Genomic DNA, 57,671 nt, shown 5'->3' with positions numbered 1-57,671 from the left:
AAATATCAGTTTAAAAAACGGGAATACCATTTAAAATACTGACTTTTGTTTATAAACATATTACGTCTATGAAAACTTTTAAGCAATATCTTATCCTATTGGCTGTAATCCCTTTACTAGGTTACCTTCTGATTGCAGCAAAATCCAAAGAGCCTACTGTTTATGGTGTTGGCTTTTATAATGTTGAGAACCTTTTTGATACCATTCACGATGTTAATAAAAACGATCATGACTACCTCATTGGAGGTAAGTTGGATTGGAATCGTGAAAAATACTCGTCTAAACTAACCAATATTGCACGTGTACTTAGTGAAATGGGGAGTGATAAAACTCCCGCTGGGCCAGCAGTAATTGGTTTGGCAGAGATTGAAAACTTTCGAGTGCTCCTAGATCTTATCTTGCAACCCGCTTTAAAGGGTAAATACCAATACCTACACTACGAAGGAGAAGATAAACGTGGTATTGACTGTGCCTTGCTTTATAACCCCGATTTATTTTTACCCCAACATAGTTTGCTTGTTCCTTCTAAACCCTTAGATGGCGATACTATCCACAAGACTAGAGGATTTTTGGTTGTTAGTGGTTTGCTTGGGGGAGAAAAGATAACGCTGATTGTTAATCATTGGCCCTCCAGAGGAGCAGAATCTCCTGTACGTGTTCATGCTGGCGAGCAAGTGAAGCTTATTACCGATTCGATTTATAATTTAAACTCTCATGCCAAGATAGTGGTCATGGGCGATCTTAATGACGACCCTATGGATCCGAGTGTTGCCAAGGCCTTGGGTGCTAAGAAGCATGTTAAAGAGGTTAAGTCAAAAGAATTGTATAATCCTTGGTGGGAGATACTCGAAGATAAAGACGTGGGAACATTACTTTATAGAGGAAAATGGAACCTATTTGACCAAATAATAATTTCTGAGCCACTACTAAAAGCTAAAACAGGTCTTCGATTTGTCGAAGCGGAGGTTTTTATGCGCGATTACCTATTCGAGCAAGAAGGTAAATATAAGGGTTCGCCCTTCCGTACTTTCGGGGGAAGAAAATGGCTCAATGGCTATAGTGATCACCTACCGACTCTTATTTATTTAGCTCAGTAGAATCAATTGTTATATATGTTTAAGAATATAGGATATATAAACTATCCAACATTTCTATTGTTTTATATTTAGCTTCTAACTGAAGCTTTTAAATTAATGCAAAGTGAGTATTGCAATTTGTGAATACTGCAATAATTGCCTTTAATTTAAGGTCTATTCAGGTCTAATTTAGGGTATATTTACTCTTTATAGACTCCAGTTTCAAACAATTATGCTTACTTTTGTATGGAATTAAAAATTCACTAACAATAAACTTTATAAAGAAATGATTAATTACAAAGATCTAGGTCTTGTAAACACTAAAGAAATGTTTGCTAAGGCTATCAAAGGTGGATATGCTATACCTGCTTTCAATTTCAATAATATGGAGCAACTACAAGCTATTGTTCAGGCAGCTGTAGAGACAAAATCTCCTGTTATTATTCAAGTTTCTAAAGGTGCGCGTGCTTACGCTAACCAAACACTTCTTCGCTACATGGCTGAAGGTGCTGTTGCTTATGCTAAAGAACTTGGAGCTAAAAATCCGGAAATCGTATTGCATCTTGACCACGGTGATTCATTTGAAACATGTAAATCATGTATCGACATGGGTTTCTCATCTGTAATGATCGACGGTTCTCACCTACCATATGACGAAAACGTAGCACTTACTAAAAAAGTAGTAGAGTATGCTCATCAATTCGACGTAACAGTAGAAGGAGAACTTGGTATCTTAGCTGGTGTTGAAGATGATGTAGTTGCTGAAACACACACATACACAAGACCAGAAGAAGTTGTTGACTTCGTAACTAAAACAGGTTGCGACAGTTTAGCTATCTCTATTGGTACTTCTCATGGTGCTAACAAGTTTACTCCAGAGCAATGTACTAAAGATGCTCAAGGTCATCTTGTACCTCCACCATTGAAATTTGATGTACTTGCAGGTGTTGAAAAAGAACTTCCAGGTTTCCCTATCGTTCTTCACGGTGCTTCATCTGTTCCACAAGAAGAAGTTGCAAAAATCAACAAATACGGTGGTGCATTGAAAGATGCTATCGGTATTCCAGAAGAACAACTTCGTAAAGCTGCTGCTTCAGCTGTATGTAAAATCAATATCNACTCTGATAGCCGTCTAGCTATGACTGCTGCAGTTCGTGAGGTTTTTGCTACAAACCCAGGTGAGTTTGACCCACGTAAATACTTAGGTCCAGCTCGTGAAAACATGAAGAAAGTGTACAAGCACAAAATTGAAAACGTACTTGGTTCAGCTAATAAACTAGTTGACTAATCTAGAGTTTTCTTATAATATATAAAGGGCTGTCTAATTCGATTTAGACAGCCCTTTTAGTTCCTTATACTTTCTCCTTATCAATAATAAAAACGAGCTACTCGCTCAACTCAAACGACTTACTTGGGTGTAACCACCCTTTGGTTTTGGTAGAGTGAGTGAGGCTCTGTGGTTTTAGTATTACCCAATGCTGATAGGTATATATAATAAAAAAAGGATTACTTATATAAGTAATCCTTTTTAGGCGGCGGAAGCTGGGGGATTCGAACCCCCGGAACAGTTGCCCGTTCGACAGTTTAGCAAACTGTTGGTTTCAGCCACTCACCCAAGCTTCCTGTGCAGCATTTGCTCCCAAATGCGATGCAAATATAAGTTGAACTTTTTGACTTAGCAAATATTATTCGATAATATTTACATCAAAAATCACGACAGATCTTTATCTTATTTATAATCAGTAAATTAAAATAATAGTCGGAGACCCACTATTATTTTATTCCTTCTTACTCAGGGTCATCTTCCATCATTTCCATTTTGGCTTTTAGTGCTGCTTGTTCGGTCATGGTTTTATCTTGTTCTGAAATCAGAAGCAGAAGATCGTCTACATGAAGAGTCAGAGAGCCATTAGGAATTAAGAACTGATCGTCTCGCTTGATTAGCATAACCAGAGTACCTTGTGGCGTATTTACCTCTTTAAGTGTTTTACCATGTCGTAACATGTTGTCGTTGACTGTAACCTCAAACAAGTGTGTGTTTAGCTCCTCAGGTAGCTCAATTCCAAATTGGTTGGAATCATCATCAAGAGGAGTAGATAAGTGCAGCAGATTGGCTACAAAAGAGATTGAGGTACCTTGTATCACTAACGAAAGAATAGTGATGAAGAACACAATATTAAAAATAACATTTGCTCCAGGCACATTATGCATCACAGGGTATGTTGCAAAAATAATCGGAACAGCGCCTCTAAGACCTACCCATGAGACAAAATGCTTGGCTTTAAGCGATATTTTTCTAAAAGGTGTAAGACATAAGAATACACTTACGGGACGGCCTATTACAATCATAAATACACCAATAAGAATAGCCGCTGGTGCTATGCTAAGTAACTCGTGAGGGTTTACAAGTAGTCCGAGTGTTAAGAACATAATGATCTGGAATAACCAGCTAAATCCATCCATAAAAGAGGCAATCTCTTTACGGTATACTATTTTATTATTACCCACCAACATACCTGCAATATATACTGCTAAATAGCCGTTACCCTTGAGTGCATCAGTAATAGAAAAAGTAAAGAATATAAACGAAACCACTAAGATGGGGTAGAGTGATGAGTTGCCGATATCAATCTTATTGATAATATAGATTAAGAATTTGCCAAGTAAATAACCTACCACACCGCCGACAACAAACTGTGTCAGAAAGGACAGGGCTATTGTTCCAGGTCCCATTCCGGTCGATTCAATAAATTGAATCAGCACTATTGTTAGCATAAAGGCCATTGGGTCGTTACTACCACTCTCAAGCTCAAGCATAGGGCGCAGGTTCTCTTTTAGGTTCATCTTCTGCGAACGCAAAATAGCGAATACTGAGGCAGAGTCAGTTGACGACATAGTTGCAGCTAGTAGGAGTGAAGTTGTTAGTGGCAAATGTATGTTTGTCCACGACATATCCGATATAAAGAATATAAAGAGTCCCGTGAGAAGGGCCGTAAATAATACCCCCAGAGTGGATAAGACTATTCCAGGGAAGATTATGGGCTTAATCTCTTTATATTTGGTATCCATACCGCCCGAAAACAGGATTATGCTCAAGGCTACCATACCAATAAATTGAGCTTCACCAGTATCGTTGAATTGCAGGCCAATGCCATCGGTACCAAATACCATACCTACGACGAGGAATAATAATAGGGTAGGGACACCAAACTTGTAACCTGTTTTGCTAACTACGATGCTAACAAATAGGAGTACTGATCCTATTAATAAGATGTTCTCTGCTGTAAATGTCATAAGTGGTTTTAAAATTAAATTCTAGAAGATTTATTAAGGGAGTGATATCTTTATGCGAAAATAAGTAAAAACATTTTGAATAGAAAACCGATGGACTGTTATAAATTTGTAGTTGTCAGCATTTATGATAATCTTTAGTCTAGTCATTTATTATTAAATAATTAACTAGAAATGAATATGCCGAAGAATAGGGTTGTTATTTTTGATTTTGATGGTGTTATTATGGATACAGAAACCATTTACACCAAATTCTGGGATGAAAAAGGAGAGGAGTACTTGGGTTTATCCGATTTTGGAGATACCGTCAAGGGAATGACAGACCATGTTATATATGACAAATACTTCTCTAAAATTCCCGATTTAAAGCCAGTATTGGATAAAGCTATAAGTAAGCTCGAAGCTGATATGCCGATGAATTATATTAAGGGTTCTAAAGCATTTATAGAAGATCTAAGAGCTAACGGAATACGAATAGGTATGGCTACAAGTTCTGATAACAAAAAAATGAAGATGGTTTTTAGTAAGCGTCCAGAGCTTTCTGGATTGATTGATAAATGTGTTACTGTTAATGAGGTAGAGCATCCTAAACCTCACCCAGAAAGTTATATTAAGGCAATGAAGCATTTTGGTGTCGCCCCAAAAGATACTGTTATTTTTGAAGACTCTATTTCCGGATTGACTGCTGCTCGCGACTCGGGTGCCATTGTTGTCGGGGTTGCCTCGACTAATACACGTGAGCAGATTGCTCCTTATTGTGATTTTATCATTAATGATTTCAGTCATATGAATTATGCTAAGTTGCAGGAATTCTTTGTCTAAATATCGTCAATATAAAAAAGAGACGGAAGTAACTTAAAATAATTACTTTCGTCTCTTTTTTATACTTACTAATAGTACGTCAATGTTTGCTCTATGTAAGTTGTATTAGGTTATTTACTAGTTGTTATAGCTTTCAATCACTTCTAATATTTCCTTAGGGTGGTGAATAAGGTGGTCGGGCTTGTGCTTTGCTAGCTCCTCTTCGGCTCTAAAGCCCCAACTTACTCCACAGCCAATGATTCCTGCATTCTTAGCAGTTAACATATCCACATCAGAGTCTCCAAGATAAAGGACTTGATCTTTAGGGGTAGGAATTACCTCGAGTATCTCTTCGATTATCATAGGGTCTGGTTTTGTTGGTATGCCCTCACGTTGCCCAAGTACTTTTAAGAAAGGAATATCTGAGAAGAAATGGTTGACCAAAATCTCAGATCCTTCTTGGTATTTATTGGTTGCTATGGCAAGTTTTATATCTTTGTTTTTGAGTTCGTAAAGCACATCCATCATTCCTTGGTACGGTGTACTTTTATCGGTTAGGTGTTCTGCATAATAGTCGACAAAAATAGTTCTCATCTTTGCAATGTTTTCGGCAGTCTTCTCTCCTTGTGGGAGTGCTCTCTCAAATAGCTTATCTATTCCATTGCCCACCATCATATTGAATCGCTCGATAGGGTGTGTGGGGTATCCCAGTTTATCTAATGCAAAGTTTGTACTTTGGGCTAAATCAGCAATTGTGTTTAGCAAAGTTCCGTCTAAATCGAAAATAACTAGTTTAATCATGATTCTTGTAATGTTTTAGATAAATTGATACTTCCCCAAAAATAGTCAAACTATTTGAATGTTTGGGCGTAGAAATATTGAAACCTTGTTTTGAGTTTCTTTGTTTACATATAAACACCTTTGGTGGGCATTTGAGGGTTGAATATCCTTTTATTTGCACACTTTTATCTGTTTTATGCAATTATCTACTATATTTGCATAGTTATAAACGTAGAATAAATAGAAATAATATGAGTTATAATTTATTAAAAGGAAAAAGAGGGATTATCTTCGGTGCTCTTAATAGTCAGTCTATTGCTTGGAAAGTAGCTGAAAGAGCTGTTCAAGAAGGTGCGCAAATAACACTTTCAAATACAGCTATGGCTGTAAGAATGGGTGAAGTTAATGAGCTTGGAAAACAACTAAATTGCGAAGTTATTCCTGCTGATGCAACTAATTTGGCAGAGCTAGAAAACGTATTTGCTCGTTCAATGGAAGTTTTAGGAGGTAAGATTGACTTTGTTCTACACTCTATTGGAATGTCTCCAAACGTTCGTAAAGGTAAAGCTTACGATGATTTGAACTATGATTTCTTAAATAAAACATTAGATATCTCAGCAATCTCGTTCCATAAGATGCTTCAAGCAGCTAAAAAATTGGATGCTATTGCTCAGGGTGGCTCTGTTCTTGCATTAACTTATATTGCTGCACAACGTACATTCTGTGGCTACAACGATATGGCTGATGCTAAATCATTGTTGGAGTCTATTGCACGTAGCTTTGGATATGTATATGGTAGAGATAGTAAAGTTCGTATCAATACGATTTCACAATCTCCTACAATGACAACTGCTGGTCAAGGTGTTGGTGGTATGGATAAGCTTTTCAACTTTGCTGAGGCAATTTCTCCACTTGGTAATGCAGACGCAGATGAGTGTGCTGACTACTGTATGGTGATGTTCTCTGACCTAACTAAGAAAGTAACGATGCAAAACCTATTCCACGATGGAGGATTCTCTAGCGTAGGAATGAGTGATAAAGCAATTGAAGCTTTTGATAAAGGCATGTAATAAGCCCCTATCTCAAATAAAATAAAAATAAGCTGTTTACTTTGATTAAAGTAGGCAGCTTATTTTTGTATGCTTAACTTTGTGACTTAATTCAACTATTAATATGGAACCAGCACTATATTTAATCCCCGTTACCTTAGGGGACACTCCAATTGAGCAAGTTCTTCCTGCTTATAACAAAGAGATCATTCTAGGTATAAAACACTTTATAGTCGAAGATATTCGTTCGGCTCGTCGATTCTTAAAGAAGGTAGATCGAGAGATTGACATAGATACCCTTAAGTTCTATGAACTCAATAAGCGCACCACTAAAGAGCAATATTCGGGCTATTTAGCTCCTCTACACGATGGTGCATCTATGGGGGTGATATCGGAGGCAGGTTGCCCAGCTGTGGCTGATCCTGGTGCCGATGTGGTTGCTATAGCTCAGCGTAAGAACCTGAAAGTAGTACCCTTGGTTGGCCCTTCGTCTATTATCCTATCGGTTATGGCTTCGGGCTTTAACGGGCAAAGTTTTGCTTTTAACGGTTACTTGCCTATTGATAGCAACGAGAGAATGAACAGCCTAAAGCAATTGGAGAATCGAATTTATAACGAAGACCAAACTCAGTTGTTCATCGAGACTCCTTATCGGAATCATAAAATGCTTGCTGATATTTTGCAGCATTGTCGACCACAGACTAAGCTTTGTGTAGCAGCTAACATCACTTGTCCTGATGAGTTTATCGCAACTAAGAGTGTACAAGAGTGGAAAAAAAGCAACTTAGATTTATCTAAAGTGCCTTGTATTTTTCTCTTGTATAAATAACTTGTTTAAGATGATCATACTCGTGTTTGAAGCATTGGCTAAAAACATCTTGTGACAGTTGCTCATCTATTTCGTCTAAACTCCAGAGCTTTCCGTTTTTGAACCTCATGTTTGCGAGTAGCTCTGGGTTATCTGTATCAATTAAGAATAGATAAATTAAGCGATTCGTATATTCATTTTCGAAATGATACGTAATCATGAACATCGGATTAACGCCTTTCACCTTTGGAAAGGCGTTTTTTATTAGTCTATCTGCTCCATCTTGAAGTGTTTCTCCATATTTAAGATAGCATTCCATAGGAATATCGGTCTTGTCTTGATCGATGATACAGTTTTGAGACCTATTGCACAGGTAGAGTTTACCTCCCGATGCTGCGGCTATCCTAATTACAGGGTTAATGTATTCATTCTTATAGCTGATAGCTTCAAGTGCCATCTTCTTGCCTATAACAGCTCCACTCTTGTCGACTACGGGCACAAACTCGATATGTCGAGTAATGCGGTTAAAGTAGTAAATAGCAATTTGGTTGAAGAGTATTGTTGCTATAAATACTAATGGCGGCATGTATCTGTTGAGCAACTGATAGTTGTCAAGTAATACGGGACGTGCTACAATTAATAGTAAAAGAATTACACCAAAATGAATCCCTGATACCATTAAAAATAGACGAGCTGATACCACAGCCGACTCTGCACCTTGTACGTAGAAATGCTTGCTGCATGATCCTTGTTTGTCCATGAAAAACTGAATGAATCTGTTCTTATGTAGATAGAGTACAGCCATCATAATGAACGTACTTATTTCGATGGTCAGAGGTAAGTAACCATAGGGGCAATATTCACAATATACCATTGAGGCAATCGTAAATAAAAATAATATAGCGGTGCTTATATATAGAATGAATTTTGGAATCTTAGCCCCCTTGACGATTGCTGCGTGTAAAGAGAGCAATGCCCCAATACCCGTACCAATGTAAATGGCCAAATCTTGCGATATGAATAGGCATAACACCATCGTAATCAAGATGGGTAAAAAGCCTATCGACATATCGAAAGATGAAGATATGTTTCCTGTCTTACTCATTAAAATTGTCTTAACTAATTATCTTATAAAACAACCGCTTTCTAATATAGTTCTACTTTGAATTTCGTAGGATATGCTTTTCGGCGTGATATGAAGACCTTACTAAGGGGCCACTCTCCACCTGATCGAATCCTTTGTTTAGTCCAACTTGCTTATATTCAGTAAATTGATCGGGTGTAACGTATTCATAAACGGGGTGATGTTTATGCGAAGGTTGGAGATATTGACCAATGGTTAATATTTTACAATTAACAGCTCTTAGGTCATCCATAAGAGTTTCTACTTCCTGAGGAGTTTCACCCAGCCCGACCATTATCCCAGATTTAGCAGTCGAATTGCTTTTCGCAATATGTTCAATGACGCTAAGGCTTGTTGAATAATTGGCTGCGCTCCTGACTTCAGGGGAGATTCGTTTTACGGTCTCCATATTGTGAGAAATGATGTCGGGTTTTGCTTCAATTATTTGTTGAACCAATTCGAGTCGACCTTGAAAATCAGGAATTAGTACCTCTATAGTAGTGGAAGGATTTACTCGTTTAATTTCCAAAATAGTATCAACCCAATGCTGTGCACCTAAGTCAGGTAAATCATCTCTATCTACCGAGGTAACAACAGCATGCTGTAGCTCCATGAGTTGGATTGATTTGGCTACATTGCTTGGTTCCTGAGCATCAAGAGGAAGTGGTCTACCTGTTTGGGTATTGCAAAACTTACAGCTACGCGTGCAGATAGTACCAGCAATCATAAAGGTTGCCGTTCCTCTTCCCCAACACTCGCCCAAATTAGGACATCGCCCACTTGTGCAAATGGTGTGGAGGTGGTGAGTGTCTACTATCTTTTTGGTTTGCGTATAGCGCTCGTTTGTTCCAATATTAATTTTAAGCCAGTCGGGTTTTCGAATATGCTTTTTCATCTGTGTATTGATTTAAACAAAAAAGCACAACTAAAATAAGATTAAAGCTGTGCTCTCTTGGTAGGTTAATTTATAAAAAATCTTTTAGATACTGAGTAAGTTTAGCGTAAAGATGATAGCGAGTGTTACCTCCGTATATGCCATGGTTGCGGTTGGTGTAGACATGCATATCAAATGGTTTGTCTAGTTGAACGAGGCATTCGGCATATTCGGCAGTGTTCTGATAATGAACATTGTCGTCATTCATTCCGTGGACAATCAGTAACTTACCGTTTAGATTGTGTGCACGTGTGAAAGCTGAAGTTGCCTTATAACCTTCGAAGTTTTCTTTTGGAGTGCGCATAAAACGTTCGCCATAAATGGTGTCGTAATATTTCCAATCGGTTACAGGTGCAACAGCAATTCCTGTTTTAAATATGGGTGTACCTTGACTCATACTCATAATTGTGGTGTATCCACCAAAGCTCCATCCCCAAATCCCAATGCGATCGGGGTCAACATAACTTTGTTTGGCTAGGTATTGTGCAGCCTCTACTTGGTCATCAGCTTCTTTAACACCTAGGTAGAGGTAAGTGCTTTTCTTGAAAGCTTCGCCACGTCCACCAGTTCCACGGCCATCAACACAGGCTACAATATAGCCCTGAGTAGCCATATAGGTTTCCCAACTGATACCCCATTTATTGAGGACTTGTTGGCTACCAGGGCCGCTATATTGATACATCAATACGGGGTACTTGTGGTTGGGATCAAAGTTGGTTGGTTTCATCATCCATCCGTTGAGCTCATCCCCATTATCGGTTGTAAACTTGAACATCTCTTTGGTAGGGAGGTTGTAGTTAGCTAGCTCTTTTTTGAGTTTAGCATTATCAACTAGTGTATGTAATGTCGTTCCTCTGTTGTCTTTGAGTGTGATTTCTAATGGCTCTTTAAAGCTACTATACTTATTCATGAAATAGCTCATATCACCACTAAATACTGCTGTATTGATCCCTTTCTTTGAGGTCAATATATGTTTCTTGTTTTTTGCGTCAATCTTATAGATAGTTGTTTCGGTAGGGTTGCCTTCATTGCTTTCATAGTAGAAGGTGTTATCTTTTGCACTCCAACCTAAGAAGCTTGACACTTCATAATCTCCAGTAGTGACTTGCTTAACTAAGTTACCGTTCATGTTGTACCAATAGAGATGGCGAAAACCACTTTTCTCGCTTAAGAAACTGAAGTTGTTATCGTAAAAATGTACATTATCTAGCACACTCTCTTCGATGTAAAACTCACTTTCGTCACGTAGTGCTAGTTTAGCTACTGTTGAACGCGGATTAACAAAGTAGAGATCAAGGCGATTTTGGTGCCTGTTGAGTGTAAATACAGCCAATTTAGTGGGGTCTTTGGTAAAACGGATGCGCGGGATATAATCTTCGGCATTTAATGGTACTTCAAGTTTGCGAGTTACTGCTGATTTGATGTCAAAGGAGTAAACTGCTACATTAGAATTGACCTCACCAGCTTTGGGGTATTTATAGGTGTACTGACCTGGATATAGCTCGTAATCGTTAGTGCGTGGAGCTTCGCCGGCAAAAATAGGAAAAGAATAAGATTTAACTTTCGACTCGTCGAACTTGATATAAGCAAGCATTTTGCTGTCGGCACTAAACTCAAGAGCACGATTAAATCCAAACTCTTCTTCGTAAACCCAGTCAGGGATACCGTTGAGTATTTTATTGAATTTGCCGTCTGATGTTACTTGTGATTCGCTGTTGCCATAGAGTAGTTTAACAAGATAAATATTATAGTTGCGTACAAAAGCAATCATGTATCCGTCGGGTGAAAAAACTGGTGCTTGTTGTGGACCTCCCTCCGATAGTGGTTCCAAAACATTACGTTCTACATGAAAAATGTAGTGTACCGCTGTATATGAGTGTCTATAAATGGGTGTACGCTCGGTTGCGATTAATATTTTACTCTCTTCGGGTGAGTAAGTATAGCTACTGAAAGACTTTATCTTTGATTCTCTAGCGGTGCTAACATCAAAAACAGTAGATACTGCCTTACCAGTTTTAAATGAGTACTTGATAATTTTTGTTCCCTCGGGGTTCATCTGAGTATAATGTAGCCCGTCGTTCATAGGAACAACTCCATGGATGTTTTCGGGAGTGAAACTTCCGTCAACGACATCTTTTAATGCTAGGTTTTGATATCCTTGCGCCATACCTGTTGTAAGGGCAAGCAAGATAAAACAGAATGTGAATGTAATCTTTTTCATAATCACTTATTACAGATAGTTAGATTAAATAAGTAGAACTACAAATGTAGGAAAAATAGACAAGTAGATACGAAGACTTGTGTAAGATTATCTTAGGACTAGGCAGGAAGAAGCCAATGAGTAAGTCGTTTGGTCTAAACCAGTAGGTCGAAATAAAAAACAACTAGGTACTTTTATTGGCCTGTAAAAGAAAGTAATATTCTTCTTCTGTAGATTTAATCTAAATAATGTATCTTTGCAATTCTATAAAGTAAGATTATGAATAATAGATACCCTTATAAAACTTTCCCCGATTTTCTAAAGAGATTTTTCCCCGATACGAAAGTGCAAAAGATATCTCTAAACGCGGGCTTTACATGTCCTAATCGTGATGGTACGAAAGGACAGGGAGGGTGTACTTATTGCAATAATCAGACTTTCAATCCTTCGTATTGCAAGACCGATAAAAGTGTCTTTACGCAGCTCGAGGAGGGTAAGGTGTTTTTCGCTCGAAAATACCCCCAGATGAAATATTTAGCCTATTTCCAAGCTTATACCAACACTTATGATGAGCTCGATTCACTTAAGAAAAAGTACGAAGAAGCTTTGAATACTCCCAATGTGGTAGGGCTTGTAATAGGGACTCGTCCCGACTGTATGCCCGATAGCTTACTTGATTATTTGGAAGAGCTCAATAAACGTACCTTCTTATTGGTCGAGTACGGTATTGAGTCAACCAACAATGCGACGCTTGAACGGATCAATAGAGGGCATACCTATGAGCAAACTGTTGATGCGATTGAGCGCACCGTAGCTCGTGGCATTCATACGGGAGGACATGTTATACTTGGCTTGCCTGGAGAAAATCAGGAGATGATAATTCAACAAGCTATGCAAATTGCACAATTGCCTTTATCGACTATCAAATTGCACCAACTTCAAATTATAAAAGGTACGAAGATGGCAAAGGAATATGCTGAATGTCCTACAGATTTTCATTTATTCAATGTCGACAATTACATGGATTTAGTTATAGACTACATCCAACATCTTAATCCTGAAATTGTGGTAGAAAGATTTTTATCGCAGTCGCCAAAAGAGCTCATAATAACTCCTGATTGGGGCTTGAAGAACTTTGAGTTTACCAATAGGCTGGTCAATAAAATGGCCGAATTGGGTGCTTATCAGGGTAAGTTGTTCAGAAATCAATAATAATAAGTTACTTTTGTTATCAAAATGAAGTTAATATAAACATGGAACAGAAAACAAAGATTACTGGAGATATACACTATGTAGGTGTAAACGACCGTAAGTCACCTCTATTCGAAGGATTATGGCCACTGCCTTATGGAGTGTCTTATAACTCTTACTTGATTGTAGATGAGATGGTTGCTTTGATAGATACTGTTGAAATTTGCTATTTCGAAGAATACATACTAAAGATAAAAAAGATTCTTGGCAGTCGTCCTATCGATTATTTGATAATCAATCATATGGAGCCCGATCACTCAGGTTCTATCCGCTTGATTAAAGAGCAATATCCCAATATTATTATTGTGGGAAACAAACAAACCTTTGGTATGGTCGAAGGATTCTATGGTGTTACTGGAGAGCAGTACCTTGTAGGAGATGGCGATTTTTTAAAACTAGGTAAACACCATCTTCGATTCTATATGACCCCTATGGTACATTGGCCCGAAACCATGATGACTTACGAGGAGACTACAGAAACTATTTTCTCTGGAGATGCTTTTGGTACATTTGGTGCACTCAATGGTGGATTTATCGACTCAAAAATCAATGTGTCAATCTATTGGGATGAAATGGTACGTTACTACTCAAATATTGTAGGAAAGTATGGTTCTCCTGTACAAAGAGCTTTGACTAAACTCGCAGATGTTAAGCTGTCGAATATTTGTTCTACTCACGGTCCAGTTTGGACACAGAAAGAGAATATCGATAAAGTGGTTAGTATCTACAACGACTTGAGTCTTTATAATGCCAAAGAAGGTGTTGTGATTATTTACGGTACGATGTATGGTAATACCGAGGCTATGGCTGAGGAGATTGCATTAGAGCTTTCTGAGCAAGGCATAAAAGATATAGTTTTGCATAATGCTAACAAATCTGACGCATCTTATATTATCGCGGATGTATTTCGTTATAAAGGCCTAATCGTAGGAAGTCCGACTTATAATGGTCAGGTTTACCCTCGTGTTGAGGCTCTTTTATCTGATATTTTGCTTCGTGATATCAAAAATAGATACTTAGGCTACTTTGGCTCATTTAGTTGGGCAAGTGCTGCTGTTAAACGCATGGGTGACTTTGTGACTAAAAGTAAGTTTGAACTTGTCGCTGATCCCATCGAGATGAAACATGCCATGAAGCCAATCAACTATGACCAATGCTCGCATTTAGCCAAAAGCATGGCCGATCGACTTAAAAAAGATAGTAAGTAAACATTACAACCCTATTTACTTTATTAATATATAAACTATAGACATGAGATTAATTATTCAACCAGATTACAATTCGGTTTCTCTTTGGGCTGCTCATTATGTGGCTGCAAAAATCAATCAAGCAAAACCAACAGCTGATAAACCTTTCGTTTTAGGCTGCCCAACTGGTTCAACACCACTTGGTATGTATAAAAACCTGATTGAACTAAACAAAAAAGGTCTTGTATCCTTTGAAAATGTAGTTACATTTAATATGGATGAGTATGTAGGTATGTCTCAAGATCATCCAGAGAGCTATTACACATTTATGTGGAATAACTTCTTTAGTCACATCGACATCAAAGCAGAAAACACGAACTTCCTTAATGGTAATGTAGAAGACCTAGAGGGTGAGTGTACTCGCTATGAAGATAAAATCGCATCTTATGGTGGTGTTGACTTGTTTATGGGTGGTGTAGGTTCGGATGGTCACATTGCATTCAATGAGCCAGGATCTTCACTAACATCTCGTACTCGTCTTAAAACACTTACAGCAGATACAATCATTGCTAACTCTCGTTTCTTCGACAACGACGTAAATAAGGTTCCTAAAACATCACTAACAGTTGGTGTGGGTACTATTATGGACGCAAAAGAAGTTATGATTCTTGTTAACGGTGCTAGCAAAGCTCGTGCTTTATGGCATGCTGTTGAAGGCTGTGTAAACCATATGTGGACTATTACTGCGCTACAAATGCACCAAAAAGGTCTAGTAATCTGTGATGATGCTGCTACTGCAGAGATCAAAGTAGGTACTTACCGTTACTTCAAAGATATCGAAGGTGATAACCTTGATCCTCAATCTCTATTGAAGAAATAAGATATTATACTAGAAATAGTATTTAAGAATTCGGCTTGTGTCTATAATGATGCAAGCCGAATTTTTTGTTGGGGTAGTGGAGTTGCTACTCTTTTTATTAATATTCTTGAAATTGCACTGTGTCAGTGCATAATATTTAATTTATTCATCTAGAAATATCAACATCATATCAGCTAATATTTTAAAAATCTGTATAGATATCACAAACTTTAGAAAAAAAGTTGGTAGGAAATAAGGGTTAAAAGGCACAGTATTGGTATCTAGATCAACTAGTTTGTAAGCTTCCCCAAAAATAGAACTGTTTAAAAATGAAAAAACATTAAATTAGACAGCAGTCTGAATAGAAAAAATAAATCGGGCATCCCATATTTTATGGGATGCCCGATTCTTATTAAGTTTATTATTACTTTTAGTTAGATAACCAATTCACCTTTACCTTGACGTACAATGTCAACGTATTCGCCAGTGCAATCAACAATAGTTGAAGGGCTATAGTCACCAACTCCACCATCGATTACGATATCTACAAGATGTCCAAACTTTTCGTAGATTAGTTCGGGGTTTGTAGCATATTCAGTATCTTCTCCTTCACCTATAGGAACAGTTGTAGTCATAATAGGGAAGTCAAGTTGTTTCGCAATATCATTAATGATATTATTGTCAGGCATACGTACCCCCACCTCTTTACGATTTCTAAAAATCTTGGGTAGTTTGTTTGTACCACTAAGTATAAAAGTAAATGGTCCTGGTAAGTTAGCTTTCATTATCTTAAAAACCACGTTACTCATTTTGGCATATTCACTAATCGTACTCAAATCGTAGCAGATAAGAGAGAGGTTGTTCTTTCGAGGATCGATTCCTTTTATTGAACAAATTTTCTCAATAGCTCTTTCTTTGAGTCCATGACAACCAATTGCATACATCGTGTCTGTTGGATATATGATAATTCCTCCGTCGTTTAGAACGTTAATCACTTCTTGGATTTTTTGAGGATCATTATTCGAATCATACATTTTTAATAACATACTCTCAATATTTTTAGTGTAACATTGCTCTACTCATGATGAGTAGTAGCTTTCTTGAAAGATAACAATATAATAAAACTACTTGTTCTTTTTCTTCTTAAAAAGATCTTTAATTTTATTTCCAACCTCTTCTTTTACATCTTCTTTAAAATCCCTCTCGCTCTCCTTATCGCCAGTGGCTGTGGTATCTTTTTTATTCTTTAATAGCTCTTTGCTAATAAAATCTTTTGCAGCACTTTCAAGAGCTTTACCACCACTCTCTATCATGCTTTTGGTATCAAGCTTAAAGGTTGGGGCGTTAAATGTTCCACCAATCAAGATGCCAACTGTATTTAAGCCATCTATTTTAGCTACAGAATTAGGAAGCTTAAGTTTACCCGAGTAGTCAATTGTTTGATCAAGACCAGTTGTACCCGAAAGTGTCATCAGGTAATCCCCCAAGTTGAATTCGAAAGGTTTAGTTTCTAGACGTCCGTCTTTAATTGTAAAGTTAAGTTCTAAGTCCTTGAGTGGTTTGTTTACCAAATCCTCTTTTTTAACAGCTTTAGCTAGGCCTTGAAGAGCCTTAACATTTTCAAGACTAATGTTCTTAGTCTTAAGGTTACCAGCAGCTTGTAGACTTGGATATACAGGTTCAAGGCTTTCGTTGAGCTCTGTCTTGATCTGCATAGCTCCTGAGAACGTGCCTTCGAGTGAGTTGAAGATTGGGGCCAATGATTGTACCATGTCCAGATCACGATATACTTGCGCAAAGACTAAGTTGTTCATGATTAGGTTTGCGTTAAGTAAACTGTGTTTAGGCTGTTGTGTAGAGTAGAAACCATTCATAACGATTTCACCTCCCATTGTATTCATTGATAGGTTTGTCATGTCAGCCTTACCATTTTTAAGAGCAATGCGGCCATTGATGTTCTCAAACTTCATTTTGGCTAGTACGACTTCTTTAAAATTAGCATTCATGTTGAAGTCAATGTTCTTAGGTATCTCAATGGCTGTAGTTACGCTATCTGTTTCTTCTACTGTTGCTGTATCCTCTTGAGTCATGCCAAAATCATCTAGATTTAAGTAGTTCGAAGATACATTGAGCGAACCTTTGATGGTGCTACCATGTAAGAAATAGCCAATGTAATTTTGAAGTTGGCTATCTACGGTAAGGTCGTTTTTGCCAAACTCAACTTTAGTTTCGCTCAGCTTTAGATAGGCTGGTGTAAATGTAAGTAGTGATTGGTTGATTTTTAGATTTTTGAGGCTGCTCGTGTTTACAACCATGTCGGTTAACTTAACAGTCCCAGAAGCATTAATCTTTTCGTAGAATTCTTTCTCAATATCCGAAGATTTACCTGCTACCGATAGGTTTGCATTGATAGTTCCATTAAGCTCCATGTCTTCTAGGGGATATACATCCTTTATCTTACCAAGATCTAAGATCCCGTTTGCAGTCATCTTGAAGACAGGATCACTAATTGGGTGAACTACCTCTGCGGTGACTTTAAATGGATTTCCTGCAATTGATAAAGCCAGTGGGTTGATAATTATCTTTGTTGCATCTGCAGTACCTCCAGGATTGTTAACCTCTGCAAATACATTGATTTGCTCTACACCTGTTGGTAAAGATGGATATCTGAATGAGGCATCTTTAATGTCTAACTTCACGTTGAAGGCAGGTAGGTTATCGCCCTTAAAAGTGCCCTTTGCATAGGCATTAAGAGTAGCTTGCCCTTCAGTCTTAAGTCCTTTGAAGTCGTTAGTATATAGTGCAGGGATTAGCGATAGAATTTGTTTGAAATCAATTTTATCTGTATTGATACTCAAATCCATATCTATAGCATCATCTTCTTTTAGTGCTACCCAGCCGTCTAAGCTTGATTTAATGGCATTGAGCTGAATCTCATTTTGATTAAGTGTAAACTTGTTATTCTTCAAGTCAGCATCAAGGTTGATTTTAGTCTTAACCGAAATATTGTTGACCAGAGCCAAGCCGTTGACGTTGTAACTGATCGCAGGAGATTCGGCTGTAATGTTGAGTGTCGTGTGTTCGCTCGATAGATCACCTTTAAGATTAAGTTGTAGGTGATTAATCGACATCAACTCTTTGTCTTTACGGTTGTCAAAGAGAATAGTTAGGTCATCAAGTGTCAGCTGGTTTAGCTTTAGTGCAAAGTCACCACCTTCTTCGGTCGCCACAGAAGTTTCGGTAGTTACCTCCGACTCTTTGAGTATGTCCCAATTTACTTTGTCATTTTCTGCAATAACAGCTTTTAGAGTAGCCTCTTTTAAAATCACTCTGTCAATCTCATAACTGTCTCCAAAAAGAGAGAATATATCGATTGTGGCAGTTAATTCTTTTGCTTTGACAATGGTATCGTTGCTAAAATCATCGACTCCTTTAACCCAAAAATTATTCACCGTAAGTGAGGCTTTTGGGAAGTTCTTAAATAAGCTGATGTCGAGTGATGAAAAGTCGAACTCTCCATTAAGCATTTTATTGGCTTCTTGCTTGGCTATGCTCTCAATTTTACCACCGAATAAAAGTGGTATCGAAATCATGATAACCAGCAGTAGGGCAATAATTACACCTACAATCTTTAGTACTTTTTTCATATCTTGTTATGTTAATTTATTTTATTTTTAAGTTCTTTGGCTATGCGCCATTGCAATTCTGCCTCATTCTCCTTACCAACTCTGAATAATGCATCACCAAATAGCTCGTGAGCTTTGGGGTGCTCAGGTTTGATAGTCGTTGCTTTATCTAAGTCAGCAACAGCTCCTTCGTTTTCGTGTATAGCTAGACGAAGTTTACCACGGTTATAGACACATTTGAATTCAAACGGGCTTAGACTAACAGCCCTATTGAGTGCTGAGCTTGCCTCGTCGTATTTGTTTAAATCATAGAGTGTTACTCCAATTCTTACCCATGCATCAGTATAGTTTGGGTTCAACTCTACTGCTTTTTTGTAATTTGCTAAAGCTGCATTTTTGTCTTTAGCTTCAGTAATACAGGAATTTCCCATAAGATAGTACTCTTTTGCATATTTCTTAAGGTTATCTTTTTGTTGTTGTAGCTGTTCTTTTAGTTCTTTATTCTCAAGCTTTAGCTTGTTTATAATGCCTAGTTTATGTCTGATAAATCGTTGAACTAAGGGTTTCTCTATATCATATCTTGAACGTATTGCCTTGAAGAATGAACCAAGAAAAGACTTAAAGTCTCCTTTATCAAAATGTTTTAAAGCTTGCTGATAGGCTTCGTCGGCTTGTCCTTCTTTGAGTGCAGTTTGGATCGCTTGTTGATTATTGAAATCTCGGGCAAATCGTACGATCTCAGGATGTACAAAAATATGGGTAGGTGTAATTGCACTAGTCAGAATAATACCACTCAGTGAGGTGCATCTACTTAATGCGACATAGGCTTGACCACCAGCAAAAACACCACCAGTAAAGTCGATTACAACGTTGTCAAAGGTTAGCCCTTGACTTTTGTGAATTGTAATCGCCCAAGCTAGTTTGATAGGGAATTGCATGAAATGTCCTAAGACTTCGCTTTCAATTTCTTTTTTTGTCTCGTTATACTTATACTTAATGTTATCCCAGGTTTCGGGCTTTACATCGACTTCTTCTCCCTTGTCTGTGACAATGTAGAGTAGGCCTTTGTCTTCGTTTATACCACTAATTACTCCAATCGTACCGTTGACCCAGCGTTTGTCTTGATCATTCTTGATAAAGATAATTTGAGCTCCAATCTTGATGTCTAGTTCAAGTGAAGTGGGTAAGCTTTGGTTTGGAAATTCACCTGATATTTCTCCATAAAGGGTTATTATATCACCCTCAAGCGCCTTGAGTCGACTGTCATTGATATAATCGACTCGGTCTCTACGCGTGGCAAGTGTGATGAAGAGTTCGCTGATTTCACTGGTCTGAATGTTCAATCGTGTATTTAGCAACTGAAGATCGGCTGCCCCGGCTTGAGCCATTCGGATATTATTGAGCACATTAACGAATACTGGGTCGCTTTGTCTATAAACTTTTTGAAGCTCTATGGAAACCAATTTCATTTCTCGAAAGGCATGTGCCGAGAAGAAGAAAGGAGTAGGATAGGTTTTGTTTATAATATTGCGCATATCGCTGTCGACAACGGGCTCCAACTGAAAAATATCTCCAACGAGTAAAATCTGTTTACCGCCAAAAGCGCTACGTGGATTTTTAGAGTAGGCTCTAAGAATCGCATCTATCGCATCGATGGTGTCTGCACGGACCATGGAAATCTCATCAATAATGATTAAATCTACCTCTTGAAGTATCTTCTTTTGCTCCGAATTGTATTTAAAGAACTTATAAATCTGCTTTTTGTGGGTGCTTAGATTTGCATCTCCCGGGAGTAGTGGATGGAAAGGAAGTTTGAAAAAACTATGTAGCGTACTACCTCCCACATTGATTGCTGCAATCCCTGTAGGAGCTAATACGACATACTTTTTCTTTGTATTCTCACAGATATATTTTAGGAAGGTAGACTTACCTGTTCCAGCTTTGCCCGTCAGAAATATCGACTGACTTGTGTTCTCTATGAGATTTAATGCATGCTGAAATTCTCGATTTCTTTGATCAATCTTGATTGTCAATGCTGATTATATAAGATTAAAATGTTTTAGAGCATTATAAATACCATCTTCATCAACCGAAGTTGTTACGTAGTCGGCATGGGCTTTAACCTCGTCTGTTGCATTACCCATAGCAATGCCGATTCCTGCATAACCCAACATTGAAACGTCGTTACCGCCATCACCTATAGCAATGGTGTCTTCTTGCTTAATATTAAAATGATCTTGGATTACCTTAATACCAGACTCTTTTGTGTTTCCTTTTCTGACAATGTCAACAAACTCAGGATTCCAACGTTCGGGTTGGCAGCTAGGAATTAGATCACGGATGGCATCTTCTTCTTGGGTAGTAATAAATGGTGTGATTTGGAACACCTCTTTATGCGTCGCTTCATCAAAACCGATCTCTGGTATTTGAGGTACGTTTAAGTGGTCGTAAAAAATACTTTTGACTAGGTCGTTGGGTGCACAAACACCAATGGTATGTTCGTTTACGAAAATTGTAGCTTTATTGTTCTTCTTGCAATATGCTGCGATGTTCTTTACGTCACTTTCGGGGATAACACTCTTATGTAAGATTTGTGTACCTACATAGCAGTAGCCACCATTCATGGTTACAAATCCATCAATATAGGCTTCTATTGCACTTATATTATTGATAATTGCTTTTGGACGTCCAGTTGCTATAAACACCTTATGACCTTTAGCTTTGGCCATCTGAACTGCTTTAATCGTTGATTCAGCAATCTTATGTGTTTTGAAACTAACCAAAGTTCCGTCAATATCTAAAAAAATAGCTTTCATTATAATTTCGTTTATAGTTTATACAAAAATAAGAACTTAGAAGTCAAATGACGATTATTCGTCCAAATTATCTTTGACATAAAGTTTAACGAAATCAAAGGAGCTTATGTTTTGGCTAATCTATGTTTTGTTTGATTTTTAGCTGACTATCGATGTACTCGAGTATAGCAGCATCTTGGCCGGGGTGAAACCACTTAATATCTGGATCTCTTTTAAACCAAGTTAGCTGCTTTTTAGCGTAATTTCGGCTGTTTTGTTGAATCTTTTGTATTGCAAACTCAAGGCTCCAATTACCCTCCAAGAATTGTATGATTTCTTTGTACCCCACGGTATTTAGTGAGTTGAGGTCTTTGTACTCAATTACTTGTTTTACCTCTTCTACCAAGCCATCTTCAAGCATTTGGTGAACTCGAAGGTTGATTCGGTCGTACAGCTCTTGTCTGTCACGTTCCAGTCCAACTTTAATGATGTTAAAGGGTCTTTGTTTGTGTTCTTGAGTTAGAAATGAGCTGTAAGGTTTCCCTGTCATATAGCAGATTTCCAAAGCATGCAAAACACGTTTGTGATTTTTGAGGTCAACACGATCGTAGTAGGTGGGGTCCAAAAGCTTAAGTTCCCCAACGAGTTGGTCAAGCCCTTCTTCTTCGTGACGTTTGACTAGGATTTCGCGTGTCAGTTTATCAACTGTTGGTATGTCGTCGATTCCCTTACAAAGAGCATCCACATACATCATTGATCCACCTGTGAGTAGGTAGGTATTGTTCTTTTGAAAAAGGCTTTCGAGTAACGAAACTACTTCGGTCTCATATTTAGCAGCACTATAATAGTCGGTTAGTTCAAGTACTCCAACCAAGTGGTGTTTTACTCTTGCTAATTGCTCAGCAGTAGGGGCGGCTGTGCCTATCTTAAGTTGTCTATAAAGTTGTCTTGAATCGGCAGATATAATCTCCGTGGAAAGGTGCTCGGCAATTGCTAAACTAAGTTCCGTTTTTCCTACACCTGTTGGTCCCACAAGGACTATTAAATTATGCTGTTGGTTCATTTATCTTTTTACGCTGTTCGGATTTAAATATCTTCTAAGTTTTCGAATCCTTCGATTTCGAGTGAATCAAAGTCTTGATCGCCATAAAAGGTTTCATCGACATCCAGTTTCTTTGTGGGTTTTACTTCTTCTTTAGCCTCTTCAAAAAATTGTACCGGAGCTTCACCCTCTTTCTTTGTGACTTTAGCCTTATTAATATTCTCACCGATGATGATTTCAGTAAGTTCTATGAAGAAATATCGTTCGTGAGGTGGGTTGAACTGAAGGACCATTCGTTGGTGTTCATCTTCAATTAATTCGCTGATAGCAGTGTCTGCCATCACCCAAATATCATCCTCAAAATTATCTTCATTTTCTTGAAGTGAAATTTCTTTTTTTTGTTCCCAGTCTTCATCGCAAGTATAAAATGAAGCCATATCAGTCTCACTGTATTGGTTCGATTTATATATTGCTTGATACAGCTCAAGGAATGTAGCGTCTGGGTCAATTTGTATTTCTCTTTTATATTGCGCTACCTCATCGGAAATTAGTGTGAATCTATAGACCATTTTAGTATTCGTATTAATATATGGTGTAAAAATAGTAAAAATGCAATCAAGACCATAATACCAAGTTAAAAAAAGAGCTTAGTGTGACCTAAGCTCTTAATTGTTTCTTATGCGATATAGATATTATGCACCTTTAATAATTCCTCTTTCAGAAGTTCTGATAAAGTCTACAATATATTTTATTTCGTCACTCATGGGGATTTCTGCTTCTACTCGAGTTAAAGCATCTGTTCTGTTTAGACCACTTTGGTAAATTATACGATAGGTGTTTTGGATATTCTGAATAGTTTCACTTGAATAGCCTCTTCGACGTAGTCCAATGATGTTAACTCCAGCAAAAATAATTGGTTCGCGTCCTGCAATGATGTAAGGTGGGATATCTTGACTGAATCTGCATCCTCCTTGTATCATAACAAAACCTCCTACTCGACAAAACTGATGCATCAGTACTGAAGCACTAATAATAGCAAAATCGTCGATGATAATTTCGCCAGCTAGTTTTGTTGAGTTTCCGATTATACAACCGTTACCAACTATAGCATCGTGAGCAACATGAACTCCTTCCATAAGAAGGTTATTGTTTCCAACTACTGTTTTATTTTTTGCAGCAGTGCCTCTATTGATAGTGACGTTCTCTCTGATGATGTTATTATCACCGACTTCAGCAGTAGTGACTTCTCCAGCAAACTTTAAATCTTGAGGGATTGCACCAATAACGGCTCCCGGAAAAATAGTATTGTTCTTACCTATTCTTGACCCACTAAGAATTGTGGCATTAGGCATGATTTTAGTATTATCTCCGATAACTACATCTTTATCGATGTAAACAAATGGGGCAACTTCAACATTATTGCCTAGTTTTGCCTCAGGGTGAATATGAGCTAGTGGACTTATCATTTATAGATATTATTTATTCTTAACTACTTGAGCCATGAATTCGGCCTCACATACAATCTTCTCTCCAACAAAAGCATAGCCTTTCATGGTGGCAATACCTCTTCTTATTGGACTTATCATTTCGACTTTAAATACAAGTGTATCTCCAGGAGTCACTTTTTGGCGAAACTTAACTTTATCAATTTTCATGAAATAAGTTGAGTATTCGGCAGTATCATCAAGGGAGTTAAGCACAAGTAGTCCTCCCACCTGAGCCATTGACTCAACAAGAAGAACACCTGGCATAACAGGTTCTTCAGGGAAATGTCCTTGGAAGAAAGGTTCGTTTGAAGTTATGTTTTTTACTCCAACAATATAATTTGCTCCAATTTCGATAATCTTATCTACCAATTGGAAAGGGTAGCGATGGGGAAGTAACTCGCGGATGCGATTAACATCCATAATTGGTTCTTTCTCCGGGTTATATAGAGGAGCTTGAACTTCGTTCAAACGTATTTCCTTACGCATTTTACGAGCAAACTTATTGTTTACTGTGTGTCCAGGTCGAGTCGCAATGATTCTTCCTTTAATGGGTTTACCAATTAATGCTAAATCACCAATAACGTCTAAAAGTTTGTGGCGAGCACATTCGTTAGGCCATACCAATGGTTTGTGGTTTAAGTAACCCAATTTGCTTGCATTTTGATGGGGAACTCCCATAACATCAGCAAGTGTGTTGAAGTTCTCTTGAGTCATCTCTTTCTCGTAAATCACTATAGCATTATCCAGGTCACCACCTTTGATTAGGCCTGCCTGCAATAATGGAGCTATCTCTCTAACAAACACAAATGTTCTACATGGTGCAATTTCAGTTGCGAAGTCAGACATGTGTTCTAATGTCGCGTATTGGTTGGGTAGTATTTCGGAATCATAAGATATCAGCACGTTTAAGCTAAACTCATCATCAGGAAGTACAATAATTGATGATCCTGTTTTTTCGTCTGTAAATTCTATCTTAGATTTAATTATATAAAAGTCTTTAACGGCACTTTGATCGACAGTTCCGACTTTCTCAATTTCTTGAACGTAAAAAATGGAACTACCATCAAGTATAGGGAACTCGGGCCCGTTAACTTGGATTAAACAGTTGTCAATGCCGAGTGCATATAAAGCAGCCATTCCATGTTCTACAGTGCTTACCTTAATGTCTCCTTTAGCAAGAACAGTTCCACGAGTTGTTTCGATTACATTATCAGCTACAGCATCAATTATGGGTTGATCTTTTAAATCTACTCGTTGAATTTTGTATCCGTGATTATCGGGTGCTGGATTAAAAGTAACAGTTAAATTTAAGCCGGTATGCAGACCTTTCCCACTCAGTGAAAAGCTTTCCTTAAGCGTTTTTTGTTTTAACATTGGTCTTTATTTTAGTTTACTCTTAAGTTCATTAAACTCTCTGCGTAGCGCATTCAACTCCGTGTAAATATCCGGAAGTTTTTTGTATAATGCTGCAGATTTGAAGTATTGGCGTGCATCAAATGCTGGTGAACCCATAATTTGGCTTCCTGCTTTTACGCTTCCAGGTACTCCTGCTTGTGCGGCTATGCCGACTTTGTCGCCAATTTTGGCATGCCCAGCTAGTCCTACTTGACCGCCAATCATGCACCATTGACCGATTTTTGTAGAGCCTGCTACTCCTGCTTGTGCAGCTATAACCGTATGTGAGCCTACTTCGTCGTTATGTGCGATTTGAATTAAGTTATCCAATTTAACACCTTTGCGGATAATTGTCGCCCCCATTGTTGCTCGGTCGATACAAGTATTTGCACCAACTTCAACATTATCTTCAATGATGACTGTTCCTATTTGAGGTATCTTTTCGTAGCCTTCTGCAGTAGGTGCGAAGCCAAAGCCATCTGCACCAATTACTGCTCCAGAATGAACAACACAGCCTGCTCCAATCATACAATCGTGGTAGACGCTAACATTAGCGTATACAATAGTATTCTTTCCAATCTTAACGCTGTCTCCAATATACGTATTTGGGTAAATAGCCACATCATCTGCTATCACTGCACGATCACCAATCACTGCGTAGGGGGCAATGTATACATTTTCTCCTATCTGTGCTGTTTCTGCAATAGATGCTAAAGTGCTAATCCCAGTTTTTTTAGGTTTGCTAGCCTCATAGAGCATTAAAAGTTTCGCAAGGCTATCATAAGCATTGTCCACTTTTATTAAAGTAGCTGAAATGGGCTTTTCGGGTTCAAAATCTTTGTTCACTAGAACTATAGTAGATTCTGTATCGTAAATATAGTGTGTATATTTGGGGTTCGAGAGAAAGGAAATAGCTCCTTTAACTCCCTCTTCAATTTTAGCAAATGTATGTACAGTTGCATTCTCGTCACCAACAATTTCACCTTGTATGTATGACGCAATTTGCTTTGCTGAAAATTCCATATTTTAATATTCTAAATAATAGTCGCATTGGGCCTATGCTACAATACGTATCGCAAATAACGGATATTTTTTTGTTATAACCTTGCTTTTTATGCGATATTTATACTTCGTCACCGATTCTGTAGTATGTCAAATAATACTTTTGTGCCTTCTGAGATAGAGTCGTAGTCTTCAATAAATCAGAGGATTCGGTGATGCTTTTTATACTCCCATCTTTATATAAAAGGTCAATGCTGTTGTCATAAGGATCATACATCTTGTTCTCGATAATACCACTATTAATGAAATAGGAGGCTTCATGTTCATCTAGTTTAAAATGTTGACTAATCCTTATTTTTTGTTTCTTTACGTGTTCAGTGTCGATTGGTTTATCGGCCACTTCTATCTTGAAAAGCTGCCTGTTTACCATTCCTTTACTCAGTAGTGATAATATCTTGTCAGGATGCTTGCACCATACTTTCAATGAAGACCATATGTCATTATCGTCTATATTGATAAAATTGGACAGACCTTCATCTGTACTAAAAAACTCAGCTCTGTCTATCTTGTTTCTCAAGAAGTAGGCTAATGAAGGAGGTGCGAATATCTCTTTACCTTTAAGTGCCAATTCTTTTGCTCTAAGAAGAGTCTTGATAAGCATATTTTCGTAGGCAATGCTCGTCTTATGTAAATAAACTTGCCAATACATCAAGCGGCGTGCCACAAGAAAGTTTTCGATGGAGTATATCCCTTTTTCGTCTACTACCAAACGGTCGTCCTTCAAGTTTAGCATCTTGATAATACGTGCTGATCCTATACTTCCTTCGGGTACTCCCGTAAAGAAGCTATCGCGTCTGAGGTAATCTAGTCGGTCCATATCGAGTTGACCACTCACTAACTGGTGAAGGTACTTGCTCGCATACTCATCTTTGAATATCTGAATGGCTAAGCTGAGACCGCCATCCATCTCTTGATTCATTTTCTTCATTAGAGCTAGTGAAATTGCTTCGTGAGAGATGCCTTCAACTATTGTGTGCTCTAGAACATGAGAAAATGGGCCGTGCCCGATATCGTGTAGTAGAATAGCAGCCTTAGCACCTTCAGCCTCGGAATCAAATATAAAATGACCTTTGCGTTTGAGTTGTTCAATTGCTTCGGTCATTAAATAAAATGCTCCAAGTGAATGTTGAAAGCGTGTGTGTTGAGCTCCAGGATAGACTACTGAAGAAAGCCCCAGTTGTTTAATTCGGCTTAATCTCTGCATGAATGGATGCTTCACAATATTGTAAAGTATGCCTTCGGGTATATTGATAAATCCAAATACTGGGTCATTAATCAGTTTGCTATTTTGCATACCACTATAGTCTATTTTCTAATTCGATCGCCATTTGAACTTGCAAGTTTTGAGCAGCTTTACGTGCTCCTTCAGCAAAATCAATGGTGTTGTCGGCGTAAATAATACCTCTTGACGAATTAACAAGTAATCCACATTCAGAGGTCATACCATATTTACAAACTTCTTGTAGTGATCCTCCTTGTGCTCCGACTCCAGGAACAAGTAGGAAGTGGTTCGGTGCATGCTTACGAATAGTTTCAAATGACTTACCTTGGGTAGCTCCTACAACATATATCATGTTCTCATTGTTACCCCAAGTTTGTGAGTCTTGAAGTACTTTTTCGAATAGGTTAAGACCAGTTTCATCTTTCATGAGTTGAAAGTCTTGTGATCCCTTGTTGCTTGTAAGTGCTAGTAAGATTACCCATTTGCTAGGGTAACCTAGAAAGGGAGTAACACTATCTTCTCCCATGTAGGGGGCAACAGTAACTGCATCAAACTCAATATTCTCAAAAAAAGTCTTTGCATACATTGCTGAGGTATTCCCAATATCACCACGTTTGGCATCAGCAATAATGAATTGCTCAGGGTAATGCGTCCTTATATAATTTACGGTCTTAATCAGTGCTGTCCAACCTTGAATACCTTGTGACTCATAAAAAGCAGTGTTTGGTTTATAAGCTACACAAAGATCAGCCGTAGCATCAATAATTTCCTTATTGAATGCAAATATTGGATCTTCTTCGTAGAGTAGGTGAGGAGGAATTTTCTCCATGTCAGTATCTAAACCAACACAAAGGAAAGACTCCTTTTTCTTGATCTGCTCAAATAGTTCTTTCTTGGTCATTGTTTAGTTGTGTTTTATAGTTCGTTCTCTTTCATTCGTTCTGCATTTTCAGCTACGATTAGATGATCAATACAGTCTTGAATATCACCATCCATGAAAGCTTGAAGGTTATAAATCGTATAATTAATTCGGTGATCCGTAATTCTACCTTGAGGGAAGTTATACGTTCTGATTTTAGCCGAACGGTCACCTGTTGATACGAGTGATTTACGGTGTTCTGAACGTTCTCTATTTACTTTCTCGTACTCCATTTCGTAGAGTTTCGATCGAAGAATTTGCATCGCAGTCTCTCTATTGGAGTGTTGCGAACGTCCTTCTTGACAGATGACAACAATACCTGTTGGTTTGTGAGTTAGCATGACTTTAGTCTCAACCTTGTTAACATGCTGACCACCTGCACCACCCGAACGAGCTGTTTGTAACTCGATATCTGCAGGATTTAACTCTACATCTACCTCTTGGGCTTCGGGTAAGACAGCAACAGTAATGGCCGAAGTATGTACTCTACCTTGTGATTCGGTCTCGGGTACGCGTTGTACACGGTGAACTCCCGATTCGTACTTCAATATGCCGAAAACGTTGTCTCCACTAATAGAAAATACAACCTCTTTAAATCCGCCAGCAGTACCTTCATTGAAGTTGCTTACCTCAACTTTCCAACCCTTGTCTTCACAATACTTGGTGTACATACGATATAAGTCACCTGCAAAAAGTGCAGCTTCATCACCTCCAGTACCTGCTCTAATTTCCATAATTGCATTTCTGTCGTCTTGCGGATCTTTAGGGATTAGCAGCACTTTAATCTCTTCTTCTAGCTCTGGAATGCGCTTTTCACATGCCTCTAGTTCTTCTCTAGCCATCTCCTTCATTTCGGGGTCCGACTCGTGCGATATGATTTCTTTAGCTTCTTTAACCCCGTCAATAGCCGCAATATATTCTTTGCGGGCATTCATTAGGTCGCTAAGCTCTTTATATTCTTTGGTAAGCTTGATATAACGCGTTTGATCAGCAATTACCGAAGGGTCTGTAATAAGTGTAGATACCTCCTCGAAACGTGATACTAAATCGTCTAGTTTATTTAAAATACTGTTATCTGCCATAAATTAATAATTGAATTCACCATATTCACTTTTTATCGTGAGCGTAGCATTTGAATCTGTTTTTTGCTCAACTCGTCCCACAATTTGTGCATCGATGTTGAACGATTTAGAAATACTGATAATTTCTTGAGCGATTTCAGGTGAAACGTAAAGCTCCATACGGTGTCCCATATTGAATACTTTGTACATTTCTGCCCAGTCTGTTTGACTCTCTTCTTGAATAGTTTTAAATAGGGGTGGTACAGCAAACATATTGTCTTTAACCACACGTAAACCTTCAGGTAGAAAGTGTAATATTTTAGTTTGAGCACCGCCTGAACAGTGAATCATTCCGTTTATTTGCGCACGGAGTTTATCAAGAATTTTCTTGATAACGGGTGCATAAGTACGAGTAGGTGACAATACGAGTTTGCCAGCATTGATAGGAGAACCTTCTACGGAGTCTGTAAGAAGTAAACCTCCAGAGTAAATCAAATCAGCAGGAACTGCACTGTCGTAAGTTTCGGGGAATGTCTCGGCCAAATAGCGTGAAAAAACATCATGCCTTGCTGAGGTTAATCCGTTACTTCCCATTCCACCGTTATATTCTTTTTCATAAGTAGCCTGACCAAAAGAAGCCAAGCCCACAATCACATCTCCAGCTTTGATGTTAGCATTGTCGATAACATCACTACGTTTCATTCGGCAAGTCACTGTGCTATCTACAATAATGGTGCGAACAAGGTCGCCCACATCAGCTGTTTCACCACCTGTAGGGTAAGCTCCAACACCCATTTTACGGAGTTCAGCAAGTAACTCATCGGTACCGTTGATAATAGCTGATATTACTTCTCCTGGAATAAGTAACTTATTACGGCCTATAGTAGATGAAACAAGGATATTGTCAACCGCTCCAACGCAGAGTAGGTCATCAATATTCATGATAAGTGCATCTTGCGCAATGCCTTTCCACACGCTAATATCACCTGTTTCTTTCCAGTAGGCATAGGCTAGTGACGATTTAGTGCCAGCACCATCAGCGTGCATAATATTACAATAGTCGGGGTCACCACCTAAGATATCGGGGATGATTTTACAAAATGCATTTGGATATAGTCCTTTGTCGATGTTTTTAATTGCGTTGTGTACATCCTCTTTAGATGCACTAACACCTCTCAACATATAGCGTTGGTTACTCATGAATATGGTTTTATGATTACTAAGTATCTGTTACAAAAGTACTGCTTTTTTTCGTGTCGAGCAATACACTGTCCAACTATGCATCTGTGGACTATGAACGACAAATCCACCCATTGTAGAACTAGTCTTCGAATAGGTGGATTAATAGGGTTGCGGGTCTAGAATTCAACTTGTGGCGCTTTCTCACTTCCGGCGTCAGCCTCAAAGTAAGGGCGTTTATCAAAGCCGAACATTCCAGCCAATATGTTTTTAGGGAACTTTCTTATTTTTACATTATAAGCTTTAGCTGAATCGTTGAAGTTTTTACGTGCTACAGCTATTCTGTTCTCCGTACCTTCGAGTTGAGCTTGAAGCCCCATAAATTGCTCGTTGGCTTTTAAGTCGGGATAACTTTCCGATAATGCCATTAAGCGTCCCAGAGCTGCACCTAATTGACCTTGAGCCGCTTGGAATTCTGCTAATTTTTCGGGCGTAAGATCTTTAGCATTTACTGTCATTTGCGTAGCTTTACTTCTTGCCTCAATAACGCCAGTAAGGGTTTCTTTTTCGTGAGAAGCATATCCTTTAACTGTGTTTACTAAGTTAGGGATGAGGTCAGCACGTCTTTGGTATTGTGTTTCTACCTGGGCCCACTGATTCTCTACGTTTTCTTCCATCGATACAAGGCTGTTAAAGCCTGTTATTCCCCATAATCCTAGGGCAACAACGATCGCTATGGTAATAATAAGTCCTTTTTTCATATGTCTATTGGTTTAATATTAGTTATTAATTTAATCTGATTTAGAAACGAGTTCCAGCACCGCCGCCGCCACCACTTCCTCCGCCAAAGCCTCCACCTCCGAAGCTACCGCCACCAAAATTTCCTCCGCCAAAGCCTCCACCAATGATGGGACCTCCACCTGGGCCAGAACGATGATTGTCTTTATAAGCTTTGTTGGTTCTTTTGAGTGTGTGCCCACAGTTGAGGCATTTATAGGTAGATTCGATTACGTCGTAATTGTGAGTTCGTTGTATGGTTGTGCTATTGACTCGTTGTAATTTGCTCTTGCCACATTTAGGGCATTTCTTGATTTTATGAGCTGCTAAGCCCATTAAAATAAAAATAATAAAGAATGCACCGATGAATAAAGTTATAGGGAATCCTATTCCTTTGTTTTTTTGTGGCTTAGTCACTACTCCGTTTTCCATCGAATCGTAGAGTAGTTCATATACAGCTTGTACTCCCGCAACCATCCCCTGGCTCCATGCTCCTTTTTTAAGATAGGGAACCATATCTTTCACCTGAATCTGTTTGCTGGTATAGTCGGTCAGTATGCCTTCAAGTCCGTAACCTGTGTAAAACTGCACGCAACGCTGATCAGTAACTAGTAAGATTAACAAACCATTATCTAGTCCTTTTTTCCCGATTCCCCATTTGTTAAACAGTTCATGTGAAAAATCAAAACACTCTATATCTCCAATTGAGGGTAGGGTCACAACAGCAATTTCAGCACCTGTTTTTTGCTCCAAACTAAGAATCATTTGGTTGATCTTAGCTTTAGCTTCAGGTGTTAAAATCCCGTCGGGATCGGTGGTGTATTGGTTTTTGTCTTGTATCTGTACATTGGGTACATCATTCACGGTATAGGCTTTGTTCTGTGCAACTACCCCCATGAGGTTAATTGCTAGAACAAAAATAAAAGCCATAACGTAAGAAAAGCGAGTTTTACTCATGATTTGTTCTTATTTATCATTGCAAAAATAATATAACTTTAGGTATAAAAGGCTATTAGGGCACTATTTATAAATAACAAAAGTTACTTCTAGCACTTATTTCAGGAACATAATTCTGTGTTTTAGTGAATGTATTTCATTAAAAAATCTTCAATGTGCTGAGTATAAGCCTTGGGTTCTTTGAGATAAGACTGAGCATGAATTACTCCTGGTACTACCCATAACTCTTTGGGCTCAGGTTTGGCTTCATAAAGTTGATAAACCATCCATGTAGGCACAAAGGTGTCTGCATCTCCATGAATAAATAGCATTGGTAGCTTACAGCGACTTACAGCTTTAAGAGCTGAAGCCTGAGTAAAGCTCCAACCAAATTTTAGCTTGCTCAGTACACTAGCTACATGAAGCAGAGGAAAAGGAGGTAGTCCAAATTCTGTGTTGATCTCTTGTGAGAACTCATCCCATACGCTGGTATATCCACAATCTTCAACAAAACACTTGACTTGAGTAGGTTGCTTCTCTCCAGATAGCATCATGGTTGTTGCTGCGCCCATCGAGATGCCATGAACGGCCAACTGTGTGTCAACTCCATATTTATTAATAACCAAATCTATCCATTGCTGAACATCGAGTCGGTCTTTCCAACCCATTTGAATGGCATCTCCTTGGCTAAGACCATGAAACTGAAGGTCGGGTAGCAAGACATTATATCCCAGGTTTTTATTGTAGAGATAGCCTATCATAAGCATACGCACTGCATTGTCTGTGTAGCCATGGACTATAACTGCTGTTTTAGTAGTGGGTACGGCTGCGTCAATATAGAGAGCATGCAGCTTTTTGCCTTCAGTATTGATTAAGAATGTGTCTCTGAGTGCCTGTTTATTATTTAGGCTATCGACCCATCCCTCCAAAAAAGGATAGCGTGCATACATATCGGTATAGGAGTCTTCAATGTTTAGTCCTCTATGTTGTGGCTGGAGTGCATAACTTAGCATATAGAATCCAGCTCCAATAAGGATAAGAATAGCTACCAGTAGGCTGATGAGGCTTATCCGTAGGGCTGTTTTATTAATCTTCATTTGTATTCCAAATTTCCCAAGCCTTTAGGGCTTGCAAGTGAAGCATTTCGAGTCCATTTTTTATAGCAGCTTTATGTTTAATACCTTCAGAGAGGAAAGCTGTAACTTCAGGATTGTATACCAAATCGTATAACAGGTGTTGATCTGTAAGTTGCCCGTAAGGTAAGAGTGGTTTATTCTCAACGTTTGGGTACATGCCCAATGGGGTGCAATTTACTATTAGTTTGTAGTCGCAGAGTATTTCGTGTGTGATATCTTGGTAGCTCCAAGCTTTATTACTTCTGTTTCGAGATACTTGTTGGGTGTGAATGCCTAAGCTTTGTAGCCCATAAACTATTGCTTTCGAAGCCCCACCTGTTCCCAAAACTAAAGCTTTTTTATGCCAAGACTGTAGCATTGGGCGTAGAGATTCGACAAAGCCATAAACATCGGAGTTATGTCCTATAAGTTCAGTTTTACCTTGGTTATATTTTATTTTAACCACATTGACAGCTCCTATAGCTTGTGCTTCGGGCGATAAACTACTTAAACGCGAAATTATCTCCTCTTTGTAGGGGATTGTAATGTTGAAACCTATTAGATTAGGCTGCTCTTGCAAGACCTGCTCCAAATCGGCTATATGCTTTAGCTCAAAATTCAGGTACTGAGCATGGATATTCTCTTTGTCGAACTTATCGGTAAAGAACGCTTTAGAAAAGGAGTGTCCTAGAGGGAAACCAATTAAACCAAATGTATTCATACTGATAACCTTCTTTTAAAGGGTTTATAAACTATTTCGTGGCCGTGTATAAGGTACAAGTACCAAAAGTTAGTCTCTTAAACTGAACTTCTCTATAGCCCACTTTTTTGATGATCTCTTGCATCACTTCTCCTTGTGGAAAAGCTTTGATTGTGCTTGGTAGGTAAGTATAAGCGTTTTTATCACTCGAAATCATTTTACCTATTGAGGGCATAACCTTTTGAGAGTAAAACTGGAAAAGCTGTTTCATTGGAGCTTTAACAGGTGTCGTTAGCTCTAGAATAACCAAGTGTCCTCCAGGTTTGAGTACGCGTAGCATCTCACCTAAACCTTGTTCTAGGCTTTCGAAATTGCGAATACCAAAGGCTACAGTGATGGCGTCGTACTGATTGTCTGAATAAGTTAAGTTTAAACAGTCTTCTTTTTCAAACCTAATATGTTCTTCGAATCCTGCTTTTTTGACCTTTGCACGTCCTACATTCATCATTCCTTCAGATATGTCAATACCTGTAAGCAATTCTGGTTTAATTTTTTTGTAGGCAAGCAGCGCAAAATCCCCTGTACCTGTTGCAACGTCCATTATGGTTTTGGGCTTGAATTGCTTTAACCATTTGATGGCTTTATTACGCCATATCTTATCGATGTTAAACGATAAGATATGGTTTAATTTGTCATAGGCTGGAGCAATGTTATCAAACATTTGCTCCACCTGTTCTGTTTTTTTACCCTCTTGGTTATAGGGCTTTATTGACTCTTGGTCGTATTTCATTATTTCTTATAAGTAGCTAAGAACGTATTCACATTCTTCTCAATACGTTCAGTTATATCATCAGCATTGGCTTTTTGGAATGGTTCTCCTACGATATGTTCGTAAAGCTCAATGTATCTCTCTGAAACCGAGTTAATATATTCTGGGGTCATTTCCGGGACAACTTGTCCTGGTTCACCCATGAAGTTATTTTCAATTAACCATTGACGAACGAACTCTTTCGAAAGTTGCTTTTGAGCAAGTCCTTTCTTGAAGTTGTCTTCGTAGCTATCTGCGTAGAAATAGCGAGAAGAATCGGGCGTATGAATTTCGTCAATCAAGTAGATTTTACCATCTCGTTTACCAAATTCATACTTGGTATCGACAAGGATTAGTCCTTTTTCGGCAGCCATTTGCGAACCTCTTTCGAATAGTGCATAGGTGTATTTCTCAAGTTGTTCGTAATCTTCTTTGCTTACTAAGCCTTGAGCTAAGATTTCTTCTTTAGAGATATTTTCGTCGTGACCCTCGTCGGCTTTTGTTGTTGGAGTAACAATAGGGGTAGCGAACTTTTGGTTCTCTTTCATGCCCTGGGGTAGTTCAATGCCGCAGAGCTTACGATTTCCTTTTTGATATTCTCTCCACGCACTGCCAGTTAGGTATCCACGAATAATCATTTCGATGCGGTAGCCTTCGCACAACACTCCAACAGTAACCATGGGGTCAGGTGTAGCTGTTTTCCAGTTGGGAACAATGTCAGCTGTTGCAGTTAGGAATTTCGAAGCAATCTGATTGAGTACTTGGCCTTTGAAAGGGATTCCTTCTGGTAATACTACGTCGAATGCAGAGATTCTGTCCGAAGCTACCATAACTAACAGTTCATCATTAATATTGTAAACGTCGCGTACTTTTCCGTGGTAAACACTCTTTTGTCCTGGAAAGTTGAAGTCTGTTTTCACCAATGCTTTGCTCATTGTTCTTGTTTTAAATCGTTTTTTAATAAAGTGAAATATCTAGATTAGTGGTGATTTTATTCACCTTTACGTTTTTCTTCTTTGGCATCCTTTCGGACTTTATCGAACTTGTCGTAGGCATCTACAATTCTTTCGACAAGTTTATGACGTACGATATCTTTCTTACCTAGTTCAACAATACTGATTCCTTTGACGTCGTTTAAGATTCTAAGGGCTTGAATAAGTCCAGAGCTTTGTGGTCTAGGGAGGTCAATTTGAGTCATATCTCCCGTGATTATCATTTTTGTATTCATGCCCATACGTGTTAAGAACATCTTGATTTGTTGAGGAGTTGTGTTTTGGGCTTCATCGAGGATTACAACGGCATCGTTGAGGGTACGACCACGCATAAATGCAAGTGGTGCAATTTGGATAATATTAAGATCCATGTATTCTTTGAGTTTGGCTGCAGGGATCATATCTTGTAGCGCATCGTAGAGTGGTTGAAGATAGGGATCTATCTTTTCCTTCATGTCGCCAGGCAAGAAACCTAGTTTTTCGCCTGCTTCTACTGCGGGGCGGCTCAATATTATGCGTTTAATTTCTTTATTTTTTAGTGCTCTAACAGCCAAGGCAATGGCAACATATGTTTTACCCGAACCTGCAGGTCCGATAGCAAAGACCATGTCATTTTTCACAAATCCTTGTACTATTTTAAGCTGATTCTCACTTCGTGGCGAGATTGCTTTACCGTTTATGCTATAAACTATAGTTGAGTCGGGATTTGTATGGATAGGGCGTTTACCTTGGACTATTTCGATGATAGATTCTTCATTGACTACATTATGAGTAGCACCGTATCTTTCAATTGCAAGCACTGCTTCTTCGAAGGCGCACATCTCTTCTTCATCTCCCAAGACTTTAAGTACGTTGCCGCGAGCAACTAAGCGTATTTTGGGGAACAATGACTTTAAAAGTTGGATGTTATTGTTGTTGGGACCATAAAATAATACGGGATCAACCTCTTCGAGAACTATTGTTTTATCTATCATTTAATAATCTAATAAGGTAATATGCTATAACTTGCGAATTTAGCAAAAAGGATTGAATCGTGCACCTTTACTGTTCCTTAATTAAAAAATATTAGGGAGCTTGTGACAAGATGTAAACAAAACGTCCAAGCAATCTTAAGTTTTGCTTGAACGTTTAAATTAGTTTCCTTTTTATAGCGCTATAATAGGGGGTTGAGTTTAGAAGCTCATACTTTGCATACCGAGTGTGCCACCGATACCAGTAAGAATTGCAATGATAATTTTATAAATTATTTGCCACTTGTCTTTCGTCATTCTTCCCATAAGTCAAATTCTCTTTTTCTTTTAAGTAAATTAATTATGCTGCTGATCCTTCATTGTTCAGGTCTTCTCCCGACAGTTCCTTATCCTCAGACTTGACTTCGTCTTCTTTCGCTTCTACACCTTTGAGGTAGTCTTCAAGACGGATAAAGTTTAATCTTTCGCTAGATCTTGTTGCTTCTTTCTTAAGCTGTAGTTCTTTACTAGCAAGGAAGCATATTCTGACAGCCGAGATACTTTTAGCGGTAAGATCTTTCGTCAACTCTTCACCTTTTGAGCGAAGTGATAGGCTAAATACGCCTAAGCCCTCAATATTGACATGTTTGCCTTCGAGCAATTGTTCTTTTAGCTTTTCGACAAAGTTTTGGAGTACGCTTCGAACGTCACCTCGAGAGAGCGAGGAAATATCTTTGATGTAATCTGTCATTTGTCTGATGTTGACCGATTGACCAAGTGCAACTGGACGAGGGTAAAAACGTTTGGGTGATTGTTTATCCAACGGATTGGATGGCATCTGAATTGCTTTAAAAATAATAGACATTTTGTGTATTTTTTACGTTAATAAATTGTGTTTGGTTGTTAACAACACTACAAAGGAATCGCTTTTTCAGATTTCATCCTATAGAGAATAGAGCTGTGGAGAAGGTTTCTGTAGAAAAGATTAATAGTTGAATGGTTATATGTTGCAAGTAATTGATTTTATGTGTTGTATGCTTGTATTAATGTTCTTTAGATGTTCCAGCACTGCTATTATCTCTTTAGACTCAAAGTCACCTTCATTGTTAACTGTCTCGTAAAGAGCTTTGATTTCTTCAATAAACTTTGTTTGAGTTGATATATCTAAGTTTTTAATATGTCTATTAAGTGCTTCTGTCCAGCTATCCTTTGGAAGCTGATATTGAGGAATGAAATTAAAGTCCATTATTAGTGGAATGTGATCGGAATAATTTAGCCACTCTATGGTGTCTGTTTCTTTAAGTCGTGTAGATGTAAGTAGTTGTTTACTTATAAAGCTGTAATCTATGTGGTAACCTTTGAGAATGTCTCTTCCTTTGAAAAAAGTGAATAGTGTTTCACACCCTTGTTTCTCTTTGTTTTGATGGTGATATATGCTTAAAAAGTTTTCTTTCGCTAATAGTTTAACAACATCGCTATGATTCCCTGTAACTCTTTTTTGATCCCAAATGGTATTACTGTTAAAATCGCCTGTAATTAATAAAGTGGTTTGTAGTAATGGCAAATAGTAGTGCAAAGCCCTCCACACTTGTCTAATGTAACTTTTACTATAATCTGGGTTGTTTTTTGCCCAAATGCCAAATAATATGAATGAGAAGTTGGTATGTGTCGCTTGAATAGGAAGTATATACTCAAAGTCTTCATTATATTCGGAAAGCATGTTTAATTTTATTCCGTTAAATGAGAAAATTGCGAGCCCTTTTCTTGGATTACCTATTCTGATAACTCCACTAGCCTTGCTACAAAGATCTTTTAGTGAAGAGAGCTCTTCACACTCAGAAACTATAATAATATCTGGATTTAGGTTTAGTATAGGTTCAGTTTTCTTTCGAAATCCACCTTGACAATTCCAATAAATTATTCGAAGCATTTTTGAGTTAATACTTAATTAAGTTTCCATAATAAACCACTCTGCCTACAATCTTATTTTAGCCATGAAGTCTTTCGGCTTCGCTAATTCTTTTTGTATGTAGGTAGCTGGGTTTGTTCTTCGATACAAAGAGTGTTTATTTCTCCAAATATACAAAATGATAACTAATAGTAAGAAGAAGGACGGCTTTAATCTTGAGTCTTGGAATGACTGTAGGTCTAAGTAATAAGTAAGTTTAATTGAAAACCTCAACTGAAAAATAATATTCTTAACTTAGAGCTCTTGGTGCAATTAACTTTTACTTAGGTCAAAATAATGAATCAGTTTAACTTTATATCGGATAGTTCGAAGCGAAAAATTGCAAGTAGCTTCATGAAGATTATAATCGGATCATCTTTTCTGTTATTTTCATGTAAGGACTCTAATACCAATGCAAAATCAGATACTTCTATTGACGAAACGGCGGCGGATTTTAATTTCGAAACCAAACTAAAGCATGCTCGTAAATTCATTGTCAATAATTACGCCGAGTATAAGGAGGTTATTATTTTGCATCCCTTGCAAGACGATACTTTAGCCACCTATCTTTTGGTCCCCAAAGCTACTCTTCTGCCCGACAAAATAGTAAAACAAGAAAAGACCTACCTTATTCATGTACCTATAAAGTCTATCGTTTGTCTCTCGTCTTCGCATGTAGGTGCGCTGGCCGTTTTAGGGCTGCAAGATCATATAAAAGGGGCTACAAATACAGATGGATATTGGGATCCTACTGTTCAAGAGTTGGTACATGAAGGTTTGATTAAAGATGTAGGCAGAGGAATGAGCACAAATATTGAGCAAATTATTGCTTTGCAACCTGACGTGATAACCAAAAATGACCATACAACTAATATTAGTCATGAAGAGCTGCTAACAATAGGGATAAATACGCTCTACTACAACGATTGGCGTGAATCCGATCTTCTGGCTAGGGCCGAATGGATGAAACTAATGGGGTTGCTTTTTTGTAAAGCTGAGTTAGCCGATTCTATATTTAACAAGACCGAAGAGAGATACAACAGGGTTAAGACTTTGGCACTTACAGCTCAAACTAAACCTCGAGTTTTAATCGCCCAAGATATTAGAGGTGTTTGGTTTGTACCTGGAGATCGGAGCTATGTGCCTCGGATGATTGAAGATGCCCATGCTACCATAAAAACAGTCGAAGGGGCTAGTGCTAGCCTACCATGCAGTTTCGAGCAGGTTTTTGATGAACACCGTAATGACGACTATTGGTTTAGCCTTAAAGGAGGAACAACCAAAACCTTATCAGAATTTGGTAACAGTAGCGAACATTACAAAAAGTTCGAAGCATTTAAAAATGGTCAGGTCTATTTTAATAATAAGCGAGTAAAGCCACATGGAGGGAATGATTTCTGGGAAAGCGGTGCCTATTATCCTGATGTCATACTCAAAGATTTAGTTAAGATAATTCATCCCGAATTATTACCCGATCACGAAACATATTACTGGCGAAAATTAGATTAAAATAAGAAAGATGAAAATTAAACAGTTTGCTTTGTTCTTATTCGCCTTGCTATTGCTGGGGGCGTGTACAAAGAAACAAAGCCATAAGATCGCAGGAAGCTTTGACCAGTCCGACTCTACCGATTTTGCTTTTTCTGTAGAGTTTAAGTTCGCTCAAAAAGTGAAGGTTACCAATCTGCAAGATCACAAAGAGCTTCAAATATTAAGCCCTACCGATACTAATGTTGTAGCGACCTATATCTTAGCTCTCCAAGGTGTTGATTTACCTAAGTCGATCACTGATAAAGGAGTAGTTATTCGTGTACCCGTAAAAAATATTTGTTGCCTCTCAACCACGCATGTAGGGGCGATGGAATTATTGGGTTTGCAAGATAAAGTTATTGGGGGTACTAGTATTGATAAGTTTTGGAGCGCTAAAATTCAAGAACGAGTCCTCTCAGGAGAACTTAAAGAGGTGGGGAAAGGCATGGTGTCAAACTTAGAACAAATCATAGCACTTCGTCCGAGCTTAGTGACAACAAGCGATCACAGTTTGGAGAAGAATGGAGCCGATTTGGCTGCGATAGGGATTACACCTGTCTATAATAACGACTGGCGTGAGAGCTCTCTTCTTGGGCGAGCAGAGTGGATGAAGGTTATGGCACTGTTCTTTTGCAAATCGGTAGAGGCCGACTCTATGTTTAATGCTACAGTACAACGTTATTATGGAGTAGTTGATTTGGCCAAGACTGCCAAAAAATCGCCCAAGGTATTTGTGGGGCAAGAAACTCGAGGTACTTGGTATATTCCTGGATCAGAAAGTTATGTTAGTGCGATGATTAGAGATGCTAATGGTAGCATGTATGGTGTGCCTGGCGAGAGAACTAATTATCCGTGTAGTTTTGAAAAAGCATATGCTGAGCATCACGATGCCGAATATTGGTTTACTCAACGAGGAAGTAATATTAAGACAATTGACGAATTTTCATCGGCAAGTGAGCACTATAAAAAGTTTAAAGCCTACCAGTTGGGAAATGTTTTTATAAATAATAAGCGTCTCAACGAGCGAGGAGGAAACGATTTTTGGGAGAGTGGGGTATATCATCCCGATTTAGTCTTAAAAGATTTGGTAAAGATTATTCATCCCGATTTAGATTTGAGTTACGAAACGATCTATTGGAGAAGTCTAGACTGATAGTTTATAATTTGTTGTAACTATAGATATAAAATAACTCCATACAAGTAATGAAACTGTATGGAGTTATTTGTTTAGTCAAAGACAAGGTTTAGAAATTATAGCTTGCTTTTAGAGCAAAGTTTCTTCCAGGCATATTAAACCCATCTTTTTCAGTGTAGTTCTCGTCCAAGATATTATTAATGTTTAAGCCAATGGTTATTTTTTCTTTAATAGGATATGAAGCACTGAAATCCCAAACAAGGAATTCTGGATGTTCAACAAGCCCTTTGGCATAATATTTTGCTTGATATTTCTCTCTTAAACCGTTGAGAGTAGGGCGAACTTTGTCACCAATAAAATCTTTCTCAAAGCGGTGTCCGATAAAACGTCCGTTAAGGCGAGCTGAAAATCCGCATTGGCTTAAGAAATCAAGTCCGAAGTTGGCATTCTGTTTTCGAACGGATATCGTTTCTATCCAACCCTCAGATGTTTTATTTTTGAAGTTAAACATCCAAGTTAGGTTACTGTATAATTTTAAAGAAAACTTGTAGTCGGCTAAGGCTCCAAAATTATAAGACCCCATGACCTCCAACCCACTTTTTACTGCTTTATCTGCATTGTTATAAGTTTTATACTTCTGACCTTCATCGTCTACACTTAGCTCATCAACAATAAGATTGTCATTCCATGTATAGAAATAGGTTACATCCAAATCTACTCCAATTTCGGGCTTACTTAGCCCTACTCCTAAATCGAGTGTTCTTGATTTTTCGGGTTTCAAATTGGGGTTACCCAGTGTAATCGTTCCATTGTAAAGGTATTCACCTGCTTTTTGGTAAGCATCAGGCATACTAAATGCTGTCCCAAAGCTGGTGTGGAAGTTTATAGCTTTAGTGAAAAAGTATTTCACTCCTACATTGGGGTTTATCGTATTATAAGTCTCAGTTTTGCCAGCATTTTCAAGTCCTGGAGTCTTTTTAAGCTTAAAGAAGATATGATCGTAGCGACCACCTACCGATAAGTTTAATCTCTCGTCAAAGAACTGTAGATTTGATTGTATATATACCCCAAGTGATGAGTTATTGTAGTTGGGTTTATAAGGAGCTTTAATTTCATTATTGTTCTTGAAGGTTGTTAGCTTATTGATATCGTTTCTGTTATCAATACCAAATGATATTCTTTGCTTGCCGAGAATAAGGTTGTCATTTAACGTAAAACCTACTGTTCTGAGCTCGCTATCAGTTGCAACGTACGCTTCATCGGTATCGTTATTATAGGTTTCAGTACGTGATTTAGAGAAGTAGGGTGCAAAGAAAAGATTGTGGTTGTTTATTTCTCCTTGTAACTCTAGCTTAGAGGTTTGACGAGTTACATCTTTCTTTTTGATACCATAAGTACTCCAGAAATTACCACCTACAGGAAGGTCTTTACCCATAAATCCTGATTGTGTAAAGTCTAGCGACCAATTTTCGTTTATATCGTATCCTAAACGAAATCGACCACTAAAACCGTTGCTTCTTGAGCCAGGCATACGTTTGCCGTAAGTATCTTTTCCTATAATGGCTTCATCAACTTGCGACATATGTAAGAAGTTATGATTACCTATTTTATAGTTTTGCCCTTGAATGGCATAGTCTGCACTAGCATCAAAAGATAATCCTTTCCATACTCGACCGCCGATATTGAATCCACCTCTGCCCGATTGGAAAGAGCCAAGGCTAGTTTTGATACCTCCAGTTAATGCTCCTTTATTTTTTTTAGTTACAATATTGACAACTCCTGCCATAGCATCGGATCCGTAAAGTGCAGAGAAGGGGCCTTTCATCATTTCGACTTGTTCGACATCTCCCAGGGCTAGTGTTGCCATATTGCTTGTACCTGCAGGCACACCATCTATCAATACTAGGGTATATTTGTTCTCAGTTGGTTTAAATCCTCGGATACTAAAGTAGGAGTTATAGCCAGGGTATTGCACTACATCGATACTCGATGTGTTCTTGAGTAGGTCAGTTATATTGCTAACTCCAGAAGATTCAATTTGACGTTTGTTGATAACTTCGATCTTATTGGGAAGATCTTTCATTTGCGCATTGGTTTTGGAGGCATAAACCGTTACCTCGTCCATTTTATATCTTCTAAGAGAGTCAGTAACCTGCTCGTTATCAGCTTTAGCCGATATCAATGCAGTTGCAGTGAGTAACACCGAAAAGAATAAACGTTTAGACATCATTTCTTATATTATATTAAGTTTCTAATAATTTGTTTCCAATAGCTAGGGGTCTGTAATTGCAGTAACAGCTCGGCTATAGATGAATTAGTAGTTAATTTGTTATCCATAGATAGGTGAAATTGTTTATCCATTATTTCAATGGAACAATTGCAATCTTTGTCATTTGTTAGGCCAAAACCTTTGCGTTCAAGTGCACGCTTGATCCATGTTGATTCAGCTCCTGATCCAATCACTCTAATCTTTTGTATGGGTTTTCTGTTTATTTTGAATACGCCAGTTTCGATATCAAAATAAGCATGTTTACTGCCAAATATTGCAGATAATTGTCCCTCCAATACTAAGTCTTCTGGTACACCTGTATATACTTCACCTTGCCTACCCATTAGCCAAATCGTGTCGGCCCATTGCATTGCCAAATCGAGTTCGTGGGTAGAAACAAGTATGCCTTTGCCTGTCTTTTTGGCTAATTCGTAGAGCATGCGCATTGTGTCAATACGGTTGGGTAGATCAAGATGTGCTGTGGGTTCGTCGAGTAGCATGAGTGGCGTGTCTTGTGCCAAAGCTCGAGCTATCATAACCTTTTGTTTTTCTCCATCGCTGAGTTCAGAGAACTGACGATTTTCAAAGCCCTCAAGAGAGCATGCTTCTAGGGAGTCAAAAACAATGCGTTTATCTGTATCGCTAAGTTTGCCCATATTCCCCACATAAGGATAACGCCCGATGGATATAATATCCCATACCGTGAGGTTAATGGCCTCAACTTTTTCTGTAAGTACCAAACTCAATAGGCGAGCTCTATCTTTACTCTTAATTCCTTTAAGGGGTTTTTTGTCAATAATGATATTTCCTTTTAAACTAGGCTGAAGTCCTGCAATGGTTCGCATTAAAGTTGACTTACCGCAGCCGTTTGGGCCAAGCAGTGCGACAAGTTCTCCATTCTTTATTTTCAAATCAAGATCTGAAGAAACAACCCTCTCTGAATGTTTTGCAGAATAACCACTAGAGAGTTTCTCTGTTGAGAGTATGTCTTCTGAATAGGGTAGGCTAGTTGATGTTTCCATGAGAGCTTAGTTGAAAATGGTTTTAGAACGACGACGTTTTATTATGATGAAAATAACAACTGGAGCACCGAGTATTGATGTCACAGCATTAATGGGTAGAATAATTCCTCCACCAGGTAGTTGAGTAATAATATCACAAAGAAGTGTAATACTCATCCCACACATCATACTCGCAGGGATCAATATTCTGTGATTGGTAGTTCTAAATAGCATCCGTGCACAATGGGGTATAGCAATCCCTAAGAATGCAATGGGGCCTGTAAAAGCAGTAAGTGTACCTGTAATAAAAGCAGTTAGTAAAACCAGTAAAATTCGAACCTTAAAAATATCAATACCCACACTTTTGGCGTAGTTTTCGCCAAGGAGTAGTGCATTCATATATTTGGGCATCAAACAACTTAAGAATAGGCCAACAGAAACTACAGGAACCATATATTTTAGCTGAGTCCAAGTAGTGCCACTCAGGCTTCCAAAAGACCAGATTAAGTAGTTCTTTACTATTTCTGGATCGCTGAAGTATTGCATAATAGATACTACAGAACTGGTTACGAATCCAAACATTACCCCAATAATCAATATAGATACGATATCGTTGAGCCAAGTTATGATAGTGGATACAAGTAGTAGAATGAGTAAAGCACCAGCGATAGCAGAAATAATCATACCCCAATAGTTGGAACTGATTGATGCAGGTATAGCACCAGGAAAAAGTGCTGCTAACATAACGAATAGGCCTACACCCAGGCTAGCTCCACTACCAATCCCTAAGATTGATGTATCGGCTAATGGGTTTCGGAATAAGGTTTGCATTTGAAGTCCGCAAACAGAAATTCCTGCACCCACAAAGAGTGCTGTTAATGCTTTAGGAAAGCGAAAATTTAGAATGATATAACTATTTCCAGGGTCGGTATTTCTGCCCAGTAGAATATCGAAAATCTCACTCATTTGAATTGAGACACTCCCAAGAGAGATATCTAAGATTAGAAAAAATAGAATAAGTAGAAAGAGAATTGTAAATAGCGTGATGTTTCGTTTCATTTCTATAATACACTCATTTAAGAAGGCTTAAACAGCTATGAAATATGCACACTAGTTCTCCCCGTATAGGGCATAATTGAGCACACCTGTTTAGATTTACTTATTTTGTAAATCAAAACTTTAGAGGTACGAAAAATGGAGAGATAAACTTTTTAAGAATCCTTCTCCAGCTTTTCTCCCGAAAGCTTGATTAGTGCAAATTTTGGCAGGTCTTCTGGCTTGTCTCGCTAAATAGGCCTTCCCGTTTGAATGCTCAAACAGTGGCGAAGATTAATTTAGTTTTTAATAAGACTTACAGCTACGGGGATAGCTCCTGATTTGAACAGGATTCCCTATTAAGCATATACATCGAGGATGCATTGCACCAATATTTGTTTTTAACGAACGCAAAACTACTCCCTTTAATGTTAATATACTAATATTAACGCGAGTTTCTAATAGATTTATTTCAACTCTATAACATCCGAGTAATTGTAATAATCCGTTCCTTCTGTTTTTGCTCCAACTCGAATAAATTTAGGCTTAGTCAGATCAATATCAGTAATGGTTGCCTCCAAATCTTTATCTAAGAACTCACTTTCGATATCTACAGTTATTATTTTGGATATGCTTTTAATATGACTATTAATACTTACATGCTCAGTTGTTGAATACAATACAATATACTGATTAAGTATACCGTTCCATGCGTCGGATTTGCTGATGTTAAATGTGAATTTGGCCTCTTTGGCTTCTTTATTTAAGCTGCCTTTGAGCTTGATTCTAAGGTAGGGTTCTAGATAGAATTTTATTTTTTCCCTAGTTGGTATAGATACATTGACGATGTCAGTTTGATTAACTATAAAAGGTCCATCAGGAATTAATTTATATTCTCCAGAAAATAGTTTGGTGTTTATGAAACTTCCATCTCCTTTGCACCATATTGTTTCGGCTTGTGTAGAATTCTTTTCATATATTCTTATTCTAGCTTCATTGGGGCTTTCTGCCGGGATTAATAACTCCTTCTCTTGACCTCTTGTCAATAAGTCATAAATCCCTCCCTCTAGCGTAAGGCTAGGAGCAGGGTAGTTGTCCTGACTTGTACAGGAAGCAGTTACGAGTAGCGTAAAGGATAGTATGAGTATCTTATATAATTGCATGGCTTTTTGGAGTTACTTATTAATAACCAGGATTCTGTTCCAGATGGCTGCTTGTTAGTCCTGTAGGGATTTTTACGTAATATAGTTTTGGTAGGAAGGTCTTTGTTGGTTTATTAGCCTTCGTTTTTTTTATGATATACTTCATTTCAGAAGGTAGCTTACCATCCTCCCAAATCAGATAAATAGAGATAGCATCGGCTGCATAATTATTTAAAACTTCTGTAGAGATTCTCCACCTTTTCATATCCCACCACCTGTGATTTTCGAAGGCCAACTCTATTTTGCGTTCCTTGCGTATCTTTTCTAAGTCAAGTGACATATGGTGTTTGATACCTGCTCTACTGCGTATCATATTAATGTAGAGAATCGAGTTTTCCTTGTTAATATCAAGTTCTGCTGAGGCTTCGGCATAATTGAGTAATATCTCGGCATATCTAAACACCATCCAATTAACCTCAGAACGACCACTGTCAACCCGGTCAGTCGGATTCATAAATTTCTTTATGTAGAATCCTGTTTTAGTAAAGTCGTTGGAGCCGCTCATTCCATCTTTCCCTATAATTGTGATTTGAGCCTCTCCCGTACCATAGGTATCTGTTGTGTTAGGAGCGGTTATAGTTAGGTCTCCATCGATTATTCCATTTCTAATCTCTATTTTATTATTTTGCCATGGAGCAAAGGGTAGTAATACGGTTGCTGACAAACGTGGGTCTTTGTCTTTGAAAGCTTCATAAGGGGTATTGTAGAGGATAGGTTGTCCTGTTTCATCTTCAAAGACAAGTCTACCATCCGATCCATCGACATTTTCATATTCGTCGACAAATTGTAATGTTGGGTTTGTTACAGAGCCATAGTTTACTTTGAAGCTATACGGTGCATTGTAATAATCCCAGCTGTGTCCTTTGTCGGGTGAACTGTAGGCAATAGAAAAGATTAGTTCATCGTGCATGGTTTTATCCAAGAAAAGCTCTTGATAATTTAGCGATTTATCAAGCTTTTGATCATAAAGCTTAAATTTGCCAGAATTTATTATTTCCTCTGATGCTTTAAGAGACTCATTGAAGAAATATGCTCTCCTCTGCATAGGAATACCTACAAGTCCATCTTTTTGAACAGTACCATAAGTTGCAATTGAGCCTGCGTAGAGCATGGCCCTAGATTTTAGTGCATAAGCAGCATACTTTGTTGCTTTAAACCGAACGGAGTGATTCCAAGTTGCGGGTAGGTCTTTTACGATATCATCAATTTCAGTTTTAATAAACTCATAAACCTCTTCTTCCTTACTTCTGGGGGTTTTATGGTTAGTAGGATTAGTTATGGATTGAGGTACAGTAATGATTGGGACCCCACCGTACCTTTTTACTAATGCAAAATAGTGGAAAGCTCGAATAAATCTTGCTTGAGCTGAGTATAGAACTATCTCCTCTGGCTTAAGAGACGATTCTTGTATCTTTTCAATAAATAAATTAGATTCGCGTACAACATCATATTTCCACCATGCGAAAGCACTTTCACTAATGATTGTATTATTAATTGTCCCCGAAGTGTATGCTCGTACAGCCTCATCAGTAAGTTGGCTAGGATAGCCAGCCTTGTCTAATACCATGTAGCCAAAGCTTTCAGTTTCCATTTGGTTGTAAATATCACCTAAATAGGCTTCAATAGCTTCCTTATTCCCCCAAACCGTAGGGTCAGTTAAATCGTTGCGCGATGTGGAGTCTAATATGTTTAGACAGCTCTGCAAAGTCATGCTCGTAAGTAGTATGCAGATAGTATATAATTGAGTTTTTAGCTTCATGTCTATTAAGTATATGATTGTTTTATAGCGTCAGATTAAACCCAAGTGAGATCGTCTTCTGTTGTGGGTAGTATCTGCCGTCAGATGAAGTGGATTCTGGATCTAAAAGGTCTATCTTGGTGAAGGTTAGTAGATTATATCCTGATACAAATAGGCGTAGTTTTTCTAAACCTGTCTTTTTAAGAATATTGATTGGTATGGTATATCCAATTTGGAGTTCTTTCAACCTTAAGTAACTTGAGTTCTGCAGCCAAAAAGAGGATGTCTTTTTGTTGTTGTCTTTTCCATTTGCGTAAGTAGCAGGATATTTGCCTGCAATCCAGCGGCTATTAGGATCGTATATATCTTCTCTATGCCAACGATCTGTAAATGCATTAATTGAAGACTCTCCATTATGAAATGCAGTCGCCATTTGGTTGTTAAGATAGGTGTTAGAATTTGCTGCTCCTTGCATGAAAATAGATAAGTCTATCCCCTTCCACTGAGCAAAAAAATCGAGTCCATACATGATTTCAGGTTTACTTCCTCTACCAATTACTTGAACATCGGTGTTTTCAATTATGTTATCGCCATTATAATCTTGATACTTGATATCTCCAGGCATTAGAGTTAAGTTGCCTTGTCCATCTTGTACAGGCGATTGAGCGATTTCTTCGTACGACTGAAATTGACCAATTGCTTTATATCCCCAATAGCGATTCTTCCAACGGTTATTGTTATTATTGCGCCAATTATCATACTGACTTGACGACTCCGCTCTTTCAATATGTTCGTGCTTAGCTCGTGCATACGATATGTTACCTTTAATTGAATAGTAGAGTTGATTGTCTAATGTTCTTTTATGACCTATTACAAGTTCAAATCCACGGTTGCTATCACTATTTAAATTTTCGAGCGGTAGGGATCCACCAAAAGTACTAGGCAGTGTTAAGATCCTACTGGCCAAAAGACCTGTCCTTTTTCTGTAAAACACATCGAATTCGGCAGTTAACATACCCTTCCAAAGTCCGACTTCAAGCCCCAAGTTGTAGATGTCTGAAGTATACCATGTGATATTAGGATTTGCTAGCCCTTTGCTGGTTAGTGTGGGAATTACTTTATCTCCAAAAATATAATTACCACTAGGGTAGGTAAATCCTGTTAAATATTGGAAGTTACTACCAGCATCATCGCCTAGTCTGCCCCACGATGCTCTTACTTTTAGGTTATTAATTATACTTATGTTATCTTTAATAAAGCTCTCTTCAGAAATTCTCCATCCAGTTGAAACTGATGGGAAAAATCCCCACCTACTTCCTGGAGGGAAATTTGATGAGCCGTCATACCTAAAACTAACCTCAGCTAAGTATTTGCTGTCGTAGTTGTAGTTAAACCTACCGATGTAACCAATATTTGCATTGTACCAGCTTGTTCCATTATTGTCTTTGAATGCATCTGTACCCGCACTTAATTCGTCAATAACATCTATGGAGAATTCACGGAACGCACCTAAATCATTTCCGTTACTTTGTCTTGTTTCTATGAGTAGTAATGCATTTATAGCATGCTTCTGAAAGGTTTTCTCGTAATTAAGTGAGCCTTAAAATATCTTGTACTGAAAACGATGGTTAGCCTCTAAAAGACTCGATGGGTCAAAACCAACATAGCCAACATTATACTCTTGATTTGACTTATCGTAGTTGTATAAGTTAAACTTCTTAAAGAGTGTCTTGTTCTGTATGTAAATGGCGGAATAATAGCCCTTAACTTTGGCTGAAAGCCCTTCTACGAAATGTTTAGCGTCATAATTGAAGCTGATAGATCCTTCGAAGGTTTCACGGAGTTGATTTGAATAACCAGCAATATTTTTCTCAGTAAGAGCTAAAGGATGATAGTATGGGTTGTCATTGTAGGCTAAGTACTCTTTATTATTGTTTGCAAAAGGTTTGTTAACTGGGTAAGAACGTTGAATCCCTGCTATGATATCCTTTGGCGGAGAACTTGGAGATTGTTTATTTTCTCTTCTTCCTGATAAGGTAACGAAGGTCGAAAATCCAGCTCCTAACTTAGCATCAATATTGGTTCTAAAGTTATATCGATCAAATTTTAAATCGTTGCTTTTCCACATGCCCTCTTGGTTAAGATAACCCAATGAAGTGAAGAATTTTAGTTTCTCACTACCACCGTTAAGGTTTACGTTGTATTGTTGCATAGGTGTCCAGTCGCGTATAGTCTCTTTATACCAGTCTGTACTTTCATATCCTGGTCCGCCAGCTCTCCACTTAGCTAGTTCTTGTGGCCCATATATTGGGCTTTGTCCCTTATTGACATTGCTTTCATCCATGAGTTCTACAAACTCTGCTGCATTGACCATCTTGGGATATATAGTTGGTCGTTGCCAGTTGAAAGTAGAGTTTAGGTTGATTTTAATTTTGCCGCTACTCCCTCTTCTTGTAGTTACTAGTACAACACCATCTGAAGCTTGTACACCGTATACTGCTGCAGAAGCATCTTTGAGAATTGAAATATTCTCAATTTCATTTGGGTCGAGCTGAGAAAAATCGCTTGGAACACCATCAACGATAATTAGTGCATGACCAAAACCACGAATATCTATTTCAGCCTCGCTTTGACCTGGCATTCCTGATCTTGTAACGACTCTGAGTCCTGGTAATTTACCGGTTAAAGAGCTATATAAGTCTGATACTGGAGCTTTGATTAAGTCTTTGTTGTCAATACCAGCAACAGCGGCTGTGATACTCCCTTTCTTTTGAGTACCATAACCTACAACAACCACTTCATCAAGAACTTTAGTGTCTTCCTTTAGGTGTATATTGATTATTTTTTGAGATTTAACAGTTATCCTTTGACTGAGATACCCGATGTAAGAAAATGTTATTTTGCTGTGGGGCTTAATGTTTAGTCGGTAATAACCATCAATGTCAGTAACAGTTCCATTGGATGTACCTTCCTCCCACACTGTGGCTCCAATGATGGGTAAGTCATTTTCATCCGTCACTCTTCCTGTTATCTCTTTTTGTGTAGAAGAATTTTGTTGAGCATGAGGTTTTATTGTCTTTGCGTCTATCTCAAAAGTGTTGATCAGGGATAATACGAGTAGTAATGATTTTAATACTCCAAATATTGTCCATTTATTCACTCTAATCTATTAACGGTTTGTATTTTTAATCGATTCTAAATTGTTTGTCAAAGTAAAGAAGAAAAAGGCGTTGTTCAAATCTTAACTCCTATTTTAACTTATTGTATACTTTTGAGATAGTGGCTCAGTAAGGGTGGTAGTTTTACTTATTCTTGCCCCAACTTGAATCTTTAGTGCATAAAAAAAGGAGTAAGTCAGGATATTAATCCGACTTACTCCTTTAAGGTCTAGTACTTACTCGTTTGGTAGTAGAAACCCTCTGGGGTTTACAACTCAAGTTGGTACTTATGGTTTAGATATTACAATCTTCCTTCAACTACTTCCCAATCAATGATGCTCCAAAGTGCTTTGATATGGTCAGCACGTCTGTTTTGGTAGTCTAGGTAGTATGAATGCTCCCATACGTCAAAACCAAGCAAAGGTTTAAGACCTGAGCGAACAGGGTTACCTGCATTAGTTTCTTTAGTGATATGTAGTTTACCATTTTTATCTACCGATAGCCATGACCAACCAGCACCAAATAGTGAAGTTGAAGCAGCGTTAAACTCTTCTTGGAACTTCTCAAAACTACCGAAATCGCGTTTGATAGCTTCAGCTAGTTTACCTTGAGGTTGGTTATATTTTGGTTTTGGGTTGAATTGTAAGAAATATAGGTCGTGATTTAGTACTTGACCAGCATTGTTAAACATAGGTCCTTCAGGACAGTTTGCAACCACGTACTCGATGTTTTTACCTTCGAATTCTGTTCCTGCCACTAATTGATTAAGCGTGTTTACATAGTTTTGTAAGTGCTTGCCGTAGTGGTACTCTATAGTTTGTTGACTAATAACAGGTTCTAATGCATTTTGTGCATATGGAAGTTTTGGCATTTGAAAATTCATAGTCATAATAATTAAAGACATTAATATTGTGTTCATAAGTTCGTTTGTTATAAAATTGGAACTTACTATTAAGAACGTAATAGATTAGTAAAAGTTCGATGTATCTAAAGAAACTTTTATCTTTGTGATGAATTTAAAAAGAGATTTAGAGAATGACACCTAATTATATCAACGAGCTTAACCAGAGTCAACGCGATGCCGTGCTTTATATCGATGGCCCAGCCTTAGTTATAGCAGGTGCAGGGTCGGGTAAAACCCGTGTGCTGACCTATAAAATTGCTTATATTCTAGAACAAGGTTTAGCGCCATGGAATATCTTAGCATTAACTTTTACCAATAAAGCTGCTCGAGAGATGAAAGCTCGTATTGCTACTATTGTAGGTGCCGAGCGTGCTCGCTATTTATGGATGGGTACTTTCCACTCTCTATTTTCTAGAATATTGCGAGCTGAGTCTGCTCACCTGAATTTTTCTTCAAACTTTACCATCTACGATACGAGTGATAGTCGAAGTCTTTTGCGTTCGATTATCAAGGAGATGGCTTTGGATGAAAAGCAATATAAACCTGCTGCTGTGCAGTCCAGAATATCCAATGCTAAAAACCATTTGGTTTCACCAAGTGCTTATGCAGCCAACAAATCGGCCTACGAAGGCGATTGTGCTGCTAAGATGCCTGCGATTCGCGATATTTATCAGCGTTATTGGAGTAGATGTCGTCAGGCTGAGGCTATGGATTTTGACGATTTACTGTTTTATACCTATATACTCTTTAATGATTTCCCAGAGGTCTTAAAAAAATATCAAGAGCAATTTCAATATGTGTTGGTCGATGAGTATCAAGATACCAATTTTGCTCAACACTGCGTGGTTCAGCAACTTGTTGGTGTACATCAGAAAATCTGTGTGGTAGGTGACGATGCACAGAGCATCTATTCGTTTCGTGGAGCTGACATTGATAATATACTCGATTTCTCTAAAGTCTTTAAAGGTGCCAAAACCTTTAAGTTGGAACAAAACTATCGTTCCACTCAAAATATTGTAGCTGCTGCTAATAGCTTAATTAAAAAGAATCAGCGACAAATTCAGAAAGAAGTGTTTTCTGAAAACAGTCAAGGTGAACGTCTAAGGGTTACTCAAGCCTATAGCGATATTGAAGAGGCTGAAATTGTGGCTAAGCAAATTCGTGAACTTAGAGTAGCAAACTCGTACGAATACCAAGATTTCTCTATTTTATATCGTACCAATGCACAGAGTAGAGTTTTTGAAGAGGTATTCCGTAAGAGGGGGATTCCATATAAAATATACGGTGGTTTATCGTTTTATCAACGTAAGGAGATTAAAGATATCATCTCTTATTTTAGATTGATTGTCAATTTAAATGATGAAGAGGCAATTAAGCGAATAATAAACTATCCTGCTCGGGGTATAGGAGCGACAACACTCTCGAAGGTGGCTGATGCTGCTAATCAGGCAGAAGTAAGCTATTGGGATATTGTTTCGGAGCCACTGACTTATAATCTAGATATCAATAAGGGAGCACAGCGCAAGCTTCAGTCGTTTGTAGAATTGATCAACGTCTTTAGAGCCGAAATCGATAATAAGAATGCTTACGAAATGGGAGCTTGGATTGTCAAAGAGTCGGGAATAATAGCTGATGTAATGCAAGACAACTCACCCGAAAATCAGTCTCGTCAAGAAAACATCGAAGAGTTGATCAATGGGTTAAGTGAGTTTTGCAATTCGCGTTTAGAGGAGGGGAATAGCGAGGTGCTACTTTATCACTTCCTTTCAGAAGTTTCATTGCTAACCGATCAAGATAACGAATCGGACGAAGATCAGAACAAGGTGACACTTATGACTGTTCACTCTGCTAAAGGTCTTGAGTTTAGAAATGTTTTTGTGGTAGGTCTTGAAGAGAAGCTCTTTCCTAGCAATATGTCGGGAGATTCACCTCAAGCTTTGGAAGAAGAGCGTCGTTTGTTTTATGTGGCGATGACTCGAGCTGAAGAAAACTGTATGCTTAGTTTTGCTAAGAGCAGGATGCGTTACGGCTCGCTGGAGTTTAGTTCGCCAAGTCGCTTCATCTCCGAGATTGATGAGCAATTTATAGAACTCTCTCAGGGTGCAGCTTTAGGAGCCTCAGTAGAAAGAAATGCCACAGCTTTCCGTGTCTCAAATGCTGTAGAAAACACTAAGAGTAGGAGTACTACTACTTCTACAGTGCCAAGTCCTACAACTGAGGGTCGCCGATTAAAGCGAGTAGGTGGTTTACCTCCTGCTAACCCTGCCAATCCGATTAATAAGGTTGGAGCTTTAGAGGTCGGTCAAACAGTGGAACACGAACGTTTTGGTGTGGGTTTAGTTGAGAAGCTCGAAGGGGCTGATGATAATGCTAAAGCTACGATTGCTTTTACGCATGCAGGAACAAAGCAACTTTTACTAAGGTTTGCTAGATTTAAAGTAATTGGATAATAATATTAAGAATATGATAGATTATAACTCATTCCCTAATCCCTCATACATTATTGATGAGAGTTTGCTAAGAGGCAATTTAGAGAAGATTAAAGAGGTTGCTGATGCGGCAGATGTTGAAATCATCTTGGCTTTTAAGTCGTTTGCAATGTGGAAGACTTTCCCTATTTTTAGAGAGTACATCAATCATTCGACTGCAAGTTCTGAATACGAAGCTCGGTTGGCATTGGAAGAATTTGGAAGTAAAGCTCATACTTATGCTCCTGTTTATATCGAAGAGGAGTTCGAAGAGATAATGCGCTGTAGTAGTCATATTACTTTCAACTCGCTAAACCAGTTCAATACTTTTTATGAAAAGACGAAAGCGCATGGCATTTCGTGTGGGTTGCGTGTCAATCCTGAGTATTCGGATGTCGAAGTTGACCTTTACAATCCTTGTGCTCCAGGAAGCCGTTTTGGGATGGTGGTAGGGCAGCTCCCCGAAGAGTTGCCTCAAGGTGTTGAGGGTTTTCACTCACATACGCTTTGCGAGTCAAACTCTTATGACTTAGAGAAGACATTGATTGAGATTGAACGCAGGTTTGGTAAATGGTTCTATCAGATTAAATGGTTAAACCTTGGCGGTGGTCATTTAATGACGCACAAAGACTATAATCGTAAGCATGCTATAGAAGTGCTAAAGAGTTTTAAGGCTAGATATCCTCATTTGCATGTAATTCTTGAACCAGGTTCAGCTTTTACTTGGCAAACAGGTGTCTTGACTTCTAAGATTGTGGATATAGTCGAAAATAGTGGAATTAAAACAGCTATTCTTAATGTTAGCTTTACTTGCCATATGCCCGATACCTTAGAGATGCCTTATCAACCCGAAGTTGAAGGAGCTAAAATTGGTAACCAAGGTCCATTTGTTTATCGATTAGGTGGAAACTCATGCTTGAGTGGTGATTGGATTGGTGACTGGAGCTTTGATCATGAGCTAAAAATTGGCGAAGAATTGGTCTTTCAAGATATGATTCACTATACTACCGTTAAAACCACGATGTTTAATGGGATTTATCACCCTTGCATAAGTATGTGGACAAGGGATGGCAAAGCTGTTGTACTCAAGCGTTTTAACTACGGTGATTACCTGGGTAGTATGTGTTAAAAGCGCAGAAGCGAGGTTTTAGTGTTAATATTCTTGTCTTAAAATTTGGAGAACGAATAAAAATACTTAACTTTGCAATCGCAAAAAAGGAGTAGTTCTCTTTTGCAAAAACAGAAAAGTGTAGGGCAAATACCAGAGTGGCCAAATGGGGCAGACTGTAAATCTGCTGGCTTACGCCTACGGTGGTTCGAATCCATCTTTGCCCACACAATTCAAATGCGAAAATAGCTCAGTTGGTAGAGCACAACCTTGCCAAGGTTGGGGTCGCGAGTTCGAGTCTCGTTTTTCGCTCAAGGTCATGGAGGGGTGGCGGAATTGGTAGACGCGCTACCTTGAGGTGGTAGTGGCAATATGCTGTGTGAGTTCGAGTCTCATCCTCTTCACACTTAAAGCTAGAGTGGTATTATAATATAATATCGCTCTTTTTTTGTGCCCAAAAGGGATCATACCGAAAAGGGATCAGTTCATAAAGTTGGGGATTTAACATATGGTTAATGATATAGTAATTACTTTTGCTCCATGAGACCACAACATCACATCGACTACAAAGCAGTACTTTCTTTATTTCTACCTAAAGGGTTATTGGAGTATTTTGAGATTATTGATTTTTCAGATATGGGTAGTTATTATTTAATCTCCTTAGAGGAGAATAATGAAATACCTGAGTCTTTAAGACATCTTAATTTGCAATCTAAAGGCTTTTATCCCGAAATTACCATAACAGACTTT

Annotated in this window: 47 protein-coding genes, 4 tRNA genes, 1 pseudogene and 1 riboswitch; of the genes and pseudogenes, 16 read left to right on the top strand and 36 right to left on the bottom strand. The window is 38.2% G+C overall.

Features of this window, described 5'->3' with window-relative positions:
- The first annotated feature begins 68 nt into the window (after positions 1-68).
- The gene (locus B091_RS0105095; RefSeq protein ID WP_018108931.1) at positions 69-1,097 is read left to right on the top strand and encodes an endonuclease/exonuclease/phosphatase family protein; all 1,029 of its coding nucleotides are present in this window, start codon (positions 69-71) and stop codon (positions 1,095-1,097) included.
- 265 nt (positions 1,098-1,362) lie between these two features.
- On the top strand, positions 1,363-2,364 hold the full coding sequence (locus B091_RS0105090; RefSeq protein WP_018108930.1) for a class II fructose-bisphosphate aldolase: 1,002 nt from the start codon (positions 1,363-1,365) through the stop codon (positions 2,362-2,364).
- Positions 2,365-2,612: 248 nt separating this feature from the next.
- Here the strand turns inward: B091_RS0105090 and B091_RS0105085 are convergent.
- Together B091_RS0105085 and B091_RS0105080 are read right to left on the bottom strand one after the other, a co-directional pair.
- Positions 2,613-2,699, bottom strand: a tRNA-Ser gene (locus tag B091_RS0105085).
- Between the two features lie 165 nt (positions 2,700-2,864).
- On the bottom strand, positions 2,865-4,370 hold the full coding sequence (locus B091_RS0105080; RefSeq protein WP_018108929.1) for a potassium/proton antiporter: 1,506 nt from the start codon (positions 4,368-4,370) through the stop codon (positions 2,865-2,867).
- A gap of 177 nt (positions 4,371-4,547) precedes the next feature.
- On the opposite strand from B091_RS0105080, the gene B091_RS0105075 reads away from it, so the two are divergent.
- Positions 4,548-5,189: an HAD family hydrolase gene (locus B091_RS0105075; protein ID WP_155888259.1), complete on the top strand. Its 642-nt coding sequence runs from the start codon at positions 4,548-4,550 to the stop codon at positions 5,187-5,189.
- Between the two features lie 117 nt (positions 5,190-5,306).
- On the opposite strand, the gene B091_RS0105070 is transcribed toward B091_RS0105075, so the two are convergent.
- Positions 5,307-5,969, bottom strand: coding sequence for an HAD family hydrolase (locus tag B091_RS0105070; protein WP_018108927.1), 663 nt, complete (start codon positions 5,967-5,969; stop codon positions 5,307-5,309).
- Positions 5,970-6,199: 230 nt separating this feature from the next.
- Here B091_RS0105070 and B091_RS0105065 point away from each other — a divergent pair, with 230 nt between their 5' ends.
- Positions 6,200-7,018, top strand: coding sequence for an enoyl-ACP reductase FabI (locus B091_RS0105065; protein ID WP_018108926.1), 819 nt, complete (start codon positions 6,200-6,202; stop codon positions 7,016-7,018).
- A gap of 103 nt (positions 7,019-7,121) precedes the next feature.
- Positions 7,122-7,826, top strand: coding sequence for an SAM-dependent methyltransferase (locus B091_RS0105060; protein WP_018108925.1), 705 nt, complete (start codon positions 7,122-7,124; stop codon positions 7,824-7,826).
- Here the strand turns inward: B091_RS0105060 and B091_RS0105055 are convergent.
- The 3 genes from B091_RS0105055 to B091_RS0105045 all read right to left on the bottom strand — a co-directional run bounded on the left by B091_RS0105055 (position 7,792) and on the right by B091_RS0105045 (position 12,083).
- Positions 7,792-8,910, bottom strand: a complete 1,119-nt coding sequence (locus tag B091_RS0105055) for a hypothetical protein (protein WP_018108924.1) — start codon at positions 8,908-8,910, stop codon at positions 7,792-7,794. The two genes, B091_RS0105060 and B091_RS0105055, sit on opposite strands and share 35 nt — an antisense overlap.
- Positions 8,911-8,962: 52 nt before the next feature.
- On the bottom strand, positions 8,963-9,823 hold the full coding sequence (gene lipA, locus B091_RS0105050) for a lipoyl synthase (RefSeq protein WP_018108923.1): 861 nt from the start codon (positions 9,821-9,823) through the stop codon (positions 8,963-8,965).
- Positions 9,824-9,893: 70 nt separating this feature from the next.
- Entirely contained in the window at positions 9,894-12,083 is a 2,190-nt protein-coding gene (locus B091_RS0105045; RefSeq protein ID WP_018108922.1) for a S9 family peptidase, read from the bottom strand.
- 258 nt (positions 12,084-12,341) lie between these two features.
- Between B091_RS0105045 and mnmL the strand changes: the two genes are divergently transcribed.
- The 3 genes from mnmL to nagB are packed head-to-tail and all read left to right on the top strand — an operon-like array spanning position 12,342 to position 15,380.
- Positions 12,342-13,274 carry a tRNA modification radical SAM protein MnmL/YtqA gene (gene mnmL, locus B091_RS0105040; protein ID WP_018108921.1) on the top strand — a complete coding sequence of 311 codons (933 nt, stop codon included), beginning with the start codon at positions 12,342-12,344 and terminating at the stop codon, positions 13,272-13,274.
- 41 nt (positions 13,275-13,315) lie between these two features.
- Complete coding sequence (locus tag B091_RS0105035; protein WP_018108920.1) at positions 13,316-14,521, top strand: FprA family A-type flavoprotein; 1,206 nt, start codon at positions 13,316-13,318, stop codon at positions 14,519-14,521.
- Between the two features lie 43 nt (positions 14,522-14,564).
- Positions 14,565-15,380 carry a glucosamine-6-phosphate deaminase gene (nagB, locus tag B091_RS0105030; RefSeq protein ID WP_018108919.1) on the top strand — a complete coding sequence of 272 codons (816 nt, stop codon included), beginning with the start codon at positions 14,565-14,567 and terminating at the stop codon, positions 15,378-15,380.
- A gap of 413 nt (positions 15,381-15,793) precedes the next feature.
- Here the strand turns inward: nagB and B091_RS0105025 are convergent, their stop codons facing one another.
- The 23 genes from B091_RS0105025 to B091_RS11780 all read right to left on the bottom strand — a co-directional run bounded on the left by B091_RS0105025 (position 15,794) and on the right by B091_RS11780 (position 39,355).
- The gene (locus tag B091_RS0105025) at positions 15,794-16,405 is read right to left on the bottom strand and encodes an L-threonylcarbamoyladenylate synthase (protein ID WP_025069474.1); all 612 of its coding nucleotides are present in this window, start codon (positions 16,403-16,405) and stop codon (positions 15,794-15,796) included.
- A gap of 78 nt (positions 16,406-16,483) precedes the next feature.
- A complete protein-coding gene (locus B091_RS0105020) occupies positions 16,484-19,006 on the bottom strand; it encodes an AsmA-like C-terminal region-containing protein (protein WP_018108917.1) in 2,523 nt (840 codons plus the stop codon).
- Positions 19,007-19,017: 11 nt separating this feature from the next.
- Positions 19,018-21,012: an AAA family ATPase gene (locus tag B091_RS0105015; RefSeq protein WP_026166320.1), complete on the bottom strand. Its 1,995-nt coding sequence runs from the start codon at positions 21,010-21,012 to the stop codon at positions 19,018-19,020.
- A 12-nt stretch (positions 21,013-21,024) separates the two neighbouring features.
- Entirely contained in the window at positions 21,025-21,801 is a 777-nt protein-coding gene (locus B091_RS0105010) for a Cof-type HAD-IIB family hydrolase (RefSeq protein WP_018108915.1), read from the bottom strand.
- 115 nt (positions 21,802-21,916) lie between these two features.
- Positions 21,917-22,843 carry a tRNA (adenosine(37)-N6)-dimethylallyltransferase MiaA gene (gene miaA / locus B091_RS0105005; RefSeq protein ID WP_018108914.1) on the bottom strand — a complete coding sequence of 309 codons (927 nt, stop codon included), beginning with the start codon at positions 22,841-22,843 and terminating at the stop codon, positions 21,917-21,919.
- A gap of 23 nt (positions 22,844-22,866) precedes the next feature.
- Entirely contained in the window at positions 22,867-23,391 is a 525-nt protein-coding gene (locus B091_RS0105000) for a hypothetical protein (RefSeq protein WP_018108913.1), read from the bottom strand.
- Positions 23,392-23,514: 123 nt separating this feature from the next.
- Entirely contained in the window at positions 23,515-24,288 is a 774-nt protein-coding gene (gene lpxA / locus B091_RS0104995; RefSeq protein WP_018108912.1) for an acyl-ACP--UDP-N-acetylglucosamine O-acyltransferase, read from the bottom strand.
- Between the two features lie 9 nt (positions 24,289-24,297).
- Complete coding sequence (locus B091_RS0104990) at positions 24,298-25,683, bottom strand: bifunctional UDP-3-O-[3-hydroxymyristoyl] N-acetylglucosamine deacetylase/3-hydroxyacyl-ACP dehydratase (RefSeq protein ID WP_018108911.1); 1,386 nt, start codon at positions 25,681-25,683, stop codon at positions 24,298-24,300.
- 6 nt (positions 25,684-25,689) lie between these two features.
- Positions 25,690-26,727, bottom strand: coding sequence for a UDP-3-O-(3-hydroxymyristoyl)glucosamine N-acyltransferase (lpxD, locus tag B091_RS0104985; protein WP_018108910.1), 1,038 nt, complete (start codon positions 26,725-26,727; stop codon positions 25,690-25,692).
- A 100-nt stretch (positions 26,728-26,827) separates the two neighbouring features.
- Positions 26,828-28,060: an HD domain-containing protein gene (locus B091_RS0104980; RefSeq protein ID WP_018108909.1), complete on the bottom strand. Its 1,233-nt coding sequence runs from the start codon at positions 28,058-28,060 to the stop codon at positions 26,828-26,830.
- A gap of 4 nt (positions 28,061-28,064) precedes the next feature.
- A complete protein-coding gene (gene pyrF, locus B091_RS0104975; RefSeq protein ID WP_018108908.1) occupies positions 28,065-28,889 on the bottom strand; it encodes an orotidine-5'-phosphate decarboxylase in 825 nt (274 codons plus the stop codon).
- A 14-nt stretch (positions 28,890-28,903) separates the two neighbouring features.
- Entirely contained in the window at positions 28,904-29,989 is a 1,086-nt protein-coding gene (gene prfA, locus B091_RS0104970; protein WP_018108907.1) for a peptide chain release factor 1, read from the bottom strand.
- Positions 29,990-29,992: 3 nt separating this feature from the next.
- Positions 29,993-31,168 carry an AIR synthase related protein gene (locus B091_RS0104965; RefSeq protein ID WP_018108906.1) on the bottom strand — a complete coding sequence of 392 codons (1,176 nt, stop codon included), beginning with the start codon at positions 31,166-31,168 and terminating at the stop codon, positions 29,993-29,995.
- Positions 31,169-31,326: 158 nt separating this feature from the next.
- Complete coding sequence (locus tag B091_RS0104960; protein WP_018108905.1) at positions 31,327-31,908, bottom strand: LemA family protein; 582 nt, start codon at positions 31,906-31,908, stop codon at positions 31,327-31,329.
- Positions 31,909-31,948: 40 nt separating this feature from the next.
- Positions 31,949-32,881, bottom strand: a complete 933-nt coding sequence (locus B091_RS0104955; RefSeq protein WP_018108904.1) for a TPM domain-containing protein — start codon at positions 32,879-32,881, stop codon at positions 31,949-31,951.
- Positions 32,882-33,003: 122 nt separating this feature from the next.
- The gene (locus tag B091_RS0104950; RefSeq protein ID WP_018108903.1) at positions 33,004-33,957 is read right to left on the bottom strand and encodes an alpha/beta hydrolase; all 954 of its coding nucleotides are present in this window, start codon (positions 33,955-33,957) and stop codon (positions 33,004-33,006) included.
- Positions 33,947-34,696, bottom strand: a complete 750-nt coding sequence (locus B091_RS0104945) for a shikimate dehydrogenase family protein (RefSeq protein WP_018108902.1) — start codon at positions 34,694-34,696, stop codon at positions 33,947-33,949. Before B091_RS0104945 ends, B091_RS0104950 begins: the two co-directional genes overlap by 11 nt.
- A 31-nt stretch (positions 34,697-34,727) precedes the next feature.
- Complete coding sequence (gene ubiE, locus B091_RS0104940) at positions 34,728-35,465, bottom strand: bifunctional demethylmenaquinone methyltransferase/2-methoxy-6-polyprenyl-1,4-benzoquinol methylase UbiE (RefSeq protein ID WP_018108901.1); 738 nt, start codon at positions 35,463-35,465, stop codon at positions 34,728-34,730.
- A complete protein-coding gene (locus B091_RS0104935) occupies positions 35,465-36,418 on the bottom strand; it encodes a phosphoribosylaminoimidazolesuccinocarboxamide synthase (RefSeq protein WP_018108900.1) in 954 nt (317 codons plus the stop codon). The genes ubiE and B091_RS0104935 overlap by 1 nt, the downstream gene beginning before the upstream one ends.
- 56 nt (positions 36,419-36,474) lie before the next feature.
- Entirely contained in the window at positions 36,475-37,449 is a 975-nt protein-coding gene (locus B091_RS0104930; protein WP_018108899.1) for a PhoH family protein, read from the bottom strand.
- Positions 37,450-37,647: 198 nt separating this feature from the next.
- Entirely contained in the window at positions 37,648-37,752 is a 105-nt protein-coding gene (locus B091_RS12585) for a smalltalk protein (protein WP_018108898.1), read from the bottom strand.
- Between the two features lie 34 nt (positions 37,753-37,786).
- Positions 37,787-38,290 carry an HU family DNA-binding protein gene (locus B091_RS0104920; protein WP_018108897.1) on the bottom strand — a complete coding sequence of 168 codons (504 nt, stop codon included), beginning with the start codon at positions 38,288-38,290 and terminating at the stop codon, positions 37,787-37,789.
- Between the two features lie 135 nt (positions 38,291-38,425).
- Entirely contained in the window at positions 38,426-39,355 is a 930-nt protein-coding gene (locus B091_RS11780) for an endonuclease/exonuclease/phosphatase family protein (RefSeq protein WP_018108896.1), read from the bottom strand.
- 372 nt (positions 39,356-39,727) lie between these two features.
- Here B091_RS11780 and B091_RS0104910 point away from each other — a divergent pair, with 372 nt between their 5' ends.
- Entirely contained in the window at positions 39,728-40,882 is a 1,155-nt protein-coding gene (locus tag B091_RS0104910) for an ABC transporter substrate-binding protein (RefSeq protein WP_162137970.1), read from the top strand.
- Positions 40,883-40,892: 10 nt separating this feature from the next.
- Positions 40,893-42,056 (top strand): ABC transporter substrate-binding protein, encoded by a 1,164-nt coding sequence (locus B091_RS0104905; RefSeq protein ID WP_018108894.1) that lies wholly within the window; start codon positions 40,893-40,895, stop codon positions 42,054-42,056.
- Between the two features lie 91 nt (positions 42,057-42,147).
- Here B091_RS0104905 and B091_RS0104900 read toward each other — a convergent pair whose 3' ends face one another.
- The 7 genes and pseudogenes from B091_RS0104900 to B091_RS0104870 form a co-directional block, all read right to left on the bottom strand.
- On the bottom strand, positions 42,148-44,265 hold the full coding sequence (locus B091_RS0104900) for a TonB-dependent receptor domain-containing protein (protein ID WP_018108893.1): 2,118 nt from the start codon (positions 44,263-44,265) through the stop codon (positions 42,148-42,150).
- Between the two features lie 11 nt (positions 44,266-44,276).
- Positions 44,277-45,329 carry an ABC transporter ATP-binding protein gene (locus B091_RS0104895; RefSeq protein ID WP_018108892.1) on the bottom strand — a complete coding sequence of 351 codons (1,053 nt, stop codon included), beginning with the start codon at positions 45,327-45,329 and terminating at the stop codon, positions 44,277-44,279.
- 6 nt (positions 45,330-45,335) lie between these two features.
- The gene (locus tag B091_RS0104890) at positions 45,336-46,367 is read right to left on the bottom strand and encodes a FecCD family ABC transporter permease (protein ID WP_018108891.1); all 1,032 of its coding nucleotides are present in this window, start codon (positions 46,365-46,367) and stop codon (positions 45,336-45,338) included.
- Between the two features lie 187 nt (positions 46,368-46,554).
- Positions 46,555-46,751, bottom strand: a riboswitch (cobalamin riboswitch).
- A 59-nt stretch (positions 46,752-46,810) separates the two neighbouring features.
- Complete coding sequence (locus B091_RS0104885; RefSeq protein WP_018108890.1) at positions 46,811-47,506, bottom strand: DUF3823 domain-containing protein; 696 nt, start codon at positions 47,504-47,506, stop codon at positions 46,811-46,813.
- 19 nt (positions 47,507-47,525) lie between these two features.
- Positions 47,526-49,304: a RagB/SusD family nutrient uptake outer membrane protein gene (locus B091_RS0104880; RefSeq protein ID WP_025069476.1), complete on the bottom strand. Its 1,779-nt coding sequence runs from the start codon at positions 49,302-49,304 to the stop codon at positions 47,526-47,528.
- Positions 49,305-49,326: 22 nt separating this feature from the next.
- Positions 49,327-52,302 (bottom strand): annotated as a pseudogene (locus B091_RS12825) (SusC/RagA family TonB-linked outer membrane protein).
- 440 nt (positions 52,303-52,742) lie between these two features.
- Entirely contained in the window at positions 52,743-53,360 is a 618-nt protein-coding gene (locus B091_RS0104870; RefSeq protein WP_025069477.1) for a superoxide dismutase, read from the bottom strand.
- Between the two features lie 116 nt (positions 53,361-53,476).
- Between B091_RS0104870 and B091_RS0104865 the strand changes: the two genes are divergently transcribed.
- The 6 genes from B091_RS0104865 to B091_RS0104840 all read left to right on the top strand — a co-directional run.
- Positions 53,477-55,795 carry an ATP-dependent helicase gene (locus B091_RS0104865; protein WP_018108885.1) on the top strand — a complete coding sequence of 773 codons (2,319 nt, stop codon included), beginning with the start codon at positions 53,477-53,479 and terminating at the stop codon, positions 55,793-55,795.
- A 13-nt stretch (positions 55,796-55,808) separates the two neighbouring features.
- Positions 55,809-56,942, top strand: a complete 1,134-nt coding sequence (gene nspC / locus B091_RS0104860) for a carboxynorspermidine decarboxylase (RefSeq protein WP_025069478.1) — start codon at positions 55,809-55,811, stop codon at positions 56,940-56,942.
- 123 nt (positions 56,943-57,065) lie between these two features.
- Positions 57,066-57,148 (top strand) — tRNA-Tyr (locus B091_RS0104855).
- Positions 57,149-57,160: 12 nt separating this feature from the next.
- Positions 57,161-57,233 (top strand) — tRNA-Gly (locus tag B091_RS0104850).
- Positions 57,234-57,242: 9 nt separating this feature from the next.
- Positions 57,243-57,325: transfer RNA gene (locus B091_RS0104845), tRNA-Leu, on the top strand.
- A 136-nt stretch (positions 57,326-57,461) separates the two neighbouring features.
- Positions 57,462-57,671, top strand: a 210-nt coding sequence (locus tag B091_RS0104840) for an ISAon1 family transposase N-terminal region protein (RefSeq protein ID WP_018108883.1), incomplete at its 3' end; no start/stop codon positions are given.

Source organism: Bacteroides propionicifaciens DSM 19291 = JCM 14649 (assembly GCF_000375405.1).
GTDB classification, from domain to species: domain Bacteria; phylum Bacteroidota; class Bacteroidia; order Bacteroidales; family Bacteroidaceae; genus Bacteroides_E; species Bacteroides_E propionicifaciens.
This window is presented reverse-complemented; position numbering and strand designations above follow the sequence as displayed.

Coding starts and splice junctions, on each gene's coding strand:
- B091_RS0105095 (WP_018108931.1), top strand. CDS start 69: ATGAAAACTTTTAAGCAATATCTTATCCTATTGGCTGTAATCCCTTTA.
- B091_RS0105080 (WP_018108929.1), bottom strand. CDS start 4,370: ATGACATTTACAGCAGAGAACATCTTATTAATAGGATCAGTACTCCTA.
- B091_RS0105075 (WP_155888259.1), top strand. CDS start 4,548: ATGCCGAAGAATAGGGTTGTTATTTTTGATTTTGATGGTGTTATTATG.
- B091_RS0105070 (WP_018108927.1), bottom strand. CDS start 5,969: ATGATTAAACTAGTTATTTTCGATTTAGACGGAACTTTGCTAAACACA.
- B091_RS0105065 (WP_018108926.1), top strand. CDS start 6,200: ATGAGTTATAATTTATTAAAAGGAAAAAGAGGGATTATCTTCGGTGCT.
- B091_RS0105060 (WP_018108925.1), top strand. CDS start 7,122: ATGGAACCAGCACTATATTTAATCCCCGTTACCTTAGGGGACACTCCA.
- B091_RS0105055 (WP_018108924.1), bottom strand. CDS start 8,910: ATGAGTAAGACAGGAAACATATCTTCATCTTTCGATATGTCGATAGGC.
- lipA (WP_018108923.1), bottom strand. CDS start 9,823: ATGAAAAAGCATATTCGAAAACCCGACTGGCTTAAAATTAATATTGGA.
- B091_RS0105045 (WP_018108922.1), bottom strand. CDS start 12,083: ATGAAAAAGATTACATTCACATTCTGTTTTATCTTGCTTGCCCTTACA.
- mnmL (WP_018108921.1), top strand. CDS start 12,342: ATGAATAATAGATACCCTTATAAAACTTTCCCCGATTTTCTAAAGAGA.
- B091_RS0105035 (WP_018108920.1), top strand. CDS start 13,316: ATGGAACAGAAAACAAAGATTACTGGAGATATACACTATGTAGGTGTA.
- nagB (WP_018108919.1), top strand. CDS start 14,565: ATGAGATTAATTATTCAACCAGATTACAATTCGGTTTCTCTTTGGGCT.
- B091_RS0105025 (WP_025069474.1), bottom strand. CDS start 16,405: ATGTTATTAAAAATGTATGATTCGAATAATGATCCTCAAAAAATCCAA.
- B091_RS0105020 (WP_018108917.1), bottom strand. CDS start 19,006: ATGAAAAAAGTACTAAAGATTGTAGGTGTAATTATTGCCCTACTGCTG.
- B091_RS0105010 (WP_018108915.1), bottom strand. CDS start 21,801: ATGAAAGCTATTTTTTTAGATATTGACGGAACTTTGGTTAGTTTCAAA.
- miaA (WP_018108914.1), bottom strand. CDS start 22,843: ATGAACCAACAGCATAATTTAATAGTCCTTGTGGGACCAACAGGTGTA.
- B091_RS0105000 (WP_018108913.1), bottom strand. CDS start 23,391: ATGGTCTATAGATTCACACTAATTTCCGATGAGGTAGCGCAATATAAA.
- lpxA (WP_018108912.1), bottom strand. CDS start 24,288: ATGATAAGTCCACTAGCTCATATTCACCCTGAGGCAAAACTAGGCAAT.
- B091_RS0104990 (WP_018108911.1), bottom strand. CDS start 25,683: ATGTTAAAACAAAAAACGCTTAAGGAAAGCTTTTCACTGAGTGGGAAA.
- lpxD (WP_018108910.1), bottom strand. CDS start 26,727: ATGGAATTTTCAGCAAAGCAAATTGCGTCATACATACAAGGTGAAATT.
- B091_RS0104980 (WP_018108909.1), bottom strand. CDS start 28,060: ATGCAAAATAGCAAACTGATTAATGACCCAGTATTTGGATTTATCAAT.
- pyrF (WP_018108908.1), bottom strand. CDS start 28,889: ATGACCAAGAAAGAACTATTTGAGCAGATCAAGAAAAAGGAGTCTTTC.
- prfA (WP_018108907.1), bottom strand. CDS start 29,989: ATGGCAGATAACAGTATTTTAAATAAACTAGACGATTTAGTATCACGT.
- B091_RS0104965 (WP_018108906.1), bottom strand. CDS start 31,168: ATGAGTAACCAACGCTATATGTTGAGAGGTGTTAGTGCATCTAAAGAG.
- B091_RS0104960 (WP_018108905.1), bottom strand. CDS start 31,908: ATGAAAAAAGGACTTATTATTACCATAGCGATCGTTGTTGCCCTAGGA.
- B091_RS0104955 (WP_018108904.1), bottom strand. CDS start 32,881: ATGAGTAAAACTCGCTTTTCTTACGTTATGGCTTTTATTTTTGTTCTA.
- B091_RS0104950 (WP_018108903.1), bottom strand. CDS start 33,957: ATGAAGATTAATAAAACAGCCCTACGGATAAGCCTCATCAGCCTACTG.
- B091_RS0104945 (WP_018108902.1), bottom strand. CDS start 34,696: ATGAATACATTTGGTTTAATTGGTTTCCCTCTAGGACACTCCTTTTCT.
- ubiE (WP_018108901.1), bottom strand. CDS start 35,465: ATGAAATACGACCAAGAGTCAATAAAGCCCTATAACCAAGAGGGTAAA.
- B091_RS0104935 (WP_018108900.1), bottom strand. CDS start 36,418: ATGAGCAAAGCATTGGTGAAAACAGACTTCAACTTTCCAGGACAAAAG.
- B091_RS0104930 (WP_018108899.1), bottom strand. CDS start 37,449: ATGATAGATAAAACAATAGTTCTCGAAGAGGTTGATCCCGTATTATTT.
- B091_RS12585 (WP_018108898.1), bottom strand. CDS start 37,752: ATGGGAAGAATGACGAAAGACAAGTGGCAAATAATTTATAAAATTATC.
- B091_RS0104920 (WP_018108897.1), bottom strand. CDS start 38,290: ATGTCTATTATTTTTAAAGCAATTCAGATGCCATCCAATCCGTTGGAT.
- B091_RS11780 (WP_018108896.1), bottom strand. CDS start 39,355: ATGCTTCGAATAATTTATTGGAATTGTCAAGGTGGATTTCGAAAGAAA.
- B091_RS0104910 (WP_162137970.1), top strand. CDS start 39,728: ATGAAGATTATAATCGGATCATCTTTTCTGTTATTTTCATGTAAGGAC.
- B091_RS0104905 (WP_018108894.1), top strand. CDS start 40,893: ATGAAAATTAAACAGTTTGCTTTGTTCTTATTCGCCTTGCTATTGCTG.
- B091_RS0104900 (WP_018108893.1), bottom strand. CDS start 44,265: ATGTCTAAACGTTTATTCTTTTCGGTGTTACTCACTGCAACTGCATTG.
- B091_RS0104895 (WP_018108892.1), bottom strand. CDS start 45,329: ATGGAAACATCAACTAGCCTACCCTATTCAGAAGACATACTCTCAACA.
- B091_RS0104890 (WP_018108891.1), bottom strand. CDS start 46,367: ATGAAACGAAACATCACGCTATTTACAATTCTCTTTCTACTTATTCTA.
- B091_RS0104885 (WP_018108890.1), bottom strand. CDS start 47,506: ATGCAATTATATAAGATACTCATACTATCCTTTACGCTACTCGTAACT.
- B091_RS0104880 (WP_025069476.1), bottom strand. CDS start 49,304: ATGAAGCTAAAAACTCAATTATATACTATCTGCATACTACTTACGAGC.
- B091_RS0104870 (WP_025069477.1), bottom strand. CDS start 53,360: ATGAACACAATATTAATGTCTTTAATTATTATGACTATGAATTTTCAA.
- B091_RS0104865 (WP_018108885.1), top strand. CDS start 53,477: ATGACACCTAATTATATCAACGAGCTTAACCAGAGTCAACGCGATGCC.
- nspC (WP_025069478.1), top strand. CDS start 55,809: ATGATAGATTATAACTCATTCCCTAATCCCTCATACATTATTGATGAG.